This window comes from Enterococcus sp. C74, assembly GCF_040887125.1.
GTDB classification, from domain to species: domain Bacteria; phylum Bacillota; class Bacilli; order Lactobacillales; family Enterococcaceae; genus Enterococcus_B; species Enterococcus_B hirae.
In genome coordinates, this window is sequence record NZ_JBFOFA010000002.1 from 115,343 (window position 1) to 173,013 (window position 57,671).

The window sequence follows — 57,671 nt, forward strand, 5'->3', positions numbered from 1 at the left end:
GAAGAAGAAATCGAAACAGATCAACAACAAAAAATAGGTGAACGTATTGATGTGAATGATCATATATTGTTGGATGGTATGATTTCAAACCATCAAAATGAGTTCTCTAAATTGCCCGATGATATAAAAATACCAAGCGAAAAAATACGTAATATTCATGATGATAATCCAATGAATAAACTACTATGCTTACACAAAGGCAAACTCTATTATATTGAAAATTTGGACCCACAAAAAGGAGAAAAAAAAGCTTATGTAATTGCTGAGGAAGTATGGTATGGAGATAAACGATTGTTCCAAGCGAGCATTCAGCATAACATCAACCAAACCTTAATTAATTTTGCTAAGACGACAAAAAATAAGAAAAATGGTACTCGCACGCTACTTGCTAGTCCGAGTTTAGTGTACAATATTATCAAGAATAATGAAATTTTTGAAAATGCAAAAGAAACTCAGGGGATAGCTCGTACAGTAGCACAACCAGATCCAACATATATTGGTGAGCGTCTTAAGATAGGGATCCCCAAGTATGGAACTAGGGATCCGGAAATGAAAGTTCAATTAATGTTGCATGAAGATAAGCTCTATCAAATTGACCGCCAAAATAAACAGTCAAAACTACTCGCAGATAACGTAAAATTTCAATATGGAACAATCTATAAGAGAAATGAGCAAGGGCTAAGAATGGTGCTATTCAGTCCTAATACTCTTAAAGAGTCTCACAATATAGGTTTGATAAGATCATTTTTTACTAAAGAAAAAAGAGAAAAAACTCAAACGAAGTATGTAAGCGCCGATACCCTAGAGGACATCAATCAGCGATTACAATATTTTAAAAATATGGAAAAGAAGGATCAGATAGAAAGTAAACCTTGGCCTGAGGTGGATGTTGATAGCATATCATCGTTAAAGAAGTTAACAATAGTAAAAGATCCAAACCTTCACAACGATAAAGACCCAATCTATTACGATTACGACAAACGTGCTCTTTATAAGTTAGAGATTAACGATCACGGGAAAGTCCAAAAAGCTTATTTGCTTACTAATAAACACCTTGATAGACAACTTCATAAAAGCCATCTTGCATTAAACGATATCAATAAAAATATAAAATTGAATTTATTTCCTGTACCAAAGTTGTTTTCCGGATTGGCGTGGACACAAAAAGGGGAAGTAGAAAAGAAAGTGGCGTATTTTATTGAATTCCAAAAAACGATTTCTCATGAAAATAGAAACAAAGATGTATATACACTTTTGTTGAAAGATACCAATTTGTATTTAGTTGATCATAGATCAAAAGTGGCTATAAAGGTTGCCGCTAATGTCAATTTTGAAGATGGTAAGATCAAATCAGATAATAAAATACTCTTATCCAACTTATCGCCTAATGAAAATATGAAATGGCCTATATCTTCATACAAAGCTTCTAAAATTTATGAAATAGCAAAAATAAACCAATCGAGGAACATTCCTCAACTAAGTAATAATGTAGTAGAGTTGCAAAAACGCTCAAAAGGAAAAAGCCAAACTCAAAGAGAACTCCTGAATCAGAATCAGAAGATGGACACTCGTTCATGCGTTTCAATCGGAGAAAGACCTGGAACATCTAGGTAATTATTGAAATTTATTGAAGGATTATTTCTTGCAGATATTAAACAAATGATCTTTTTAGAAAAACAATAAATAGAAAGGTATGATCTCTATGATAGAAAATAGCATGAGCAAAGAGGAACTATATAATCATCTGAATTTTTCTAAGGACCAAATCGCAGAAGACCAAAACAAAGAGCCATATGAAAATATTGTGGTGAACGAGCATGTATTTTTGGTTGATATAATTTCAACCTATAGAAATAAATTTTCCCAATTGCCCAATAAGGTAAAATTACCAAGCAAAACAATAGATAATATTCACCAAGGTGATCCAATGGATAAACTATTATGTTTATACCAAGGGAAACTTTATTTCATAGAAAATTTGGATCCACAAAAAGGAGAAAAAAAAGCTTATGTAATTGCTGAAGATGTAGAGTATATAAATGGTGAATTGACGCAAGGAAGTAAAGAAAAGAATAACTACCAAAATTTAATTGGACCTGTAGAAATGGAGAATAATCCCTCAAAGGACGCTCAATCGTTATTTGTTCATTCACGTGTAGTATACGATATTATCAAAAAGGATAACGAATACAAAAAAGCAAAAAAAGCCGAGAGAGCAGCACGTACAATAACAGAACCAGATGCAACTTACATTGGTGAAAATCTCAAGATAGGAATCCCGCAGCGTACGGCATCCGATCTTAGTGTAAATGTTCAATTAATGGTACATAAAGGCAAACTTTATCAATTGGACACTGAGAGCAGCAAGTCGAAACTCCTCGCAGATAACATAGAAGAGAAAGAAGGGATATATTATAAAAGAAATAGTCAAGGGTTGAGAGTTGATCTGTTCTCGCCTTCCAATGTGACAACGGTTGATACAAATAATTTCATTCAAAGACGTTGGACTCGGGAGGGTAAAAATAGAGATAGAACGGCAACGATGTACGTCGATTCACTTACTTTAAAAGAGATTAATCAGCGACTAAATGGGTTTAAAATGATGGAAGATAGACAACAGATAAAGAGTAAACCATGGATTAAGGTGGATGTTAGAGCATTTTCATCATTATCAATACCAAAAAATCAAAGTCACAATAAACAGAAAGATCTATTTTATTATAAAGTAGGGACCATGAGGGATAAACTATATAAATTAGAGACTGAATCTCAAGATGGTAAGAATGTGAAAATCATAAACGCTTATTTGCTTGCTGATAAGGATCTCTATAATTCACCAAATGCAAAACATATTGCAGTCCAAGACTGGGATACAAATGTAAAAATAAATTTATTCCTTAAATCAAAGATGTCAAACGGATTTATATGGATAGATAAAGGAGAAGTTGAAAAGAACATCAATTATTTGAATGAGGCCAAGAAACATTTTCCTAGAAATCGTTCTCCTAGAGATTTACATAAACCCCGAGAGCATGAAAAAAGAAATGTAAATTCGTGTACACTTTTGTTGAATAAGAACAATTTATATTTAGTTAGTCATAAAGGAAAACAGGCTGTCCTGATTACTGATAATGCACATTTTCAAGACGGCAAGCTCAAATTAGGGGATAAAGTAATTGCAGACAAATTACCAAAGACGTCTAATAAAGATGCCATGATATGGAGTCTCTCTGCTGAGAATGCCACGAAATTCTTAGACATAGCAAATATAAACAACTTCGTTCAAGGTAGAAATTTGATTGATTTGACAACACCCGCAAAAGCATCACACGAACTTGGCGCTAGTAACATCGTTCGAGATAGTAAGTCGTTAGAAGATTTGACAAAGTACAAACAACCATTACCCGAACGACGTACTAGTAACATTGCTCAAGGTGGAAATTCATTAAGCAATTTGATTGATTTGACAACACACGCAAAAGCATCACCCAAACTTAATAGAAATACTCAAAGCAACATTCTTGGACACGCTCAAAAGCGTCCTGCACCGCAAACTCCTCAAAAAGGTAGTAATGAAGACCTGTCTAGATAAAATGATTGTAGCATTCGGATTTATTGAATAAGAAGAACGAGTGATTTTTATTTGCTTTACTAGTTATGTGGTAGCCTTAAAATGGGGAACCTCAGTGCAAAGAATTTTATTTCCATTACTATTTATTTAATTTTTGCTATTTTTATGCTGAGCTATTTACTAGAAAATAGAATATTCTAACCGTGTTTAAGGACATCAAAGGCAGTAGTAGCTACTATCTTTGATGTTTTTTTATTAGTTTTTTTATAGAATGATCGTTCAAAAATATGTGATTACGTCTTGTATGTAGGTGAATAGACTATCTTCAGATAACAAAATTAGAATCACTGACCTTTTTGTTTTGTCATTTTGAAATAAAAGTTTTATTTTAGCTGAAGTGTAGATATAGAATGGAAAGCGGATAAAAGCTGTTTGTTTCAGTAATTACTTGAAAAACGCAAAGAAAACTAGTACGACTGTAAATAAATGAACTTTTATACAAGGCCATAAAAGGAGAGGGAATATGACGATGAAGAAAAGCGATAAACTATCACCAGAGGAACGATATTTATCTCTGGCATTTTCTGCTGATCAAATCCAAGAACATCAACATTTAACACAGGAGAACGGGTTAAGATTTCATCAACAATTTGAGCAGAGAGACGAGAACGACTTTCATGAACAACTACACATGAAACTACCCAAAAAATCGAAAAATACCGAGAAAAATCAGTTATTATATTATGATCATAATGAGGAGAAGCTATATAAGATCATTTCAAGCCAGAAAATTGTTAATAAAAAAAAGTCCTACCTAAATTGTCATGGAAAATTGATTACGAGTAACGTTAAATTTAGTGACGGTTCAAGAAAACTAGTCATAGACAATAAACAACAGAATCAAGAAACAACCTTGATTAAATTTGGGTTGGACGAACTGTTTAATAGAAAAAAATCACGGTTTATATGGTTGACAACAGAAAAAGAAAATGAACTAATAAATATAGTTGGTTCTTTAAACAATAAAGATCAGGAACATCACCAAAATGATGGAGAGGTACAACATACTGATCGCTCAAAACGTAAACTTCAGGAATGGCTGAGTAAAAATGAACCGGTAGTATATTATCCATTAGATGCTAAAAACAAGAGCGGTTATGACAAAGACGAGCCATTACTATATTTTGGGAACAATAACCTATATAAGGTTGATCATGAAAAGGGGCGGGCGACCCTAATTGCTGAAGGAGTGCAGGAAATTAATCGAAGTTTTGTATGGAACGATGTGGCACTTCTAAAAAATTTACCGAAAGAATGTGGGGAAAATCAAGCCGTAAGAGTCGATGAAAAATGTTTAGAATCGATTCGAAAAGTAGTGGATATAGTTAAAAGAAAACAAATTTTGGAAAACAAACCAGAAAACAATCTTACACAAGGCTCTTTAGCTGCTAAAGCTACTAAAGCAAGAAATGCACAAACATCTCCTAGTTTGACTTTGACATCACTAAATTATACTAATATAGACAGATAAAAAACTAATGTTCCTCAATTATAGTATCTCTTTAAAAAATTAAGTTGAATTGTTGCACAATAATGATGCAAATGGATTCTTAAAATAGCATGAATGATTGCTATAAATCATAGTCTTATTTAACAGTCTATAACCCCATATAATCGTTCTTACATTTTTAAGGTATATTAATCAACTGATAAAACACTACTTTCTAGGATACATCTATCAATCATTGCTCTAACAAAATATGGATAGATAAATTCACATCAAAATCTATTTTTGGTGTGAATGATTTCTAGATAGCTTTAATTCTAAATGGTTTTATGCATGCGTATATATATAACTGATTAGTGAACAAGAAAAGAATCGTTTTTATACTATCTGGTAAAAAGAAATAGAATAAATAGCAAGAAGAGAGGGTTTGCGGATTGTTAAAGGAAGGAGATAAAAATTTTATATTTTAGTTTACATAATATATATTATACAAAGTAGATTCAAAGTGAATTAAACCCCCATCAAACCGAAATCAAACTAAAAAGATAAAAAAATGACTCTTTCGAACCATTGCAAAATTTTAAAATTATTTTGTATTATAAAATCTCAATTAAATCGTGTTTGACAAGATTTAAACACGATTTAATTTTTTATCTGTCTATATAGTATGATTTGCAAAAGTCCATATCCATAATTTACAAAATTAGAAACAAAAACTCCACAATATTCACATGTGGCATTCTCTACAATAAAACAATCATAATCTTTACAATTCAATTTTATGCAAGTCATTCCTTACTAACGATCAGATCAACAGCGCTCTTATAATTCTCGATCATTTGTTTGTGTTGTTTTGTTTTGTCATGCGTTTACGTCCGTTAGCAATCAAACCAGCGACATAACAACCTGAATCATCCCAACACTCGTCTAAGACCGCTAATGATACCGATACTTGTTTTTCTACCCAGTTTTTAGTTCTATAAACCGACATTTATCAGAAAATCAATTAGCAATAAAATCGTTGGACAAGCTAGCATACAAAGAATTGATATAATTTAGAGAATAAATCTAGTTTGACAGTATAACCGAAAAAATAATAAAAAGAGTAAAAGAAGAAATAAAGAAAGAGCGACTAATCTTATGTCTAGTTGCTCTTTCTTTATTTTTTATTGTTTATGTATGAATTCTATCTTTCTAAGAAAGAACCTTCTGATTTTTCTTTGGAAGGGTTTTTATTGATTACTTTATCCTGTTTGTTTTCGGAAAGTTTCTCGACTTTCCTCATAGCTCTGATTTCATCAAACTTTTTTGATTGATTTCGCATTTTTTTAATGTTGTCGTCATAATCAGGTTGTATTGGACCAGGTCCATTTATCCAAACACGTTGCGTTTCATTGAATAGAGAAAAAAGTTTTACCCACGCTTTATTTTCTTTAGACAATTCTTTTTTTGGGTTTGAGTTATCTTGGTAAGACAGTCCTGCTAGTGCTATTTTAAGAGCGTCTTTATATTGAATTTTTTTTTGAGAAGATAATATTTCTGAAATATCTGATCCTGCTTCTTTAATAAAGTTTTCGTAATTTTCTTTTCGATCTCTAAGGGCCAGGCCTCTAAAGTTATTTTTATTTATATTTTTGTGCATTTCGTTCATTTCCTGAAGCAACATTTTTAAACGTTTACTATGTTGGTCGTCTCCAAGCGTTTCTATCTTGTTTAAGACATCTAAGTTTGTTTTTTTATTTCTAGAAAAAATATTGCTTGATACTATTGGACGATTCCCACCATTTTGTTGCAAAAATTGATTTATACGATCTTCGATATCTTGTTCGTTAACAGGATTTGGAGTTTGAGATTCTTGTTCGCTAACAGGATTTGTAGGTTGTAATTCTTTCATTTTTTTCTTCCTTTATTTTTTTTTGTAATTTTAAATAAGAAAAACCAATAATGGGGTTTCTTGTTTTTCCCCTGAATTAGAAAAATTAACATAAAATTAAATCCTTGCCGATCTAAATGAAACAAAAAATGTATTGTATTTCTGATATAGCATTTCTCTATTGTACACTGTAGGGATTAGTGCACCACTATTATACAAGGAGCGAATCACTAAAAATCGATTACATTGTATACATTATGCCAAGTAGATCCTTAACATAATAAAAATTCACTCTGTTGTTCGTCCACGTTCTGTCTTTTTTGAGAATCATTTTCATCTATAATTTTTTCATACTCGTGTTTTCCAGAAACATGCCTATCGTCAGCTCTATGTAATATCCCCTCATATAAAATCAAATATACATGATCAACGTGATACAGAATCCGGCCCACGCCCTTCAAGTGCGTTTGGTTGATTCATACGGCGCTGATGACGTTTAAATTTAAATCATCTTCTTAAATTTTTACATTATTTTTTCAATTGTTTATCTCATCAACCGACCATGCAGGTTATCTATTGATATTAGATCCAGTAGTTTTATCAATATTGTGTCTTGTATCGGGCGTGACATTTGTAATAATGCCTGCTCGTCCATTCAAATGATACAGAGATTTATTTATCATAACGGACTGAGAATTCCCACTGCTCAAGATATTGTCAGTCTCTACCCCATTTGCTAAATTCAAATCATTTGAAGAAGAAATAGTATTTTGCTTTATATTACTCGTTTTATCTTTTAGATCTTTAAAAGTACACTGTGCAGGAGTATTTTTTTTACTTTTCTGTGCATTTTTAATAGTACGTGGTAACGGAATAGGCTTTTCTCTTTGAGGAATTTCAGTGCCTAAAAAAGTGCCCCATCCAGTATTTTCATTCACCCCAAGCAGCCTTCCTGCGGAGTTCTCAACAATAATTAGTTTACTATAACGTGGTGCTGGAATAGGATGTCCAGATAAATGTGACGATGTAGCTAAATTTTGTTCACTCTTTTTTTTCGCTGCCTTGCGGATAAGTTCATTAAAAAAAGATTTGTAATTGCTGTTAGTTTGAGGATTAGGTTGTGTTTTTTCAAATTGTATCTCTAATGAATCATTGTCATTTTTTGTTGACTTACTAATTCGTTCATGTTGGCGATCATTTTGTGAATCGTCAGAACTTAAAGTGGTGCCCCATCCAGTATCTTCATCAATGTCAAAATTATTCTTTTTAAGGGACTCTCCTTTATTATTTAAAGGCTGAGACTGATCTTCTTGTTTCTCCGAAGAGCTTAATTGAGACTGAATGATAGTTGAATAAATAGTTGTTTCCGGTTTCTGTTTGAATTTTCCTTCAGGCAAGCCTACCAGCTCTGCATATATCATCTCCGATTGATCTTTGCCAAAAGTATTTTGTTGTCTATCAGATACGGTTTGCTCTGTATGTATAGAGTGAATATCTTGTTGAACTGCAGATTCTTCTAATCCGCTTTTTGACTCCTGAGTATTCTGCTTTTCCATATACTATCTCCTTTCGTTTATTTAGTAATTTTACCAGTCGTCTTTTATTCTTTTTAAGCTGATCACGCTTTTAATCAATTACCTCCTTCATTTTTTTCTTGTTGTTTCAATTGAATTTCCAAAAAAATTTACCTAATATTCTACCATTTTATTACAATTCACTTTCTACTAGAGAATTATTTTTTCTAAAACAAAAATAAAAAGGACAACGAGCAGCAAAACGCTCATTCTCCTTTTTATTTTTTATTTAATTATATCACAGTGTTTAATACGTTTCTTTTTTCTTATTTATGTATGAAGTCTATCTTCCAACTCTAGGTGGCAAAGATGGTGGTCTATCCATATTAGGGGTAGAATGCGGCAATGGAGCAGGTGATTTTGAGCCTCCCTTTATTTGTTCAAATGCCCGAGGTGGACGAGTAGGCGTTCTATTCATATTATGAGTAGAATCTGGTAATATAGTAATTTCTTCTTTAGATTTTCCTCTTATTTGTTCAAAATTCCGAAGAGTTCCTTGTTTAAGTTGTTTATCTAACTCTTGCAATTGTTGTATATAACCCTCCTTGTTTGACGATGCTTCTTTAGTATGTTTTTCTATAGTTTTTATAAATTTTTTTATATTTCGGTATTCTTTTCGTTTAGAAAGATTAAATCTATCCATACCTTTTAGTGGCTCAACCCTCACTCTCATGGTACTATAAAAATTTTCTTTAGCACTTGCCCCAGCAATTTTTGAACGTAATTCAATTTCTTTTTTTATCAACTCAGCATTATCTATAGGCATTATAGTACTTATCTCCTTTTTCTAGAATAAAATAATCATAAGTGAAGAAAGAATATTTATTGCATCTAATTTAAAAAAAATAATCTTATTCTGCTTTAAATCAATCACCTCCTTCATTTTTTTCTTGTTGTTTCAAATGCATTTCCCAAAAACGTTACCTAATATGCTACCATTTTATTACAATTCACTTTCTCCTAGAGAACTATTTTTTCTAAAACAAAAATAAAAAGGAGAATGAGCATTTTGCTCGTTCTCCTTTTTTTCATTCAATTATCTCACGGTGTTTAATACGTTTCTTAATTCATTGACAGATTGTTTAAACATTTGTTCTTCTTCTGGTGTAATTGATAATTCAATAACTTCTCTTACACCCTTTTCATCAACGATGGATGGAACACCTGTAAAGATATCTTTCACTCCATATTGACCAGATAAATAAGCAGAAACTGGTAATACAGCTTGTTCATTGTTTAATACAGCCTTGACAATTCGTGCTGTACTCATACCAATTCCATAATAAGTCGCTTTTTTTCGATCGATGATTTCATAGGCAGCATTTTTAACTTTATCAGCAATGATATCTAAGTCCTTTTCGTCGATTCGATGATCTTTTTCGACAAATTCCATGATTGGTTTTCCGCCAACTGTTGTATGGGACCAAGCTGCTACTTCAGAGTCGCCGTGTTCACCTAAAATATAGCCGTGAACGCTACGAGGATCGACAGAAAGTTTCAAGGCAATTTCTTTTCTAAAACGAGTTGTATCTAATGTTGTTCCTGTTCCGATTACTCGAGAAGAAGGTAACCCTGATTCTTTCCACGCAATGCAAGTCAAAATATCTACTGGATTAGAAGCAACAACTAATATTCCGTTGAATCCTGCTCCCATGATTTGTCGAACAATATCCTTCATAATTCCAGCATTTGTTTTCACTAAATCTAAACGAGTTTGTCCTGGTTTTTGGTTGATACCTGCTGTGATTACTACTAGATCGGCATCGCTGCATTCGCTATAATCACCTGACCAAACAGCAACATTCTCTTCGCCCCATGCCATACCATCTAAAAGGTCTAAAGCTTCCCCTTCCGCTTTTTCTTGGTTGACATCGATCAAGACTAATTCATTCGCAATTCCTTGATTGATCATGGCATAAGCAATACTTGTTCCCACAAAGCCTGTTCCAACGATCACTACTTTTCTACTGGTTTTTCTCATGTTGATACACGCTCCTTTTCATCTCATATGTTATTTTCATGAAAATTATAGTTCTGATAGAAACATTTTTCAATATAATGATATTTATAGTTACTATAATATTTTTTTATAGTTATAACAAAAAAAACAGATTATTAGTAAACTAACAATCTGTTCAAAGTAAAATAAGATCTATTTCATTCGTTTATATTGGCTTTGCTTAGAAGCACCTTTTGAAGATCCGCTTTTATTTGTAGGCTTATCGGACATTTTTTTACTTAATAACAACATCAAAATAACAAATAGAACGGCTCCACCTAAGAACAAATACATATAATCTGATAAATAAGTCGTGAATAGACTTATGAAATCGGTTTGTCCAAGCACACTCGAATTGATTAACTGTAACCCAAAATTTTCCATATATTACCTCCTAATGTTTAGCTGAGAAAAAATTATTCTCATAAATAAAGCATAATACAAAGAAGGTAAGCGCAGACACCATTTTTTTCTAAAATCGGAAAAATAGTTTTTGGATAAAAAAAGACAGCGTAAAAGCTGTCTTTTTCATAGGATCACTAGCAACTGACAAATCTATTTTTTAGTATCTTTTTTAGATGTCAATTCTTCAAATTTTTCTTTTACTTCTTCCGCTAATTTTTCCACTTCTTTTTCAAAAGCATTCGGTTTCTTTGGTTCTTCCTCTTCAACCGAATTAGAACCAGATAAAGCGACATCTTTGGCTTCGCCAGAGTTTGTGCCAGATAACGATTCTTGTTTGTTTTCTGTTTCACCAGAATTTGTCCCTGCTAATGCTACTTCATCATCGGTTTTAGGCGCCATCGAACCTCTTAAACGTTTGCCTTTTTCGCCGTTATAATTTGTCATGAGAATTCCTCCTTACAGTTATTTATTTTATAGTACATAAGAACAAAATAACTGTCAAAACATGAGGTGTTCTCCCCATCATATTTTAATGGTTTTGTTTTTTTGTTTCTCATCAATCTTTGCTTAATCCTTCAGAATGATCATAAACAGTGAATGGTTTATTTGTTTGCTTGCGCTTCTTTTTCCCGGATCTCTTTGATCCCTGTTTCTAAAATGTTCATTTGTAGAAGTGTTTCTTCGTCTTTCACTACTTTTTCGGCTCCGTTTATGAGCGTTTCATAGACTCCCTCATAGACCCGACTATAGTCCCCTACTTCAGAAATCACTTTTTCCTCATGATAGTATCCGTTTTGGTCCATATAGGTAAGTGTGCCGTAGTGTTCTGGTAAATCAATACCAAAATCTTGATGGTCTGGGAAATAAAATAGTTTAAGATGCTCTTCTTGTCGATCTTTTGTCTGTTTTACAAACATCCCTTTCTTCCCATAAACCACAAAGCTTGGGCGTTCCTTAATACGAAAATAGCTTGATTTGACAGAGATTTTCATTGTTCCATAATAAAAATCTAAATCGAAATAATCATTCATTCGTCCCCTTCCTAATAATTGGCGCACATCATAGTGGATGTCATCTGGTTCGCCGAAGTAAGAAATTACTTGATCTACTGTGTGACAAGCATGACCATAGAGATAACTATTGACTGTTGAAAATTCCGTTGCCGATTCAGGAACTTCAGGTCTGAAATAATCATAATGCATCTCAATTTCTAAAATATCGCCTAATTTTCCACTTTCCAACACTTTTTGTACGGTCAAGAAATCAGAATCAAAACGACGATTTTGATAACACTGGATAAATAAATCTTTTTGCTTCGCTAGCTCAAATAACTCTTTCGCTTCTGCAGAAGTTTCAGCAAACGGTTTTTCAACCAGGACATTTTTTCCATGCTCTAAGGCTAATTTAGCATATTCATAATGAAATTGGCTCGGAGTCGTAATGACAACTAGTTGGATTTCTGGATCGTTCCATAGATCTTCCAATTGATTGGTATAATGGATATCCTCAAATGTTTCCCAAGTGGGTTCTGAACGTGAAAAGATCGTTTTGATTTTGATCTTATCTTTTAGTTTTCGTGAAAAAGGTAAATGATAGCGGTTGGTACTTTTTCCATTTCCTAGATAGGCAATTGTTAACATACGTTTTCCTCCAATTTTTGTTTTTAACTACTATCAGTATAAATGACTGGTCCCTTTAAAAGTTAATTTGAGCGCAGTTAGAAAAAAATGTTCAAGAAAGTGATCTTTTTAAGTGAATAATCGACAGGTATGTTTAACCTACACAAAAAATAGTAGTCAAAAAGAGGGATATTCAGTAAGATGGATGAGGAAGGTGAGCATATGTTAATCGAAGACCAATTGATACGACAAGAAGCATTTACAACAACAGAAAAAAGAATTGCTGATTATCTCAAAGCAAACAGAGAAACAGCTGTTTATATGACGATCGAGGAATTGGCAAAAGCGACGTATACTTCGCATTCAGCCATTATTCGCTTATGTAAAAAATTGGGTTTTTCTGGTTTTAGAGAATTTCGTTTTGAATTTGGTCGTGAAGTACATCAGATGAAAGCCCAGTTCAATCAAATCATTGATCCAAACTTTCCTTTTACTGATAAAGATGATAGTCAATCGATCGCTAAAAAAATGGCCGATTTGTCGATCCAATCTATCAAAAAAGCACAGCTTCAATTGGAGAAACAGTCAGTTGATGCGATTGCCACAGCATTGAATCAAGCGAATCGCATGTTTATTTTTGCCAAAGGGGATTCTCAAATCACAGCACGCAAATTTCAAAATAAACTAATCAAGATCAATAAATTTTTGATATTAGCTGAAGAGTATAGTGATTCTTCTTGGAATGCAGCTAATTTAACGGAAAAGGATTGTGCCATCTTTCTAACTTATAGCGGAAGGATTCACCATTATGAAAAAATTATGATGCATTTAAACCATGTGGGTGCTAAAACTGTATTGATCACTGGAAATGAACATTCAGAAATGGCAAAACAAGCAACGATGAAACTCATCGTTACGCAAGATGAATTAGATTTTGCTAAAGTGGCAACATTTTCCTCACAAATTGCCTTCGACTATGTTTTAAACACTCTTTATTCCGTGATGTATGCACAAAACTATCAAGAAAACATCCAGAATCTCAAACAAAAACAAGACTTGATCCAAAAAGGTTTGTTGAAGGAATATCGCCATTAGAAAACAGTTGTTTATTACCGTGTGTCAAAGCCAATAGAGCGCGCTTCATTCTTTTTGTCATGATAAAACTTGAAACTAAAAATCTACAGACCGAGTACTGCAAAGATTGAGGTACTCGGTCTGTAGATTATTTTTGTTCCTTTTGCTGGATACATTGTGCAATCAAAGCACCTAGCAAGTGATAGCCTAACTTCGAAGGATGCAACCCATCGTCTTGCAAGTAAAGTGTTGGGTCCTCAAAAGATTTTTCATAATGATAAAAATCAATAAAACTTACTTTGTTCTTATCTGTTACTTCTTTTGCGATCTGAGTATACTCTACTAAGATCTCAGGAATTGTTTGGGTTTTGATCTTTTCATCAACGTAACTAGGCCCTATCAAAATCACTTGGCTATGTTTAAAACAGTTGATCAATTGTTCCAAGTTTTTTCGATAGGTTTCTTGGTTATCTCTTTGATTGATTGCATCATTAACGCCAACATTAAGAACGACGTAGTCAGCTGTACGTTCATCTTGGGGAAGTTGAGACAATCGTTCAAGGCTGCTTGTCGTTGAATCGCCTCTTTTTCCTAAGTTAATGATCTTAAAATCAGCTTGTCCTAAAGCATTTAAGGTCGTTGATAACGCATGGTCCAATGCATGGACGACCTCCCCCTGGTACAATCCAGCAGCAATGCTATCACCAAATAGTATAATTTTCTTCATCTGTGTCATCCCTTTTCTTTTCTTACAATAAAAATTCTATCACGGAGAATCAAAAAGGAAAAATCGTTGCTCTCAACTATAAGAACTTTCTATCGAAGGTTTTTATTTGGTTATCGATGATGACACAAAGAAGTATCGAAGTGTTTTTCTGAATACGGACACTACTTACCAGTTAAAAAGAAACGGCTAACAAATGAATCGAGTGGATTCAAGATTCACTTCGTTCGGTGTTCAAACCTCTTTGCAGCCATTTTACCTTGTAACGATAATCTTGCAACAACTCATCAGTAGTCCAGTCATTCGCAATGTAATCCGTCAATGAATTGATCACAAGATCCATGACGAAATATAAAAAGCTAATTGCTTCTTCTTCCGAAGTAATGTGAAAACCATTTGCCTTCAGTAACTTAAACCATTCCTTTAATCTTCCTGATTCAGCAGAAGGCTTGGTTCTTTGGTGATTGGTAAAATCATCACTTCTCGTTAAAAAGCGGATGGCCTGCCAATAACTACTTTTTTGTTCCAGTTCACTACACCACGCAAGGTAATTTTCAATTCCTTGAAAAAAGTCTTGCTTGTTTTGACTGATATATTTCAGAATATCTCGATGGATTTGAATCGAATAATACTGGATCGTGTAGGTATAGGCATCTTCCAAGTCTTCGAAGTACTTATAAAAGGCCCCTCTTGACATAGCCATATCTTCGACAATATCTGCAACTTTTACTTGGCTAATATGTCGAGCTGAAAAATTTTCAAGTAAAATTTCAATAAGCCGTTGTTTCTTCTCATTCGGCAGATTAAGAAATTTCGATTTAGGCATCCCATCCCTCCGTTTCTTCGATCAAATCACCATCTTTCATTCGGTAGACACGATCGCTCCATTTGATCATCCGAGCATCATGTGTAACCATGACTGTTGCTTTTTGTTTTTCATGTGCTTCTTTGACAAGTAACTTGACTACTTCAAAGGCATGATCTGTATCTAAGCTAGCGGTAGGCTCATCTGCTAAGATCAAACTAGGGTCATTGAACAACGCACGAGCAATCGCTACACGTTGTCTTTCCCCACCAGATAAATCTCGAGGATAGCTTTCTTTTAGATCATAAATATCTAATGATTTCAATAAGTCATCAATGACGATTTCGTTTTGTTTCTGATGGCTGACTCGATCAACTAAATAAAATTGTTCTTTGACCTTTAAAAATGGAATCAAATTAGAACTTTGTAAAATAAACCCAATTTCTTTAAAACGTAAATCGGCTCTTTTTTTCTCAGATAAATCGGAAAAAGACTGACCATTAATGGCGATTTCTCCAGAAGTAGGTGTTTGTAGCCCACCGGAAATGGTTAAGAAAGTACTCTTTCCTGAACCAGAGGGACCGATGATGCTGACAAATTCTCCTTGTTTGACATTAAAATTAATTCCTTTTAGTGCAGTCACTTCGGTATGTCCACTACCAAAAGTCTTGACGATATGTTTCATCGTTAAAATATTCTTCATTTTTTACCCTCCTATGGCGGTGATTGGGTCCACTTTTGTAATCGTGCGTATTGAGAAGACGCCGCCTACAACTGCTACAACGAGTAAGACCCCACTATATAGCAACCATTGTGTCCAGAAAATAGCGAATGGCATCGCACTTGGTAAAAACAAGCTAGTTAGATAAGCAGCTAGAACTGCTAAGGCGACACCAATGACTCCAATAACAAATGACTGTGCAATCAACGATTTAGCAATAAATGAATTGCGAATCCCTTGAGCTTTCATTACGCCAAAGATCGCCGTTTTTTGTAAAGTGATGACATACATAAAAATGCCAACTACTGCTGCTACGACAAGAAACAAGAAGTAAACCATTGCATTTAGTGTCATATTTTGTGCAGAATAACCTGGAAGACTTTCAATAAAATCAGGAATCGTCAGTTTTTGTAAATCTTTTGATGCGCCATCTTTATCAATTGCAGCTGATTGTTTGGTCACGATCGCATTGATCGGCTTTTTGTCATCTGAAGCAAACGGTTGGGCTCCATATTTTAATTGTGTCCAAGTTTCTAGATCTGTATAGATGACTGGTGAGACCGTATAATAAGTGGCAGGAAAAATTCCAACGATCGTAAATGCTTGGTCATCGCTACCGATTTTGATTTGATCTCCCAACTTATATTGATCTTGTGCCAGATTTTGGGAGATAATTATTTCATTTTTCTTATCAAACATCCGACCATCTGTGATTTTAGGTAATAAAAAGGCATCGTTAGTCGTACCAAAGACTGTCACATTTTCTTTGTTTTTGCCCTTGATTGCTCCACTGAATAAGCCAATCGGTGCTTTTTCTTTCGCATTTACTTGATCAAGGTCACCTCTTGTCAATTGAGATGCTGCAAACACTTGATTAGCATCTTCGGACAAAACGATTTCTTGAGCACCCCAATCATCAATCGCTTTTTTAAATTCTTCTGCTAATCCACTTGCTAGACCTGATAGCATGAAAACGACATAAGCAATCAAGAACATGATACCGATAATGAGTCCGTATCGTAGTTTTGCGTATTTCATTTCTTTCATTGCTAAAAACATTACTTTCCCTCCTACATTTTCCTTTTTCGATAGTGACATTTTGTCACTGTCGAAAAGTATAGCGCAACAGTGACAAAATGTCACTAAACAAAACTCATGAAACAATTCGTTCATACTACAAGATCATTGTCTCTCTGTTTATTGGTTACAGTTTTTCTTATAGTTGGCGATGTTACTATATATATGAATCATGAGCAAATAAACGTTGGTATAAATAGATATCAGTAAAAGGAAATAGAAGAAAAACGAAAAATAAGCTACAATAATAAAATAGAACACCAGTTTGAACAAAAAGGAGGTTCTTTTATGGATCAAAAAACACGAAAACACATTCAAGAAAAGTTAAAACAACGCATCGCACAGCTTCCTCCTATTTTCCAAGAATTTTTAAAAGAAAATCAAAAAAAGCTTTCATTAAGCAGTCGGTATGAATATGCAAAAGATTTTCATTTATTCACGGATTATCTTCACGAAGCTTTAGATCAAGAGATCACAGATGAAGTTATTCTTCGTCTTGAAAAACAAGACTATTTAAATTTTTTAGACAAAGTCTATCAGCATACTCGTTCGTTTCAGACCACAGCTGATCAACAAACAAACCAGTTATTTAAAAATAGCTATTATGGTCTTTCGCGAAAACAATATTCGTTAAATCATTTTCTACGGTTTTTGTATCAAAAAGGGTTATTGACTGAAGAAATATCTCTATTAGGAAAAACGCTTCCTGAAACTACTGCTGCAGCGCCTCGATTCATAGACGCCTCTTTGTTTCAAGACTTTGAGCATCTGTTTATTCCTATGAATGGCTTTAACTCTTCACGAGAAGCACGCTTTGAAATAAGGAACCGACCAAGAAATTTAGCGATTGCAGCTATTCTTTTATATTGCGGGTTAAAGATCCATGAAGTCGTTGAATTAAAAAGAAAAGATATTGACTTAAATAAACAAATCATTCATCTTAGCCGTAAAAAAAATCGTCTTAATCAGTCGCCAATTCCCAATGAAGCACTGCCATTCATTAAAAACTATTTAGCAATAACTGATACTGGGACAGGACCTGATTCTTTTGCTTTTCGTTCATCTCATGACCAGCAAATCTCTCCACGGACGATTCGCCAAATACTAAGTAAAATCACTGTATATAAAAATATTTCGCCAGAATTATGTCGTAAAACTTACGGGTACTACGTTTCCCTTTATTTTGATGATCTGGATATCGTCAATTTCCTTTATGGTAATCGTTATATCAATGAACATACATTTGAAGAAGTCTATCAAAAGATGTTGGAGTTCTCTTACAAGGAAATAACAAGTATCAAAAAATGAAATAACGAAATATAATTCATTTTTTCACAAAGAAAGCTGTTTTTTATTTAGGGTTTGTGCTAAGATTATAGCTGAATTTGCAAAGTAAATGATTTAATTCACAAGTTTTTCTTACTTTGCTTACCAACTTGTTTATTAAATGAAATCGGAGTGTGACTTATGGAAACAATCGCTTATTCCCCACTAAATCTTTTTTCTAATTTTCAAGAAGCAGCGAAAGCTACACCAGATGTACCAATCATCTTTGACCAACCCTTAGCAGCTTTTCCGGAACTTGGTTTTAAAAGCACTTACAAAGATACCTGTCAACTCGTTTTGACTCGTGCCTATCAATTAGCTCATTTGGGTGTCGGACTTGGTGATAAGGTCATGATCTACAAAGGTTCAGCTTTTGATACTTATTTATTAGCTGTAGCAACAGCTTATCTTGGGGCGGTACCAGCAATGATCTCTTATCATTTCCCTACCCCCACTTTAGAAGTCTTTGTCGACCGTTTAGAAGATCCATTTATCCTTTTTGATGATGAAACGGCTGAACGAGTGGCTGGCATTTCAAATGGATCAAAAGAAAAACAAATTGCTGTTTCTAAACTATTGACTCAACCAGCAGAACCAGTGGCACAAAATCAATTGGGGAACGATGAAATTTCTTATATGACCCATACTTCAGGAACCACAGGTATTCCTAAATTGATTTGTCATTCTGCTCATTCAATGGGCTGGCGCACCAAATGGCAAAAAACTGTCTTTACTAAGATCGCAGAGAAAAAACTTGTGGCTTTCCATATCTCTCCTGTTCATTCTCGCTTCAATATTGGTATTTCTTCGTTAATGGCGATGGGCTTTCCAATGATGCCGTTAGCGGATGCTCAAGGGGAAAACGTTGTGGCCATGTTAAAAGAAAATCCACCGATTGCACTTGAAACACATCCAAACAACTTTGTTCAGTGGAGCTTTACAGCGAAAGAATATCCAGAAGCTTTTGCTGGTATTCGTTATTACCATTCCACTTTTGATGCGATCAACAACTCTACTATGGAAACATTCTTACGGACTTCTCCTAATCAAGAAGCTGTTTTCTTACAAGTTTATGGCCAAAGCGAATGCGGACCGATGATTTTAAAAGCTCATACATTAGAGAGTTTAAAAACGAGTAATGCGAGAGACATGGGTGTGGGACTTGGCGACTTAACCAAAGCGCGGATCGCAGATGAAAATGGGAACGTCTTACCTGCTAATACAGATGGACACATCCATTTATTATCAAAAGGTCGTGCATTAACTTATTATAAAGAAGATGCTCGTTTCCAAGAAAATGTTTATGGTGCTTGGTGGGACAGCGGTGATTACGGCAGCATGGATGAACAGGGGCATTTGTTCTTAAAGGATCGTCAAGTGGATTTGATCGATACAATCAATAGCAATTTAGCGATCGAAGATTTCTTGTTAGACTCATTAGAATTTCTATCGGAGGTGGTCATCGTTCGTGATAAAAACAATGCACCACAACCATTGATCGCTCTTGCTCCTAATCACGAAATGGATTGGGATCGTTGGTGGAAACAAGTGCATGAGTTACCTCGATTGAATACGCCGATTATCAGAGATTATGAAGATATCCCACGGACTGCAACGATGAAAGTCCGTCGACTACAAATCGAAAAAGAATTAAAAGCATAATAAACAGAACACTGACGTTATCCCCTTACCTAGCAGGTATAACGTCAGTGTTCTCTTTTGTTTAACCATTTTTCAGTTGTTAAAATTGTAGGAATGACAATAAAAGATTCAATTTATTGATAATAATATCTAATAAAGTTGTTCATTTGAGTATGCATAGCTTATGTTTTCTTCTAGCTGTTAAGTTGCCAACAATACAGTGTACTTGTTTCATTCAGATGATAGATAAATTTTGGTGATCTAAAGACTACGCAAAATTGGATGACATAAAAATATGCCAATTGGCTGTTTTCTTTTCTAACAACTTTCGTTATACTCTTTTCGTGGAGGGAAAACAATGAGAAAAATACTTACAATTGGTGGTTCTGACCCTTTTGCCGGTGGAGGAATTCAATCCGATTTGAAAACTTTTGAGAATTTTCAACTTTTTGGAATGAGCGCGCTCACCTGTGTAGGCATGTTAGACGAAAACAACGCATTCCTCTTAGAAAATCTACCTGCTAAGTGGTTGGAACAGCAACTTGCTTCGATCCAGAAGATGACAGACTTAGCGGGTATCAAAATTGGCTTATTGCATTCTCTTGAAGCAATCATGATCGTCCGAGATTTTTTAAAAAAGCACCCTCAAATCCCAATCGTTCTTGATCCGGTTTTAGCTTTTAAAGAAACTACTTCATTAGCGAATCAACAGTATATTGAGTGCTTAGTGAAAGAACTCTTCCCCCTTGTTGATCTTGTCACGCCCAATCTTAAAGAAGCGGCTCTCCTTTCTGGAAAGAAAAAAATTTCAAGCATCAATGAAGTGATAGAGACAACCAAATTTATTCATACTTTAGGAAGCAAAGCGGTCGTTGTTAAAGGTGGCTCTGGGATCCATGGCGATGAAGCAATCGATGTTTTGTATAGTCATGACGGACTAACCACTTTTACAATGGAAAAATTAACACGATCAACGGTGAATGGCGCAGGATGTACCTTTTCTTCTGCTAATACAGCGAATCTCGTCCATGGCTATACGCTCCCACAAGCCATTCAACGAAGTAAAACGTACGTTTATCAATGTATTTTAAACGGTGTTGAAATGAATGATCAAACGGGCAGTGTCTGGTCTGGCGGTAACATCAAAGGAGGGATTTAATCGTTGAATACGAAACGAATGACAATATATGCCATGCTGATCGCTTTAACAGTAGCATTATCTTTAACAATTTTGGTTCCAATACCAGCAACTAACGGCTTTGTCACGCTCTGCGAAGCTGGCATCTACACCACTGCTTTATTATTTGGTCCATTTGGTGGGTTCGTTGTCGGTGCCTCAAGTGGTTTATTCATCGATTTACTGTCAGGTTATCCGCAATGGGCCCTTTTTTCCTTATTGATCCATGGTTTGCAAGGATTGGTCAGTGGCTATTTTGCCGAAAAAACAAGCAAAGGTCGATTTGTCGGTCTTTTTATCGGTAGTTGTCTGATGATTAGTGGCTACTTTTTAGCAGGTTGGTTTTTATATGATTGGCCTGCGGGGGTAGCTTCTATTCCTGGAAATATTTTTCAAAATATTATAGGGGTTGGATTGGCTTTACCACTCACTCAAGCTCTAAAACGAACGAGAGTACAAAAAGAAAGTAAGTAATGAAAGGAAGAATAAAATGAGCATCACAGAAGAATCTTTAAAACAAGAATTAACCAAAATGGTCAACGAGGTATTAGCAGAAGCAAATTTAAAATCTGGCGATTTATTTGTATTAGGATGTAGTACCAGTGAAGTGGTCGGTGGACAAATTGGTAAAAACTCAAGTGCTCCAGTTGGACAGTGGATTATCCAAACGATTAGAGAAATATTGCAACCTTTAGGAGTCGCTTTAGCTGTTCAAGGATGTGAACACATTAATCGAGCCCTTGTCGTCGAACGCTCCGTAGCAGAGCAAAAACAATTTGAAATTGTTTCTGTTGTACCAGCCTTACACGCTGGTGGCGCTTGTTCAGTAGCAGCGTTTGACCAATTCGATGATCCAGTAGAAGTGGAACATGTGGTAGCGCAAGCTGGGATCGATATCGGTGATACTTCCATCGGTATGCATGTCAAACACGTTCAAGTACCTGTTCGACCAAGCAGTCAAACATTAGGAGCCGCGCATGTTACAGCTCTGCGTTCACGTCCAAAATACATTGGTGGTCCGCGAGCTGAGTATGAAGTGATTTAAAAGAATCAATTAACTGATAACCTACCTAATATTTATGTAAATGTTATTCTTTATTATAAAATATTCACTTATTATCTAATTTCTATAAAGGTACAGTCACCCAACTTCATACAGTATGTCAAAAAAGTTTGCCTTGGACTTCATTAGAAAGCTCAAGACAAACTTTTTTTAGTTTCTTTTTTTACTGTTTACAAATAATTTCGCTTCATAAGGATCAAGCTTACCCACTCGTTCAAATACACGTTCTTCTTGATTCGTGAGAAGTAATTCCCAAGGAACATCAACCTCATTCGGTAATGAATATTCCGCTACTTCACTCGTTAGATTGACTATAATCAGATAGTTTTTATCGGTAAATGATCGTTCATAGACATAGAGTTGGTCGTGTTCAGCAAGATATTCTTTGAATGAACCATAGATCAATCCTTGATTTTCACGACGGATGCGGATCATTTGTTTGTAGAAAGATAAGATCGACGAAGGATCGCTTTCTTGTTCTTCTACGTTAAGTGTATGATAGTTGGGATTTACCATCAGCCAAGGTTCGTTTGTTGAGAATCCGGCATATTTTTCTGATCCCCACTGCATAGGTGTTCGGCTATTGTCTCTTGTTGTATCAGCAACAATATCTATAGCTTCCTCAGGAGATTTTCCTTCTTCTAGCAATTGGTTATAAAGACGTCTTGAATCGACGGCATCGATTTGTTCGATGGCAGTAAACGGCATATTCGTCATACCGATTTCTTGTCCTTGATAAATAAATGGCGTTCCTTGCAGGAAAAAGTACATCATTGCGACTGCTTTTGCTGATTTTTGCCAATAATGTTCAGGATCACCAAAAACAGAAACTGAACGAGGTGTATCATGATTTTCCATATAAAGTGCATTCCAACCCTTACCGTCTAAAGCGGTTTGCCAGGCACTTAACGCTCTTTTTAAATTGATAACATCAAGTTTTCCTTCTTTTTCGTGCTTCCAAATCGAGATATGGTCAAATTCAAAGATCATGTCAAAATACCCATCAGCGCCGACCCATTCTGGACCTTCTTCAGCCGACACCCCGCTAGCTTCGCCAACAGTCATAATGTCATAGTCATCAAAAACATCTTTTAATTCATTTAAATGTTCATCGATCCCGGAAACATTTTGAAAAGGAGAAAAGGGGGTTTCAGTTGCTTTAACAGAATATTCATCTTTTTTCACATGGGAAATCGCATCTAAACGAAACCCATCGATCCCTTTATCTAACCACCAGCGAATCATAGAAAAAAGTTCATTTTTTAATTTCTCGCTTTCCCAATTCAAATCAGGCTGCTCTTTAGCAAAGACATGCAGATAATATTGTTTCGTCTGTTCGTCATATGCCCAAGCTGAGCCACCAAAAATCGATTGCCAGTCATTCGGAGCGTTTTCAGGTGTTCCATCTACCCAGATATAGTAATCTCGGTAAGGATTATCCAGTGACTTCTTTGATTCAATAAACCACTCGTGTTGATCAGATGTATGATTGATGACTAGATCCATAATGATTTTGATTCCTTGTAGATGTGCTTCTGCCAGTAATTGATCAAATTCGGCCATTGTTCCAAATTTTTCTAAAATATTTTGGTAGTCACTAATATCGTAACCGTTATCAATAAAAGGCGAAGAATAAACTGGATTGATCCAAATAAAATCAATCCCTAATTGTTTTAAATAAGAAAGCTTTTCACGAATCCCATTGAGATCCCCAATGCCGTCTCCATTACTATCCATAAAACTGGCAGGATAAATCTGGTATCCGACCGCTTCTTTCCACCAAGCTTTTGTTTGAGTCATTGTTTTCTTCCCTTCTCTTTTTCTCTATTATAAAACAATGCCACTATTTTTTGTTGATGTTACCGATAACATCGTTTTCTCTTTAACAGTTTCCTTTTTGTTTCGTTATTTGGTTTGCAGAATGTGAGGATTTAACAGTCGATTAACGATCAAAAAGAGTCTGATAGATAAACTAAATGGTGTTTAACCATACGCTACAATGCGTTCATAACCTCTTCCCGTTGTTCCAGCAGTCGCTCTAACAAAAAAACAAGCCGAAAATCCAAAAATAGGAACTATTTTCGAATTCTTCGGCTTGTTCTCAGAGCTAGGAACTTCTGTCACAATCTCTCTTAGTCGATGAATGGACTTATACGTGACTCCAGCTATTTTCAGCTATTTACAAATAGCGAGCAATCAATTGGATCAATTGCTGTGGTAACTCGTTGATGTCTGTCATATCAATGAAACGATTTTCCCCATATATCTCTTTGATTTCTTTTTGATCCTGTCCAATCGCAGCAGCCACAAAGATGACGCCTTGACGGTCATATTCAGACAGAACGCTTTGGATGTCTTCCCTTGCCTTCTTCCCAGTATAGTCTGGTAAAGCTTTAGGCTGGCCATCGCTAATCGAGATCAGCAATTTAGTCGTGGCAGCTTCTTGGCTTAGTTTGTTAGCAATTAGTCTCAAACTGGCACCATCACGATTGTTTTGTCGTGGTTTCATCGTCACTAACTTCTCATCTAACCATTGGAAATCATCACTAAATTCTTTATAAGAAAAAATCGAGGTCTTTTCTCTCGTTGAGACATCTGCTGTATCTCCATAAATCATTAAAGGAATATTTACACGTTTAGCAAATTCTGCGATGGCGATCGCTGCTTTTTTTGCTGCTTCGATTCGTTCATCTCGAATCATTGAACCAGATTCATCAATCCTTAAAGCCACTGCCAATGAAGGTTGTTCGTGGGGGGGATTTTTCTTATCAAAATAACCTAGGTCATTATAGGCCACACGACTCGCATTGAACCGTTGTCCTTCATATTTTCCTTTTTGATAAGTCGTTGATTCATCATTTTCCAACAAATCTAAAATTTGACGGCTTAATGTTTCAACGATCGGTAAAACTTGTTGTCTGATTTGTTCTGCTTCTTGTGCTTTGAGTTCAAATTTTGGTCGATGAACGATCAGTCCTTCTTTTTCGTGCATCGTCCCCTTCATTATTTGTCGTGCTTCTTTCGTTAACTCACGTTTGATTTCTTTGTCGTAAGCCTCCATATCAGAGGCAGACATTTTTTCTGAATTATCTTCTGCTTGTTGCTCCTGTTGCCCCTGACCTGAAACTTCTTGACTTCGTTCTTGTTCAAATGAAAAAGACTCTGCCTTTTTTTCCTCTTCAATCTCAGCATTCTCCACTGGTGGAGTTTCTTCTTCGATCTCAGGCGACTCATTTTCCATTAAAGACAACGTTTGTTCTGCTAGTTGATCGATATTACGTTCATCAGCTTCTTCATCGTTAAGGATTCTGCCTCGATTTCTTGAAGCTTCTTCTGAAAGACGTCCCCACTTTATTTGCCGTAATAATTCACGAAGTTCTTCAAGAAGCCCACTTTGTTCTAATGCTTGGGTTAATATCTCCAATTCTTCTGGAACAGTGGTCAATTTATAGAGAACTTTAGGATAAATCGATTGGAAAAGATCTTGCCCTTGTTTCCAAGTATTTGCCCAATAAAAGTAAGAACGCATACCAGCCACTCCCTTGATGGCATTCGCTTTGGCAGTATCATCTAATAAACGAATGATCTCCGCTAATTTCAAGAGCAGTTCAGGTTGTTGAATCTTTGTCTTACCTAAGGCTCGCTCAGCCATCACTTCAAGTGAAGGTAAATCCATCTTCTCAGCATGTTGCATCCGATCTCTCAAAGATTCATTCAACGGACGATTACCTTGGTAGTTCCGATTGGTTGTGATGATGATGACGCAATCTGGATGACGGACGACGACACCCGTGGGTAAATTCAATAAACCATTTGGCTCAAGAGCGGAATTTAAAGCAACTAATACGGAAGCATCACGGATCACCGTTGGCTCTTGGATTTCTAACAAATACCCTTTTTCGATCGCTCGAACAATTTCAGAGGGATAATATTTATAGCGAACGTTACTATTTTCATTATGTTCCATCCGCTTGATGAAATCAGCCAGTTTGGATTTAGCCATTTCTGTACTAAGATTATAATGATGTTTGATTAACCGTAAGACAGCCTCTAATGTCTCTGTTTGGTTGATTGCATCAATCAATTCTTGATCTTCATCTACGTCAGACTCAACAATAGGCAATAGCGCACCAAAGACATCTGATTTATCCATATCCGCAAAACAAGTTATTTTCGTATAAGGAAGTTGTAAATCAGCCGAAAGAGCTTTAGCCAGTTGCGTTTTTCCTGACCCAGCATCCCCTTCAAGCAAGATGTTACTGATCTTCATTTCAGGATCATTCCAGTTTTCAAAGATTTCAGCTGCGATTCTTTGTTCTTCTTGACTGGTTCGATGACTCGTTGGCTTTTGCCAAATCATTTGTTTTTCAACACTTGAAAATTGACGGTCTTTTGTCAGTGAGAAATCTTCCAATGTACCTCACTCCTTTTTTCCTTAATACCCTAAATCATCTAATAGACGTTTCAAAATTCGGAAACGTTCACCGATCAATTCGCCATCTTTTTGTAACGTGTCATAATAGAGCATAATATCTTCATCGATCTTAGGATTTTTGGTATCCACTTCAACCGTCATTCGATTCCCTTGAAGTCCGATAATATCGACAACTGGATTTTCAGGATCATAAAATTTTTCATAGCGATACGCATCTTGAAAATACAAACTCCCTTGCGCAGCTAAAATTGCTAGATCTAAGATCCGAGTGATTGGTAGTTCTTCCGATTGGCGTGACCATTTTTCACCCGTATGGCGCCATACCTTGCCTGAAATATCAACTTTTCCACGATCATTCCATTGTGCTAACCCTAAAGATAGTCCTTTAGCATCCGTATGCAAAGCATTTCTACCATCAACTTGATCATAGTCTTCAACGACAATAACAGGTTTGTGTTTTAAATTTGTTGGGATTTCCATCTAAATCCATCCTTTCTCTTTTAGTAAATTACTAACCTAGTGATTTACTCATTTACTAAACTTTTAAGGATTATACGCCTTATATAGAAAAAATGCAAAAAAAGCATCGTATCCCAATGAATGAGAGACGATGCTTGCATTGAATTGAATAATCTAAATTATTGCGCAGAGATGGCAAGCCCGATTGCTTTTTCTCCTAAGTGACTACCAATCACTGGACCAAAATGACCAATCTCAATGTCAGCATGCGGGTATTGCTTTTGTAATTTTTCTTTTTCTTGTATGGCAACTTCCAAATTATTTGCATGAATCACATAAAGCTTAACAGGTGGTGCAATTTCCTCATTTCGCATGCCGATGACTTTTTCGGCACGAGCGAAAGCTTTTTTACTTGAACGGATTTTTTCAAATAAAACGATTTTTCCTTCTGAAAAAGTCAAAATTGGTTTGATTTTAAGCAATCCACCTATCAATGCAGCCCCATTGGTCAAGCGTCCACCGCGTACTAAGTTGTTCAAGTCATCCACGATGAGATAAGCATACGTATTATCTCGGATACGATCGATATGTGCGATAATTTCTTCAAGAGATTGACCTTTTTGATTTAAATCTAGAGCAGCTTCTACCATGTGACCCATTGGCATACTCGTGATCTTAGAATCATAAGGAACGATTTTTACACCGTCAATGTCGTTTTTCATAGCATGTAATGTGTTGACAAAGCCGGAGATCCCAGAGGATAAATGGATACTTAAGATGGTATCGTATCCTTTTCTTTTCAGTTCTTCGTAAAGCGCCAGTACTTCTCCAACAGCAGGTTGTGAAGTGGTCGGGAAGTCTTTGCTTTTATTTAGAAGCCCATAGTATTCGTCAGCTTCTATGTCTATTCCTTCATTGTAGATTTTCCCATCCAAAATGACAGGGATCGGAATAACGAACAAATCAGGATGATTTTGGATTCGTTCAGGCAAATAAGCCGTACTGTCAGTAACTACTGCAAGTTTCATTTATTTAATTTCCTCATTTCAAAGAATTTTACCAGTCTATTTAACTATATCATAAGAAAGATGACATTTGAACCTCTCACTCAAAAAGTGAGAGAAACAATCACGTCCCTCTCACTTTCTGTAGCTTTAAAAAATTATCATGAACTGGATGTTGTTCCTAATTTTTGGTTGAGTGATGTCGATGCTGGAAGTTTTTAAGTAATTGGAGTCCATTTTTGCCAAATTGAGCAAAGAGAAATGTCAACCCACCTACTCCACCAAGGCCAACACAATAAACAACAGCATGGGCTTTCGACGTCATCGTCAATTGGAGGTTCAATAGGATAAATACAATCGAACAAAGAACCAGCATCAACAAGGTTGAGCGGAATGTTTTAAGAAAGAAAAATCTGATTTTAGCTAGAGGTGCGATTCGATACTCTTTACACATATAGAAATAACCTCTGATAAACACGATCGCAAAAGCCATTGTGTTTGAAAAACTCATACCATAACCGCCAAATAGTGCTAATCCAATCACTTGAAAGACAATTTTCAAAATAATCGCTTCAACGGTCAGCCGAATCGCAATCATATGATGGCTAAGTGATTGTAACATCGTCGAAAGAATCGTGAACAATGAAAAGAATAATGAAGCGAGTAAGGCAAATTGGAAATAGCCGACACTATCAGGATCATATCCAAAAAATAAGGTATACAATGGACCCGCCAATAATGACATCCCAGCAAGAGAAGGAAGTAAAATCAAGACAGCAATTGAAAAACTATCTCCTACTGTCTTTTCAATTTGCAAACGATCTTTTTTTCTCAAAGTACTTAAAATCGGCAAACTGCTGATTGCGACTGTACCAACCATAGAAATCAAGATCAATGTCAACTTGTTGGGATTAACTGACGCTCGACTAAATAAAAATTCCAATTGTTGATTCGTGATTTCAGGTCTGAAAAAATGCAACAACGGCTTCATCGTCACTTGGTCAATCATTTGCACGATGGTAATAACAGATCCCACAAAGATGAAAGGTAAAGTTTCACGAATGATCGATACCGACTCTGCCCGATTTTCATGCTTGAAATAGCGACTAGAGATCAAGAAATCTTTTAATTTGAAATAATCATTTTTTATTCCAACGAAATACATATGGATAATTGCTGCTAACCCACCAAAGAAGGATGCCACTGTACTGATCAGAACAGCTTCTAAAATCGTTCCATCGGTCAAGACGCGTAAGTAAAACGTTCCTGCTAAAATGACCAGGACACGAACCGCTTGTTCAATGATTAGTGAGGTCCCATAAGGTCTCAGATTGTTTTTCCCTTGAAAATAACCTCTCATTGCACTAAGAACTGGAATGGCGATCAATGACGGACACAAACTACGAATTGCTAAGATCCCATTATTTACATTTGCAATTGGGCTGATTCCTGCAAGCATCGGGGCAAAAAGATACATCAGCACAGCAGAAATGATTCCAATGACAAACATGATATTGATGGTACTGCGAAAAATCGTTCGACAGCCCTGTTCATCATTTTCTTTCGTTGCTACAGCGACTTTTTTAGCAATCGCATTAGGAAACCCAACTGTTCCCAGCATCAGGAACAAGCCATAAGGTAAATAACCTACATTGTATAAAGTGGTCGCTAACATTCCTTCTTGATTGTTCCCCATCATACTTAGCCATGGGATCAAGTAAACAACACCTAATACCTTACAAAGCAAATTAGCAAAGGTTAACCAAAATGTTCCTTGCATCAATTTTTTATTCATTAAATTTTCCTCAACTATCTATATTTAAATCAATACCTTTCCCATTATAGCAAAAATTCAAAGAAGGACAAATCATCCTTAAAATTTTAATAAAAAAGGCAAAAAAAAAGCCATTCTCTAAAACTAAGAGAAGGCAAAATTTTGGAACTGTTTAAAACATCGACAGCAAAAATACCGAAGCAAGTCCAGTTACTACTGATAATGCCATAGAATGAGTTTTATACGCCACGCCAACTACGAGAACCATAGCTAAGATTTTGATATTCCAAGCAATGGCTAAATGTTCATGGGTAATAAAGACATCCTTGAATGCTAAAGCTGCGAATAGCGCAACAGGCACATATTTCATCCATTCACTAAACCATGAAGGGACTTTCCGATGGGTAAAATAGAGCATCGGGAATAGTCGTGGCACATAAGCCACCACGAATAAACTAAGTACTAAAAGAATAAGATACGTCTTAGTCATGATGTTGACTCTCCTGTTCTGGGAAGTTGAATAGTGGTTCATTGACATGTTTGCCACGGTTTTTTAATCGTTTTAATTTTTTTGCCTTCTCTTTTTTGAAAGCTTTCTCTAAAGCAAACCCTGCAAAAGAGGCGATCACCGTCGCAGCAATTAAACCTAATGTATTTTGGAACATGACCATGAAAGTAACGCCTAATACACCAGAAAACAATCCTGTAAAAATGAGCAGCTTATTTTTCATTTGCATGACAAACATGAAGATAAACATCGCAGTCAGTGCAAAGTGAACGAGATCAGCATCTACATGGATAACAGAACCAAACATGTTTCCAATCATGTTACTACCTGTCCAAGAAGCCATCGAAAACCAATTTACATATAAAGCTTTACGCTTATTCCATGTAGGATCAGTTGAATATTTAAGATAATTAACCGCATAATTTTCATCATTTAACGATTGTGAAAATACCGTCAAGAATAGTCTCTTTTCTTTCTTCATAAAACCTGAAAGACTCGACCCTAACAATGTGTAACGTAATTCCAAGAAAAATACCATCAAAAGTGTCGTTGCAAAAGATGCTTGAGTTGTTAGCATCGAAGCAACTAAAAATTGCGCTCCACCCGAAAATACTAATATGGACAACAGACCGGTTAAGATTGGATCAAAACCCACTTTTTGCAATAAGACACCACAAGCTAACCCAACTGGTATATAACTTAAGCAAAGTGGCATTACTGCGTGCAAAGCCTGAAGCCATGGCGCACTTTTCTTTTTATTCATCAAAATGTCTCCTTCAATTACAACAAATAAACAGCGGACTCATTGTAACATAAAAAAACGAAATTGTAGCCGTTTTATCTAAAAACAATATTATATTTTTCTCATTTTAAGCTTGAATATTGAAATTTCAAATCATAAACAAGTTATTTTTATGCAACATAAAAGCATTGTTTTGCTGAAGAATCAGCATGGTCATCTTCGATAATTAGGGTCATATTTATCAGTTTCAATATAAATATAAACTTTTTTATCATTTAAAGACTGACGAATCGTTTCTTCAATGTTATTGATGATTGCATACGATTCATTCTCTGGGTGATCAAAGATATCGATTTTAGCAGCTACCAATACCTCAGTTGGGCTCAGATGAACGGTCTTTACATCGATCAAACGAGAGACTTCCGGACGCTCAAAGGCTTGCTTGATTTTGATCAAGTCACTCGTTGTCACACTTTCACCAACAATCAAACTATAAAATTCTTTTGCTAAGAAAATGGCAGCTCCCATCAACAATAATCCGATCAATAGGCCGCTAATCGCATCAAACGCCGCAATTCCTGTTACCATCGTCAAGACTGTTCCTACTAAAGCAAGAATGAGTCCGATCACAGCGCAAAAATCTTCAGTAAAGATGATCAAAATTTCACTGTGACGACTTTCTCTCAAAAATTTCATCAATGATAACTTTTCGGTATTCAACTCATGGATTTCTTTCATAGCGATACGTAATGACGTTCCTTCAATGGCTAATCCAAAAATTAAAATAATGATAACGATCAATGAGTTATCAACTTCATGCGCAGGATGGGTCAATTTTTCAAAAGCTTCCATGACTCCCAAAGCTCCCCCACCAAAAAAGAGCATGGTTGCCACAATTGTGCTAAAAAAATATTTTGCTCTTCCTTCGCCAAATTGGTGTAATTCGCTTTGCCCTCTATTCGCTCGTTTATCCCCAAAAAGCAAAAGGATTTGATTGCTGCAATCGACGATACTATGAATACTTTCATTCAGCATTGCCGCACTTCCACTAATGGCATAACCGACAAATTTACTGATTGCAACTAAAATATTCGCACCTAATGCAGCAATCACAGAGAACATCCCGCTCTTTTTAAAATTTTCCATCTTATTTCCTTCTTTCTTTTCTTCTCAACAGTTTCTCAGTTAACTATCTCTCGGAAGAACCGTGTGATCTATCGCCTGCAGACGGAACAAAAAACATGCGACAATCTCTCTAAGGATTGCCACACGTTTATATCCTGTCTAAGCCTTTCGAACCATCAAAGGAACCAAAAATTCGTAATTGATAAAGAAATCAATCACTGATCGATGGTACTCCCCAGAAGAAACTTCAAGCATTGTTTGGTTTTTCTGATTTTTGGAAATGATCATGGATTGTCCTTTATCTAATAGAACTTGGTATTTTTCTTCTCCAATTTTTTCAAAATCATATTGAGGATTTTTCATCGCTACGATAAAGATGTCATCTAGTACCTGGTCAGTCAATTCAAATTGGCTTTGAAGATTCAGATGTAACGGTTGGGTGTTATCTAGTAAGGTTTGCTTGACTAAGAAACCTAAGTGACGTGCATGAGCTAATATTTGGTTGAACTTATGATTGAAAATAGTCAGTTGACCAGCAGAGAATACCCGTTCAACAGACCAATAACGAATCAAAGATAACACACGGTCATCCTGAACCGTGATTTCCATCGTTTCTGGTGAAACTTCCAATAAGTTGAGTGATTCCACTTGGTATCGTTGATCAATCGTCGGAAGAACAAAAGAAAATACTAATTGATTGGACTCATTCAAACGATAGTTGATCGAAAAATGTCGTGTTTCCCAAGTATCATAAGTGGTATTAGAGAATTTCAAACCAATATCATTTAAAGGTTTTAGCAACTCATAAGTAAAGTATTCGATCAAACTTGTCTTACCAATCGGGGAAATAGGTTCTGCTTTTAAGATATAGCGTTCAAAAGCATCTAATAATTGTGAAAAGTCCGATTCAAGTAGATATTTCCGTAAGCGTAAATCCGCTAATTCTGCCTCTGCTGTTTCAATCAAAAGAACAATGTCTTGATGGTCTTTTTCTTTTGTTTCTAAATAGACTTGATTTTCCCTCGCTTCATGTGGATGACTGGATTCAATTGCCTCTAATTGTTCAGAAGTGACCTGTTCATTTTCATCAAGCAAATCATCTTCAGAAGCAGAGTGATTGCTGGAGTTTTCAGGATCTGTTTCTATTGCTTCTTCCGCCACAGTCGTTTCTGCTAACGATTGTGCTTCCAGCTCTTCATTTTTTTCTAACTCTTCATGCTCATTCATTCCTCTACCCCTCCCTCTTGCATCGATACTTCTGGGTTTTCATGTGGATCAACATTACCTAAGTAATTCATTAGGAAATGATGGATGGTTTGACTGAACCCTTCTATCCCACCGAAGTAGCGATTGATTTGTCGTTGTTCTTTTTCAACGATCGCTGCACGTAATTGATTCGCTTTTGCTTCGTTAAGTAAAGCAGCTTTTTGATTTTGGATTTTTTCAGGTGCTTCAAGATAAGGCATCCAGCCTAATTTTTCATTCGATAATGCTTGTTTTTGTTTTTTTAGTTCTTGGATTTCTTCATCAATTTTTTTCCGATTTAAGAATCCTTTAGTGTCATCCAGATCAGAGATTTGGCGATCCATTTCTTTTAATTCTTCATCCAGACGATCGATCTCGGCTTTTGCAGTGATGACTTTAGCATCAAGTTCGTTAATTTGTTGACTGTAGTCATCCGGTTCCTGGTTTGCATAGGTGCCCCACTCTTCGTCAATTTGGGGCAAAACGAAAATTTCCGGTAGACTAGCATCGATGCCAATTGTTGGCCTTTCGTGATAATACGTACCGATCTTGTAATAACTCATCGTAGGAGAAATCTTTTCGACTAGCTCCATAAATGGAAATTCTTGAATAAAGCGATCATGGATTTTCCGCATTAATAGCTGATCGATTTCATGGTTTTCATTCGAACTTTTTTTCAATTCATCATTTAAATGACCATTATACAGTTGATAGATTTCTGGAATGTTTTCTTCACGAACAGCTCTTTCAAACGCTTGTAAATCCTCTAACAGTTGAGATAGATTCGTGCTAGCTTTTTCTTTGATATCAAAAAAAGTAGTGTCATCTTCTTGCTGAATGATGATTTCTTCGTTATTTTCTTGTGGTGTTTCTTTCATTTTGATTACCTCCTCACAGTTATCCACTTTCTTGGACAGAAGCACAATAGGTTGAGTTTACTTACTATTGAATTGATAATTTAATAGTACCATTTTATAGAAAAAAATGTTACAAAGGGCTTCCTCCTCTATGTATCTTTTAATCAATATTCATTGATTATCCACCGTTTTGATAAGGTCTGATTATTGTACTTTCACTATTGAATAATCTTACGTATCGAGAGTAAAACAAAAGAGTGGAAAGAGGATTGAAGCGACCTCCAAAAGTTAGATTCTAACTTTTGGGGGTTACTACAGATCCCCCCACTCTTTTTCACTCAGTAATTTTTTTATTTTTGAGGCAGATCTCTGGTTGTGAAGTGAATGCGCTGATTTTCATCACGAGATAATAGTGTTTCTTCATTCAAATAAGTAAACTTCATCTCTTCTAAATCAGTATTTTCGAGCATTTTTTCATAACCGGTAAAAATCGAACGGATATATTGTTTATATGCGTTTTTCTTTTTCTGTCTTTTTTTCATGTGACACCTTCCTTATCAAAACTATCATACCAATGAATTTAAGATGAAACAAGCCAGATTTGAGATTTTATCTGTTGTTTTAATCCGGTGTTAGTTACTAGTTGACGAAAATCAAAAAAAATGAAAAAATGCTTTAGTACTTAAGGAGGGAATCTCGTGAAAAAAATCGGTTTTGATTCAGAGAAATATATCGAAGAACAATCAGCATATATCCTTGAACGAGTGAATCACTATGACAAATTATATTTAGAATTTGGAGGCAAATTGGTCGATGATAAGCATGCCAAACGTGTTTTGCCTGGCTTTGAAGAAGATGCAAAAATCAAATTGTTACAAAAATTAAAAGACCAAGCAGAAATCTTGATTTGCGTCTACGCTGGAGACATTGAACGTAATAAAATTCGTGGGGATTATGGTATCACTTATGACATGGATATTTTACGCTTGATCGACGAAATGCGTGGCTACGGATTATCTATCAATAGTGTCGTCATTACTCGTTACAATGGTCAGCCAGCTACGAATGTCTTCGTCAATAAATTAGAAAGACGTAATATCAAAGTCTACAAACATTCAGAAATTGAAGATTATCCAATTAATGTTGAAAAAATCGTTTCTGAAAACGGCTTTGGCAAAAATGAATATATTGAGACCAGTAAGCCAATCGTTGTTGTTACTGCTCCTGGACCTGGTAGTGGCAAACTAGCAACATGTTTGAATCAGCTTTATCATGAAAGCCAAAAAGGACAATCAGCAGGTTATTCAAAATTTGAGACCTTCCCTGTTTGGAATGTCCCATTGAAACATCCACTAAACATTGCCTATGAAGCTGCCACTGTGGATTTAAAAGATGTCAATATGATCGATTCCTTCCATTATGATGCCTATGGCAAGGTTGCTGTAAACTATAATCGAGATGTTGAAACCTTTCCAGTAATCAAACGGATCATTGAAAAAATCACTGGTAAAGAATCAATCTATCAATCCCCTACCGATATGGGTGTGAATCGTGTGGGATTCGGAATCGTTGATGATGAAGTTGTGCAAGAAGCTTCTCGACAAGAAATCATCCGCCGCTATTTCCAAACAGAGTGTGATTTCAAAAAAGGATTGATCGATGAGGAAGCAGTAAATCGAATTAAATTGATCATGGAAGAAGTAGGTCTTCAACCTGAAGACCGTCAAGTGGTATTGCCTGCTCACGAGTATGCAAAAACTGTTCAAAATGACAGCAACGATCCTTCTGCGGTGATCGCGATCCAATTACCCGATGAAGTGATCATTACAGGACGCACCAGTTCTTTAATGAATGCTTCTGCTGCCGTCATTTTAAATGCGATCAAACATTTGGCACATATCTCAGATAATATTCCATTGTTGTCGCCACTTGTTCTAGAACGTATTCAAGGGATGAAGTCTGCCGCACTGCATTCTTCCGTTGATACATTGAGCCTAAATGAAGTACTGATTGCTCTTTCGATCAGTGCGGTAACCAACCCTATCGCTCAAGTAGCTTATGATAAACTTGCTGAATTAGATGGTGCTCAAGCTCACTCGACAGTCATCGTCAATAAAAATGATGAACAAACGTTGAAACAATTAGGTATTGATATCACAAGTGCTCCCTTCTATCCATCGGAAAATTTATTTTATCAATAAGCATTGTTTCTTTATGAACAAATAGCTGAATAAACTCTTAAAAGATTTTATTTAAATTGCACCTGAAAAAGTGCAACTGATAATCTTTTAAGAGTTTTATTTTGTTGTATCCGTTTCAATTGAAATGTATGCGTTTCAGTCTAAAAAAGCGATGATAATCTTAGCAAAAAATTAGTATTTTAACGATAAAACGTGTAAAATTAAACGGAATTTTGATTAGGAGTGATAGTTTGAGTCAGATTTTAGGAATTATTGGATTACTTTTTATTTTTAGCCTTGCTTTTTTGATTAGTACCAACAAGAAAGCCATCAAAGTAAAACCTTTACTATTGATGATCGTGTTGCAATTTATTTTTGGTTTTATTTTGTTACGAACGACTTTTGGTACAGCAGTTGTTTCCATGTTAGCGAAAGTATTCGATCATTTACTGGCGTTTGCAGGTGAAGGAGTCAATTTCGTTTTTGCTGGGGTAGCCAATAAAGGCAGTGCGCCGTTTTTCTTAAATGTTTTGATGCCGATTGTTTTTATTTCTGCAATCATCGGGATTTTGCGTTATATCAAGATCTTGCCATTATTCATGAAGGCAGTTGGATTGGGTTTAAGTAAAATCAATGGTATGGGGAAATTAGAATCTTACAACGGTGTTGCTTCAGCAATACTAGGTCAATCTGAAGTTTTTATTTCAATAAAAAAAGAATTGCCTTTCTTATCTGAAAAACGTTTATTTACCATGAGCGTTTCTGCCATGTCGACTGTTTCGATGTCGATCGTGGGTTCTTATATGGCGTTGATCGATTCTAAGTATGTAATTACTGCGCTGGTATTGAACTTATTCGGTGGGTATATCTTGGCCTCCATCGTTAACCCCTATGAATTAGAAGAAAAAGAAGATGAGTTGATCATTGAAGAAAACAAAGAACAAACTTTCTTCCAAATGCTTGGAGAATATATTCTTGACGGCTTTCATGTAGCGATTACAGTCGCTGCTATGTTGATTGGATTCGTTGCTCTTATTGCTATGATCAATGCCATTTTTAGTGGAATCTTTGGGATCTCTTTCCAAGAAATTCTTGGTTACATCTTTGCTCCACTAGCATTTATCAGCGGGATTCCTTGGAAAGAAGCTGTGGATGCGGGTAGTATCATGGCGACGAAACTTGTGACAAATGAATTTGTTGCGATGACAGAACTAGCCACTGGGAACCTGCATTTTACTGAACGTACAACAGCTATTTTATCTGTCTTTTTAGTATCTTTTGCTAACTTCTCTTCCATTGGAATCATTTCGGGTGCTATGAAAGGTCTAAATGAAGAAAAAGGAAACTTAGTTGCGAAACATGGATTAAAAATCTTGTTGACTGCCACATTAGTCAGCTTTTTAAGTGCGATCGTCACTGGTTTATTAGTCTAAATGATTAAATTTAATTGAATTGTATATTTAAAACACTCTCTTTGCTCTTTAGACGATTTTCTAAAGACTCAAGAGAGTGTTTTTTATAAGACAAAATTTATTGTCGTCCACCTGGAATATCTATGCGAAAAGAACAATTGCTAAAAGAAACTTTCTCGTGTATCGTTTAATAAAAGAAATAAAGGGTTAAAGGAGATTCATGATGAACAAATGTTATGTATTTATTGGTCCTTCTGGTTCAGGAAAAACTTCCATTGCTAATGCTCTTTTTGAACCAAAAGAAAAAATTGTCACTTCGACGACTCGTCCTTCTCGAAAAGGTGAAACCGATCAAAAAGATTACTATTTTCTCTCTGAAGACAAATTTGAACAGTTGATCACTAAACAGGCATTTGTGGAATGGGATGAATATGCGGGACATAAATATGGTTCAACTAAGAGGGAGATTGCTCAAAAGTTGAAAAATGGTGATTGTTATACGATTTTAACAGCTGCTGGTTTTTGGGCACTCTTCCATGCATTTGGGGAACAGATCCAACCAGTATTTGTGACTATCGCTAAAAACAAATTGAAGCAGCGTTTAGAACAACGTGGAGATGCTCCGGATCAAATCAAAAAAAGGCTCGCTCTTTTTGAGCAAGACACGAAGAAATTAGATGAGTTAAAAAAACGACCAAACCTCATTGTTTTAGCAAATAATGAAGGGTTAGAAGCCACCAAAAACCAATTTAAGCGACAAATAAAAATGCTCAAAGAATGATCTTATTTTGATAAACAGGATTGATTAGCAAAAAAATCTCTCACTAGCTTCAAAACATAAACTAGTGAGGGGAATCAAACCAATTTTTGTCGTTCTGTATGTCCAATACCACAAATCAGCGAATGTAGTTCCTCTATTTTAGAATACATGCGTAACCAATTAGTCGGCTGATCTAATAATAAACTGAGCAGTTCTAAATGATGGACCAATGTCCATTTTTTCAATACACCTAAACCAGGAAATTTTTTTTGTTGTTTCAAAGAAAGCAGGGCTAATATACCCGTTGTAATCAACAGTTGATCTTGGTTCCTCAATACCCACTGTTGCATTTTTTCAACAGCTTCAAAAAACTTTAGTGCTTGATCCTTAGCTGAATCGTTCGTATCAGAAATAAAATGTTTTACTCTGAGATTACCATATGCATCAACATAGGTCAGATGAAGTGCCAATGCCCGACTAGGAAAGCCTTTATCAAAATAGCGACTTCCTTCAATCGTAAAATCTGAAAAGCCATGATTCCCCTCTTCTTTAAAAAACAAATAGTCGTCGCTAAAAAAATCATCTATTTTTTCGCTATAATCTTCTACGTGTTTTCTTGGTTTAAAGGCTTCTTTTATGATGATTTTGTTTTCTGGTAACCAGATATGGAACCGACTATGGTCTGGTAACAAAAAATGAGTATCCATTTTTGAAAGTTCTTTCCATATTTTTGGATCACGCGGCTGATGTTGTCCATCAAAAATGATCAATTTAGGTGGTTGCTCCATGATCTGTTGGTAATTATCGGACGTGATGATCATTGCATGTTGAATGGAACTATTTTCTTTTTCTTCCCATAAATGTAAATGTTCATCAAAAAGTTTGAACTGACCCACTTGGGGATTATCGATGATGATCAGCGGGTGATTTACTTTTTGGAATAACTCGACAACGTTTTTAAAGGTAGCTGAATCACGAACTGGTTCGATGATGGGAACTACCTTTTTAGATAATAGATTCTGTTGAATCATTTCTTTTAATGCTAAAAGATCAAACTGTTTCCCTCTCAAATAAGGATAGTACATACTTATTCACTCCAATGGCTCTGTTGGCAAGCGTCTAACTTGCTGCTTTTGTCGCAGATTCTCATAGTCTTGCTGTAAAGCGCTGATTTCTGCTTGTAAATCTTGGATCGCTTGATTTTCTGTTTCTTCAATAAAGCGTTCATAATAACGCTCTTTGGCAAATGGATCTTGAGAATCTGAACGTTTTTTTAATTCTTTATACAACTGATCAGTTGGAAAATATTTGACGCCTCGTTCCATCTGTTTGGCTTTTCTTACTTCTCTAAATAATGAAGCCATAAAACGGTTGAGCAGCGCCTCTTCTGCCACTGCTAACGGTTGCTTCATTGCTTTTTTAGCAATAATGAATGTACCAGAAGCTGGCATCTCTTCTGCTATCCCGTAAGGTCGATAAACTAAAACACCGATACCAGTGGGGATTTCAGCTTTGACTTCATCAAAAAGTGTTTGAGGTAATACAAAATAATTGTAATTCCCGACAAACGATAATTTTGCAGTGGAACGAAAGTCCGCTTTTGATACTTTCAACTCATAGCAACGCCACTCTCTTGTACCATCAAACTTTGTAAGACAACTTAATGTATCTACGATACCATGGTCGTCAGGCATGGTCACCTCTTCTACGACAATGCCCCCTTGTTCGATACAGTATTGATAAAGAGAAGTTTCCATCTCGATCGTTAAAGGAGTTTTCAATCCCTCCACCTCCGAACATATTTTCGCCTACCCATTCTACCTTAGATCCAATAAAAAATCTATCGTTAATTATTATTTGAATCGTTTCCTTAAAAATATTTAGAATTAGTTTTTGTTCAATTTGATCCTGCGAAATGAATGGGACAAAACATCGTCACGAGGTAGCTGACAGCCAGAAAAAAACAGTCGAGTCTAAATTTTTCTTAGTCCCAACTGCTTTTCTTCAACTGACTATTATTGATAACTTGGCGGTAAATAGAATTTTTGATGATTTTCAAAGATTTCGCCAATTTGAAAGAGCAAGTCTTCTCGTCCTCTGGCAGCCATGAATTGGATACCCAAAGGCAGACCTTCCTCACTAATATGTGTGGGCAAACTGATTGCTGGTTGTCCCGTCAAATTTGCCAGTTGGGTGTAAGGCGTGATCTTTAAACTTTCCTCAAACATTTCAGAAATAACTGCTAAACTTTCTTGTTCGTTGCATTCGTTGATTCCAGCCATTTTTGCCCGAATTTCATCACTTTGAAGATCAGTGGAAATTTCTGGAGCAGTAAATGCTGTTGTCGGCGAAAGAAAAAGATCAACAGTTTGAAATAGTTCTTCCATTGTGATTGCTGCATGATCCCAAACATGAAGCGACTGGATATAGTTCGCTGCAGAAACCTTCTTGCCGTATTCTAGTAGTACCCAAGAAATCGGTTCAAGTTCATTTTGAGCAACCGACCGTCCTAACCCAGATTCAATCGAGTGAATCATACTAGCTGTTTCTGCTCCATTCATTTGATAATAAGACTGAATCAAGGCTCTTCCATCAAGAGGGTAATTGATTTCAATGATTTCATGGCCTTCTTGTGCTAAAAATGTCACCGCATTGGTCACTGCTTGTCGTGCTTCATCGCTGATTTTTGTGTGGATCGGTGATTCTGTGCAAACAGCGATTTTCAACCGTTTTTTTGGTGGATGCTCTTGCCATTCCGCTGGCGAAACTTGATAAGGCGCTCCTGAATGGATACTTCGCAGTCCTGCAAATAAAGCTTTGGTGTCTCTCATAGAAATGGTCAAACCAAAATCAATCGCTGCTCCTTGCCAACCTCGCCAAGCATGAGGACCAACTGGCATCGTTCCTCGTGAAGGTTTTAAGCCAATCAGACCACAAAAGGAAGCAGGTATGCGAATTGATCCTCCACCGTCACTAGCACCAGCGATCGGTAAAATGCCAGAAGCAACAACGGCTGCTGCCCCACCACTTGAACCACCTGGCGAATGCGCAAGATTCCAAGGATTTTTAGCTGGACCATAAAGTTGTGGATCGGTGATATTTTTAAATCCAAACTCTGGCGCATTTGTTTGGCCAAGTGGGATAAGACCAATTTTTTCAACTTGCGAAACAAAATTTGAATTTCTAGATGAGCGATGAGTTTGAAAAAGCTTTGAGCCTGATGTAGCTAACCAACCTTGCTTTTCCTGTCCTAACATTTTCAACGGGAACGGTAAGCCGCTTAAAGGCTGTTCATCCTTTAGAATTGGTGCCTCATCTTTAATCGGTTGATCTGTTTCAAAAGTAACGAACGCATTTAATTCTGGATTTAATTTTGCTACTTTTTGGCTAACCTCTTTGACTAATTCCTTGTAACTGAACTGCTTCTTTTTTAGACCCTTCACGATCTCCATGCCATCTTTCACGTAAATCCCTCCTTTTATTTGTCATACCTTTGTGCCATTTTCTCATATTTCTATTCAACAAACAAAAAGAATGATTACGCTTCATGTTAGAAACGGTGGTGCTATTATCAGTAATTATATACACCTATTGTATCCTAATAGCTAAGGTACTATTCATGGCAAACCAACGAATAGACTAAAAGCTAACCACCAGTTATTATTCTAAAACCACCGGATCGCATAAAAATAAGCCAAAGATTTCCAAAATAAGAGAAACTATGTTTGGATTCTTTGGCTTATTTTTTATTGTTGTCTTTTATTTTATCACTTAGAGAATTGTTAACGATTAGATCGTTTTTAGTTTCCCTCTAAATTCATCGATGGTTCGATACCCTTTTTCTGTCATGATCTGTTCGAGTTCTTTCGTGATCCGATCAAAAATTTTCGGTCCTTCTTTGTGAAGTTCGGTACCGATTTGTAGCATAGTTGCTCCACACAATAAATGTTCAAAAGCATCCTGTCCATTCCGAATGCCTCCAGTACCAATAATTTTGATCTCTGGTTTCAAGCGAGTATAAAAAGCACGGACGTTCGCTAAAGCGGTTGGTTTCACATATTCTCCACCAAGTCCACCGAAACCCTCTTTAGGTTTAATCACGACTGCTTCTTTTTGAGGATCGATATACAAACCATTGCCGATACTATTAATAGAATTTACATAAGTTAAAGGAAATTGATTCAAAATTTCAGCCATTTGATCAAAATGCGCCAAATCAAAATATGGGGGCAATTTGATTCCTAATGGTTTGGTGAAACGGGCAAAAACTTGTTGCAATAAATCTTCCGTCGCCTCAAAATCATAGGCTAACTGTGGTTTGCCAGGAACATTGGGACAAGAAAGATTCAATTCAGTGATTCCTTGAAAGTCACTCTTTTCAATCATTGTCAACATTTCCAAATTTTCTGCTGCACTCATGCCTGCAATAGAGAAAAAGAGAGGTTGTGTCTGCTGTTTTTCATAGTTCAATGCATAATCTAAGTAATAATCAAATCCACGATTAGGTAATCCCATTGAATTAATACTTCCAAGAGGTACATCGAAATAACGAGGTTCTGGATTTCCAGCACGTTCATTCAGTGTACAACTCTTTGTGATAAAAGCGCCAGCATTGGATTGTTCCAATTCAACTAGTTCTGTCGTTGTCATGCAATGAACACCGGAGGCATTCATAAAAGGGTTAGCAAAAGTATGATTAAAAAAAGTCGTTTCTAAGGTCAAGTCATTCTCTCCTTTGATGAATCATTTTTTCTAGTTTATCATCAAGTCAAGCAAAAGCAAATAGGATCAAGACAATTAATCATCATTTTCAGTTGCTAAAACTTCTCCCGTTTGACTATTAAGTTTCACTTGAGTACTCTTATTGCCGTTTTTCACTTTCACTTCCCAGTAGGTGGTACCAAGTTCCTTACTAAGATCCCAGTCAGTGGCTGTTCCCCCACCCGCTTGTTTTTCAGCGATTTTCGCTGCTTCTTCAATACTTAGAAGTTTACTTGTGTCCAAAGCATCTTCTTGTTTCTTCTGTCCATTTTGTTCATCTTGATCTAAACGCTCAGGATTTTGTTTTTGGATTTCTTCGTTTGCTGCATTGATCTTCATTTCGTATTCATTTTGGTCATCAACACCATCGATTTTATAAAAGAAACTTCCCCAACTACTATCTAATTCTAAACTGGTAATCGCTGCATTTGGATATTCTTTTTGAAACAACTCAATCGCTTTTTGTGCAGATAATTTGATCTCTTTTGTTGCATTCGTCCCAGAATTCATTGTTTGATTTGATGCTTCGGTTGAAGAAGTTGTTTGTTGACCAGTACTTGTTGACGTAGTCGCTGGCGCTGTCGTTGATTCTGGTGTAGCCTGATTCGATTGACACCCTGCTAACAATAGTAAAGAAAATAGCCCACAAAAAATAACATTAGTTTTCATAAAATTTATTTCCTTTCTTGAATAAAAATCACTTTAATTTAAGTATACACAAGTAAAGTTGTTCTGTCATTTTTAAACAAATCAATCATTAAATAGCAAAAAAAGACAAGGCTAAAAAAGTAATCAGTCTTGTCTAAAAAATCAAATTATGAAAAAAATTCGTCTTTACTTCTACAAACAAGCAAAACGTATTTTAAGTAAAAACGCAACGCTTCCTTTCAATTGCTAATATGTAATATCTTTATTGACTGCTATTCTTAGTTTCAGAAATGTCAGGTATGATCCAGTAATTATCTTTATTATGACTATTGATATATGTACGAAATTTTTCTGATTGGTAGGCTTTCTTAATCGCTTTTGCCCAATCCGTTTTTTCATTTTCCTTTGTCACAGCAGCTACGATTTGTAATTCAGGCACCATTTTTTCTAGCTCGATCAAATGAAGTTGTTCTCGAATTCCTGCATCTTCAACTGTGCTTCCAGGTATGACTTCAAAATCAAGGTCATCCAACACGTGTGGTAAAGTGTTCGTGTCCATCTCTTTGATATTTAACTGATAGGGGTTATTTGTGATTGCTTTTGCAGTCAAGTCGGTACTTTTCACTTGTTTATCCACTTGAATAAAACCAGCTTTAGCAAGAACTGCATAGGCTCGTGCTGCATTACTCGGATCTTGTGGAATCCCAATCATCATTCCTTTTTTCACCTCTTCTTTACTTGTATATTTGGAAGAGTACAAATTACACGGAACAGAGGGTGTAGCAACTAAAGGAACTAAATCAGTCCCATTCTCCTTATTGAAAACATTCATATAAGCGGAGTGTTGAGCAACATTTACATCAATCTTTCCTTCACCTAAGGCAGTATTTGATTGGATAAATTGAGAAAATTCAATTCGTTTAATCGTATATCCTTCCGATTCTAATATAGGTGCAATCGCATCATCAAATAAATCGTTATACGGTCCTCCAGTTACCCCCATGACAATTTCATGTTTTTTCTGAGCGTGTGATGATTGATCTTTTGAATGACAACCACCCCCAATGAGAACCAATACGAACAGACAGACTATAGTCACTATTTTTTTCATGAAGTTTACTCCTTAATATTTAATTTTATGATAAAGATAATTTCCCAGAAATTGGATACTGTTTATTAAAACAATTAAGATAACTACCGTTACAATAATCATCCCACTATTAAATCGTTGATAGCCTTGGGAAATAGCTAAATCCCCGATTCCTCCTCCACCAACAGTTCCCGCCATAGAAGAGGCATTAATTAGTCCAATCATCGAATTAGTAATGGCTAATATAATCGCCGGTCGAGCTTCAGGTAGAATAAAGTAAAGAATGATTTCCAATCGGTTTGCCCCTAAAGTTTTGGCACATTCGATAATTGTAGGAGGGATTTCTAGAATGGCTTGCTCGATTAAACGGCCCATAAAGGGAACAATATATAACGTTAAAGGGACAATAGCAGCAGTTGTTCCAATGGAAGTTCCAACAACTAAGCGAGTAAAAGGCAAAATAGCCACCAATAAAATGATAAATGGCACTGAACGCAAGATGTTGATAAGCGTCTGTAACACCGTGTACATAAGAGAATTAGCTAAAACACCTTGTTTTCTGGTCTCTGCTAATAGTATGCCTAAAGGAACTCCTAAGCCGATAGCGAACACCAAAGAAATACTGACCATATAAATCGATTCATAAGTTGCTTTGAGAATGATCTCTGATGAAAGTATTTCAAACATCAACGGTCACCTTCTCATAACTAATTAGTTGGTCAATAAATTCATTATCAGGAATTTTATTCGTTAGAAAATACATCGCAAAAAAACGTTCTCCGCTAATATGTATGGTTTTGATATCATAGACCGTCCCCTCCATTTTACTTTCTTGAAAACGAGCATAATTTGTGGCATTCATCAGGAAGTAAAGGACATAATTAAAGGAAATCGATTCTTTTTTTGGATACTTAGGATAAATCATATCGGCTAAAAATTCACGAACTAAATTGCTTTGAGGGCTTAAAAACATTTTTTTGGTTGTTGCCTGTTCAATAACTTTTCCTGAATCTATGACAGCCACTTCATCACAAATTTCTTTTATCGCCTCCATTTCATGGGTGACCAAAATGATGGTGGTTCCTAGTTCCTCATTCACTTTTTTTAACAAATTTAAAATACTTTTTTTAGCGGTTGGATCAAGAGCGCTAGTAATTTCGTCGCATAATAAAAGCGAAGGCTCCGTTACTAACGCTCTAGCAATCCCCACTCGTTGTTTCTGCCCACCAGATAAATGGGAGGGATATGTATTTTTTTTCTCTATCATTGATACATAACGTAAAACGTTTTCAATTCTTTTGTCGTATTCCTGCTTATTGACTTTGCTAAATCTCAGAGCAAGTCGAATGTTATCAGCAACAGTTTTTGACTGCAATAAGGCATAATGTTGAAATATTGTGCTGCTTTTCACATCTTTTGATAGAGATATCTTACCTTTTGTTGGTTGATCTAATCCGTTTATTAAACGAATCATTGTACTTTTTCCTGCACCACTTCGTCCAATGATACCAAAGATTTTACCTTTTGGTATAAATAAATTGAGATCATTTAGGATCATGGTACCTCCAAAAGACTTTGAAACGTGTTCAAATGAAATCAAGCTCTCATTCCTTTCCGGCGCATTCATATAAAAACTTTAACTATGTGGGAATTAATAGAAAGACGATAAAAATCCTTAATAATTAAGTCTTTTTATGTAGTAGATGCGCACATCTATATTTTAATTTCTTCTTTTCGAATTAAATATAGCATGGAAAAATAGCCATGTCGAGACTAATATGTGATTTTAATCACATGAGCATTGATAAAAAGCGAGAAGCAGAATGTTCCTTTCTTACACTTGATGAAAACAGTGATCAAGCAATGAACTACCCCGAAAAATAATCAAATGCATTGGAAATGCAGTGGCGACAAAAAAATAAAGCTAAAAACATCAACAGAACGGCTCTGTATCAATGTTTTTAGCTTTGTATGTATTCAATTGGCGGGAATGTGTAGGAATCGAACCTACCCAAGAAGCTCTTAACTCCTCATACTGGTTTTGAAGACCAGAGGGAACACCAGAACCCATCCACTCCCCTAATAAAAACATTCTAACATTTTTCGTTTGTTCAATCAATATCAAATGCTAGAATGTTTGTAGTTATAAAAGACTGGACTAGCTTTAATATCTGTTAGTTGTTCTCTTTTTATTTTACTAGGATACGTTGCGGTAAACGTTTCATAAACCAAGCAACGAGTAAACAAGAAAGCATCTTATCCACAATATTTCCTGCAACAGTTGCCCAATAAGTTGCAGTGATCATTTCTTTACCGGAAGCCTTGAAAGCAAAAATGAGGATGTCCGTTCCTGAACCGGTAAAACCACCAAATAAAGCTAAACGGATCGGCGCACCGATCATTGGACAAACAACGGCTAATAGTCCCCCTGCTATTAGCGCTTTTTTGTAAGAAAATCCATTCTTCGCTAGTAAAGAACAGATAATTGCTACAACAATATTTACGAATACAAAAGGAACAGCCAACGGTCCACTGATGATCCCCATTAATAAATTAGTGGCAATCCCAGCCATTACCCCATAACTCATACCAAAATTGGTTGAAATATAAATCGTTCCCATCGTATCTAAAAATAATAAGGGGATTTTCATTAGTGAAACAGCCTCACCTAAAACAACATTTAAAACAACGGCCATTGCACATAAAGTCAATATTTTCATTTTATTATTCATCGTTTACTTTTCCTTCTAAAAATAGTTTTAATTTCTGATATAAATCGCCTTGTGATTCTTCTGTATACCAAGTTGGAACTTCAAAATAAGGATTAACAATCCCATGATTCTTACATAATTCAAAATACTCTTCCATTAGTACGCCTCGCTGTGCTGAGATAGAACAATTAGGACTTTCATTGATCCCGATGATTCCCAAATAGCGATAATCATTCGCTTGATACTCTTTGATTTGTTGAATGACTGGTTGCAACATACTTTGATATTTTTGACGATAGCCTGGTATAGCAACATATTCTTGATAAGTCATTGGTGGTCTCTCTTTTCCTAAGGTCAAAAATTCAGGACAAGGCAATTGTAGCAACGCAACGCCTTGATTTAATAAAGAAATGGCCAAAGGAAAAGCACCACGAGCCCGTTCCCATCCAGGTATCACCGCATGTTGATTCAAGATGCAGTGTGAAACAACCACAAATTCTCTCTTTAATTTCATGTTATTTCCTCACAAAAAATCTTTTCTAAACTGACGAACACCTGATGAAGTTCTTCTTCAAAAATCGTGCGCATATCTAAATAGTTTCGCTCATTTTTTACCCGACTAATCACTGGAACAATTCCTTTTCTTAGTCTTCGTTGCAGCTCTTCCGCATGCCATCGCTTACTTTTTACTGTTACTGCATAGGTAGGTAATAAGCTTTCTGGATACGTTCCACCACCAACCGTACTATAATCTTTTTCGATAGCGACTTCGAGTTGCTCGATTTTTTTTAACTTTTCAGCTAATATTTGGGCTCGATTCAAACAATTTTCGATCTTATCCGATAGCATTTGCAAAATAGGCAAGGATCGAATGGCTTCTTCTTCATCAAGATAAAGTTCTAAAGTTGCTTCTAGTGCACTTAGAGTCATTTTATCGACTCTTAATGCACGCAGTAGCTGATTTTCTTTCATCCTCTGAATATACGTTTTTTTACCTACGATAATTCCGGCTTGTGGTCCGCCTAATAATTTATCTCCACTAAAGGAGACCACATCACACCCTTGCTCGATTACTTCTCGAACAGTCGGTTCATACGGTAAGCCAAAGCGTCGCATGTCAATGAGTAGACCGCTACCCAGATCATTGATTAACGGGACTTGATGTTTTTGTGCTAAGAGAGCTAACTCTGATAAGTGAGGAGTTTCTGTAAATCCAATGATTCGATAATTACTGGTATGGACTTTTAAAATCGCTCCAGTTTCAGAAGTCAAAGCCTGTTGGTAATCTCTAATATGCGTTTTATTGGTTGTCCCTACTTCTCTAATTTTCCCACCTGTTGCGGTAATTACCTCTGGGATACGAAAGGACCCTCCTATTTCAACAAGTTCCCCTCGAGAAACCAATACTTCTTTATCAGTAGTCAAAGTATCAAGAATTAACATAACAGCTGCTGCGTTATTATTCACCACTAAGACGTCTTCTGCTCCGGTAAGTTTTTTTAGAATATGCGTTAAATGATTGTATCTAGTACCTCTCTTGCCACTAGTTAAATCCATTTCTAAATTTGAATAGGAAAAACTTATTGTCTTTAATTGTTCCTCAATTTTCTTACTAAGTAAGGAACGTCCTAGATTTGTATGCAGAATCGTACCGGTCCCATTAATTACTTTTTGTAACGAATACGTTCGTTGTTTCACTTTTTCAATCACTAGAATACAGAGTTCTTCAATCGCTGGAGGTAACACTTCTTCTTTTAAAACAGTTTTTCTAGTTTGTTCTAAAACACTTTGTACCTGTTGTTTGACTACTCCGTAAGAATACTTCTTTTCTAATATTTGCAATTCAGGAGTTTTTAATAAACGATCCACTGAAGGCAAATCTGCTAATCGTCGTTGTATTTCTCTAGCCATCGTTTACCTGCTTTCTATCGTTTTGCAATTATTCTCAACGCCTTTATGGTTTTTTCTATTTCTTCTTCTGTTGTAAAACGGGATAAGGATACTCGAACAGTTCCAGTATTTTTAGTTCCTAAATCTTGATGTATTAGCGGTGAACAATGGTAGCCTGAACGTGTGGCAATGCCAAACTCTTCCCACAGAATGTCACTGATTAAAGCTGATTCTACAGATCTGATATTCAACGAAAAAACGTCTATATGCTCTTTCGTGAAATCTCCATAAAACGTTAATTCTGAAATCTTCGTCGCTTCTTGGTAGAAGTAGTTTCCCAATGATGGTGTCTCTTGGGACATTAGCCAACCTACACTGGCTGCTAATCCAGCAATTCCTGGCACATTTGCTGTCCCAGCTTCCAACATTGCTGGCATTTCATCCGGCTGCTCCTTAGAGAAGGACTTCATACCATCACCACCAGTTATTATCGGTGTAAGTTTCATTTTTTTGTGAATACAGATGCCACCAATTCCTTGTGGTCCATGTAACGCTTTGTGTCCAGTGAAACAAGCCGCTGCGACCTTCCCATCACTTAAGTCAATTGGTAGATGTCCAGCTGTTTGAGAAATATCTAAGATTAAATACAGCTGATGATTGTGGCAAAAACGTTTTATCCATTCAATATCTAAAAGATTCCCTGTCACATTACTCGCATGATTGCAGACCACTACTTTGGTTTTTGCGTTTAATTTTTCAGTAAATTCTTCATAATTCAACTGTCCAGTGATCGGATGACTACTGATAATGTCGTAGGAAACGCCTAGTTTTTCTAATTGATAGAGTGGTCGCAGCACGGAATTGTGTTCCCAACTTGTGGTCAATACATGATCACCAGCTTGAATGAACCCTTTTAATACTGCATTAAGAGCAATAGTCACGCTTCCAGAAAAAATAATTTCATATAAATCCCCGGTATGAAAAAAATTTTTTAATGTATCTCTTGCCATTTCTATTAATTGATAAGCACGAATGGAATAGCTATGAGCGCCACGAGCTGGGTTGCCATACCTCTCACTTTCAAGCACATCTAGGATTGTTTGTTTCATACAAACCGGCTTTTGGACTGTCGTAGCTGCATTATCTAAATAAATAGTCATACTAGTCTCCTTCTTGTTTCCCTAAAATCCGATAATTTTCTACTCGTTTTGTGATGCCGAGTTTATCGATTGATTCTAAAATAAGCATGGAAGCTTTTCGGCTCGAGTTTGTCATATCACGAAAATCAGCCAGTGTCATTTTCTTGTTTTTCTTGATATAAGTCCGGATTTGTTGAATAGCTTGTTGGTAAATCTTTCCTGACAGAACATATTCGTGGGTTAAAAAAACAGCGCTGGTGGCATCTAAAGCTTCCAATACTTCTTCAGCATTTTTGTCTAAAAGGGCTAACTCTTCTTTTTTTATCGGCATATAACCACTGTTTTTTAGGTAACGTTCAATTTTTTGTTTGGCGACTTGTTGATAGCTATTAAATTGTACTTGAAAATCATAAACAGATAATCGTTTCTGTTGTTCTTTGATTACGTTGAATTTTTTTAATAATTGAATCAAGACGAAAACTTCTTTTTCGGTCAAGCCATTTCGTATTTTAGAACGAAATTCTTCTAAAGGCATACCATCCCGTAGACGATATTTTTTGTGATACTCTTCTAAGATCTTTTGTGCTTTTCCTGCTAATTGTTGGTATCTTTCATAAAGTAAAAAACCACAAGAGGTAAAGAAGATTTGACTTTTATCCTGTAGTTCTTCTAATGAATGGCTTAGTTGATCAAGGGTGACACCCAGATAGGCCAACAATTCTTTTTCTACTGTAAATGGCTGTTTCTTATTTAACATAAAATCAATTATCATACTGTTTAGATTGCCATTTTCTTTTGCTTTTAAGCTTTCTAAAACCGCCTGCTTGAATCGGCGATGTTTTTTGGGAACGGCGTTTAAGACTTCGCCTCCAGCAATCGTATGCATGGGTGAATAAGAGCGTAGAATAAAACGATCTTTTTCTTTTACAGAAACTTTTTCTTCTAATCGTAACTGCAAAAAGCCTTCTTCGTTTGGTCCAATCCAATCTAATCCTAATGGAACAGTACGAGCCATTACTTCTTTTGTTCCGATCAGCACTCTTACCCGATCCCATAGACTAATTCCCCCATCCGTTTCTGCCAAACAAGATACCTTAACATCCAGCATCCAGCTTTCCTCTAAAGAATCCGCGGTTGATAAAACATCCCCGCGCGTGACTTCTTCACGGGTAATGTTTGCTAAATTGATAGCAGTTCGTTGTCCAGCATATGCTTTTTGAACATTATTTTCATGTACCTGAAGATTTCTTATCCGAACTTTTCGCTTATTTGGATAGAGATAGCAGTTTTCTCCAACGGTTAGTTCCCCTTCCAGCAAAGTGCCTGTAACTACTGTACCGAAGCCTTTTACACTGAAAACCCGATCGATATTTAACCTTGGTGTTCCACTACTTACTTGTTCTGATGTTTGCTCCGTGTAGGCTTCGATTTTTTTTAGTAATTGTTTGATCCCTTTTCCGCTAATGGCATCGGTTTCAATTATTTCCGTTTTTTCTAAAGGCGTGTGAAGTAATTGATCACGTATATCTTCGATGACTAGTTCTTTCAATTCAGCATCAATCGTATCAATTTTTGTTAATACAATTAAAAAATGGTGGATTCCTAATAAATTCAAAATATCAATATGCTCTTTTGTTTGAGGCATGATTCCTTCACTAGCATCAATGACTAATAAAATAAGATTAAGACCAGGTAGTCCAGCAACCATATTTTTAATAAATTTTTCATGGCCAGGAACATCTACGAAACCCACACGTTGTTGATTTGGTAAATTTAAGTAAGCAAATCCTAGATTAATCGACATGCCCCTTTTTTTTTCTTCTTTTGTTGTGTCAGTATCTATTCCAGTCAGCGCTTTGATCAATGTTGTTTTTCCATGATCAATATGCCCAGCTGTTCCAATTACAATATTTGCCATTTCTTTTACCCCTTATAATAAGTAATACGTTACATCCAATCCAACTTGAAGCGCTTTATAAAAACCTTCTGATGACACATTATTTTTAGCTAAAATATGACGTATCTGATTTTCAGCTTCTAGCGGAAATTTTAAAGAAAAACCACAGCTAAGGTATATTTTTTCGGGTGTAGGAATGATTCTTACAGATAGTTTAGCTGATTGGCACATCAGCTCAGCTCTCATTGCTTCACGTGTCGAATGAAATAATACCACTCCATATGACTTCATTGTTTACTCCTTAAGGTTTGATGATTTTTTTAGATTGTCGCATCATTTCAACAATATGATACATATTGGTCACTTCACCGACTTTACATTTTTCACTGAGGTTATAATAGTTAAGACAGGCTCCACAAGCATAAATTTCTACCCCATTTTCCGCAAGAATCTGTAAATCCTCCAAGGAATCCGAGTTGTCGCTTACTAAATGGACCCCACCATTGTAGAAAATGATTTTTTCGGGCAAATCAGGTTGTTCGGTTAAAGAATAAATAAACATTTTTAATAATTGTTTCCCTAATTCTTTCGACCCTTGCCCCATCGTATTCGTGTCGACAACAACTATATAATTGTCTTCAATATCATTTTCTCTTGTAAGTTCTTATTCATAAATAGAAGCTATCCCTCCGTTTTTCTTGGAGATACGTACAGTAAACGATTGTGCATCATTTTGCTTTACTTGATAATCATAACCTAGTTGTCCCGCCATTTTTTTTAGGTTTTGTGCAGCAATCTCATTATCGACAGTTGTTTCTACTGTATCGTTTTCTTCCAAAGCTTTCTTTGTTTCAATCACTGGAAGGGGACATACTTTTCCCAATGCGTTAATTTTAACCATTTTGATTCTCCTTTCCATGTGTAGTTAATCATGGGATCAGTTTATTAGACTAATCGAACAATTTTTTTCTTAATAAACCATGATTTCTGCTGTCTTTTTTTTCGTAACAACGCCAAAATCTTTGGCTAAGATATTGGCTGATTTCAGCTCTTCTTCTAATTTTTTTGCTTCTTTAGCCGGGATACTTACCAATAATCCTCCAGATGTCTGTGGATCATATAGCAACTCTTCGATCCCTAAATCATCGACATAAAAGGCCATCTTTTTTTCCATAAAATTTCGGTTTCGTTGTCCTCCAGCAGTAAAAAGAAAGGCTTTTGCTCCTTCATAAGCTTCTTCAAAATATGGCAGTTTTTCTGAATAGATTTCAGCTGAAAAATTGTCATGTAACATTTCATGAAGATGTCCTGCTAACCCAAATCCTGTTACGTCGGTACAACTAGTGATTGGATATTTTCTGATGATAGCCATCGCATATTTATTTAAGGTTTCCATACTTTTTGTTGCTTTGGCAAACCCTTCTTTGGTTATTGCCCCGGCGCTGTAACCAATGGTGATAATGCTTACACCTAGAGGTTTTGTTAAGATTAAGTGATCTCCTTCTTGACAAGTATTATTTTTGTAAATATTGTTTGGATGAATTGTGCCAGTTACAGAAAGTCCATATTTGACTGAACGGTCATGGATTGAGTGCCCACCTGCTAAGATTCCACCTGCTTCTTGAACTTTTTCAGCCCCGCCTCTTAAAATCTCTTTTAAAACCTGTAGTTCTTTTTCTTCAGGAAAAGCAACAATATTTAAGGCAGATAATACATTCCCTCCCATCGCATAAACATCACTCATCGCATTGGCAGCAGCAATTTTGCCAAATAAATAAGGATCTGTCACCATAGTAGGAAAAAAGTCTAACGTCTGAATAATTGCTAATTCATCGGTCAATTTGATAACGGCTGCGTCATCTGTTGCATCAAAGCCCACTAACAATTTTTCATCTTGGGATTTAGGGAGGTCTGCTAGAATATTCCCTAGATTTCCAGGACCAATCTTAGCGTTACATCCACCACAAATAATTAATTGTTCGATTTCTTTTTTCATTGGCATCCACTTCCTTTTCATATAGTGTAATAATTGATGACTTTTCCTCTACTGCTTACTGCTTACTGCTTCATTTTCTATAGTTACACCAACAATCAGAAAATAGCGGGCAAATCATTAAAATAACTATGCTAGTTTGGTGTACTAAAAATGAAGAAGTGGCTGTACAGTTCTTTCCACTCCTTCACATTTTGCTACTAGATTAAGCTTTTCTATTTTTTAGAAAACATTCCTTTTCGCATATATGTAATTCCTGAGTAAATAATTACAGCAATGATTACCCAAGTCAGCATATTCAAATCTAAACTTGTGACGAATTTAACAGCAATAATTACCCCAATCACTCCACCAATCGTAATTGCCAAACTAACTTTACGCGCATAATCACCAGATTTAATAAAGTTACCTGAAGCAACGGGCATCAATCCTGCACAAGAAGCCATCATAATAGGAAAAGCAACAAGCGGACTTAACCCCAACATGTATACTAATGCCATACATGGTGCATATAAACCTACGCCAATCGTCATTAATGCACCTAAGAGGAAATTACCGATGACGCCGATGATTAGCTTAAGACCTGTTAAAGCAGTCGCTTCATTTCCAGAGCCTAAGAGATCCAGCATTCCAGCTTGTTTTAGCCCCATTAAAATTGCTGTCACAATCAGAGCAAGTCCCATAAAAAACTGCACCTTTTTTTCAGGTAGCTTACTGACTGTTTTCGAACCCACAAACGAACCCACAATTGCTGCTGCAACTAATGAAAACAGAGTAATGGGTGATACTTTAACAACAGTAATGAAAATAAAAGCTTCAATGATTACCGGAATAGAGTGTGCCACATTGAGCGTTCCTGGTAATTGTCGATCGTTATCTAATTGCTTGGTAAATTCTAGTAACATGGTTGTTGGCGCAAAACTACCAATCCCTAATGTATCTAAAAAATCGGTAATTAACCCAATCGTTCCAGAAATAAGATAATTTCCTCCACCCCAATTTCCTTTATTTGCAAGTAAGTCGCGAACAAAAAAGAATAAGAAATAGAGTAATAAAACGCTTAATAAACCCAACAGTAGTTGTACCATGATACCTCCTTAATAGTAAGCAGAGTTTTACTAACCCATCATTTTTTGTGTAACCATCTGTTAATGGCTAGGACTAGAGAATTCAATTCACATTTTGGATGGTTATACCGTGTATTTTAATCAAGTAAAAATCCATTTTTTAATGAGTCTTTAGGATCGACAAGGAATTGATTAAATCCTGTAATATAAGCAGATCCCGTCACTTTGGGAATAATCGCTTGATAATTTCCTACACGTGTTTCCTTTGTAATTTCTCCCTTAAACATTGTTCCTAAAATACTTTCATAGACAAAACTTTCACCAATTTTCAACTCATTTTTTGCATACAAAGTTGCTAATTTAGCACTCGTTCCCGTTCCGCAAGGTGAACGATCAACTTGTCCATCCCCGAATACCACGACGTTTTGATAAGTAGCTTCAGGACTTTTAGCAGGACCATAAAATTCGACTAAGTCAACGGTTTTAATATGTTTTAATCGGGGATGTTGGATCTCGATATTTTGATTAATCGCTTCGCGGATTTTTAGACCTGCTTCAGTAAATCTTGACGCATTCTTCGCCTCAATTGTTAAACCAACTTCTTCGGCTTTTAATATGGCAAAAAAACTTCCGCCAAAAGAAATATCCACATGAACTGTCCCAATATCGGGCACACTCACTGCCACATTTTCTTTATATAGAAAGGATTCCACGTTTTCAAAAGAGACCGATTCCGCAGAGTAATCTTCATCCAGATGAACCTCTCCGCAAACAATCCCCGCAGGTGTATCTTGCGTTACTTTAACCACACGGGTTCCTTCTCCTACATCTACCCAGCCCAATTCTACAGCTGCTGTCATTGCCGCAATGGTGTTGTGACCGCACATATTTAAATAGCCACCAGAATCCATGAAAATAATCCCGTAGTCTGCCTCATCATGAACCGGTTCACAAATAAAAGCCCCGAACATATTTTTATGCCCTCGTGGTTCATGCATTAGCATTTTACGTAAATCATCTGCTTGTGTTTCCAGGTATATTTTTTTATCCGCCATCGTTTTTCCATGAAATTTAGGAATGCCTCCTACAATTAACCGAGCGGCTTCACCAGCTGTATGGGTATCTACTACTGATATCATTTTTGATACTTTCATACTAACCTCCACGTTACTTCAATTTTTGATTATCTTTACGCATCTTTAGTTTTATAAAAGCGAGCGCTTTAACTGCATCATAGAAAGTGATCGTATTTTCTCCAACCACTTCCGTTTCAATCCCTGCTTGTGATTTATTAAAATCCAGCACATATTTTGTATAATCATTTTCTACGACAAACTTGGCTTGTTTCCCAATAAATTTGAGCCCAATAACACTGATGCCACGACGACCTATTTCTTCTAGGGTGTTGGCAAAATCGATGTCTGAATTTCCCCAACCATCTGTTGATAAAACAACGCCATCTGTAGCCATCGCTTCTAGCCAAGTAGCTGTTCGTTGTCCGACTAGATGCTTCATTTCATTGCTTTGAGGCGTGCCAATAATAATAACATCTTGGAAATCAATGTCAGGATCTTTGCTTAAAACATCCAGTAAAGGATCTTTAAAAAGGTGCATCGAAGTTTCTTTAGTTGATGGTCCTATTCCCATAAAAATCCCCTTTTCTAACAATTAGACCATTGAACGAATGGCACCATCACGATACTCATTGGCAGATAAAAAGATGGGCATATTATTCATATCGATAATCGAATGACCACCCTTAAACCCACTAGGTTCATCTGGAAATAATAACATATCGTACATCGCACCTTGGCCAGC

The 57,671-nt window shown here is 36.0% G+C and carries 56 protein-coding genes and 1 tRNA gene (2 of these 57 running past the window's edge); 12 read left to right on the forward strand and 45 right to left on the reverse strand.

The features are described from left to right. The 3 genes from AB3H93_RS03335 to AB3H93_RS03345 form a co-directional block, all read left to right on the forward strand. Positions 1-1,614 carry the 3' portion of a hypothetical protein gene (locus tag AB3H93_RS03335; protein ID WP_368020125.1) on the forward strand. 78 nt of this gene lie to the left of the window's left edge, so 1,614 of the gene's 1,692 nt are visible here — the last part of the coding sequence; the start codon falls outside the window, past its left edge; its stop codon occupies positions 1,612-1,614. Between the two features lie 88 nt (positions 1,615-1,702). Next, positions 1,703-3,592, forward strand: coding sequence for a hypothetical protein (locus AB3H93_RS03340; RefSeq protein WP_368020126.1), 1,890 nt, complete (start codon positions 1,703-1,705; stop codon positions 3,590-3,592). Between the two features lie 502 nt (positions 3,593-4,094). Next, a complete protein-coding gene (locus tag AB3H93_RS03345) occupies positions 4,095-5,102 on the forward strand; it encodes a hypothetical protein (RefSeq protein WP_368020127.1) in 1,008 nt (335 codons plus the stop codon). A gap of 811 nt (positions 5,103-5,913) precedes the next feature. Here the strand turns inward: AB3H93_RS03345 and AB3H93_RS03350 are convergent. The 8 genes from AB3H93_RS03350 to AB3H93_RS03385 form a co-directional block, all read right to left on the reverse strand. Continuing rightward, positions 5,914-6,069, reverse strand: coding sequence for a hypothetical protein (locus AB3H93_RS03350; RefSeq protein WP_368020128.1), 156 nt, complete (start codon positions 6,067-6,069; stop codon positions 5,914-5,916). A 195-nt stretch (positions 6,070-6,264) separates the two neighbouring features. Then, positions 6,265-6,972 (reverse strand): hypothetical protein, encoded by a 708-nt coding sequence (locus AB3H93_RS03355; RefSeq protein ID WP_368020129.1) that lies wholly within the window; start codon positions 6,970-6,972, stop codon positions 6,265-6,267. A 548-nt stretch (positions 6,973-7,520) separates the two neighbouring features. Beyond that, the gene (locus AB3H93_RS03360) at positions 7,521-8,507 is read right to left on the reverse strand and encodes a hypothetical protein (RefSeq protein WP_368020130.1); all 987 of its coding nucleotides are present in this window, start codon (positions 8,505-8,507) and stop codon (positions 7,521-7,523) included. A gap of 301 nt (positions 8,508-8,808) precedes the next feature. Then, on the reverse strand, positions 8,809-9,291 hold the full coding sequence (locus AB3H93_RS03365; protein WP_368020131.1) for a hypothetical protein: 483 nt from the start codon (positions 9,289-9,291) through the stop codon (positions 8,809-8,811). A gap of 270 nt (positions 9,292-9,561) precedes the next feature. Further along, on the reverse strand, positions 9,562-10,506 hold the full coding sequence (locus AB3H93_RS03370; protein WP_010719177.1) for an L-lactate dehydrogenase: 945 nt from the start codon (positions 10,504-10,506) through the stop codon (positions 9,562-9,564). A gap of 171 nt (positions 10,507-10,677) precedes the next feature. After that, positions 10,678-10,908: a hypothetical protein gene (locus AB3H93_RS03375; protein ID WP_228196892.1), complete on the reverse strand. Its 231-nt coding sequence runs from the start codon at positions 10,906-10,908 to the stop codon at positions 10,678-10,680. 171 nt (positions 10,909-11,079) lie between these two features. Further along, positions 11,080-11,373, reverse strand: coding sequence for a hypothetical protein (locus tag AB3H93_RS03380; protein ID WP_034697939.1), 294 nt, complete (start codon positions 11,371-11,373; stop codon positions 11,080-11,082). A 158-nt stretch (positions 11,374-11,531) separates the two neighbouring features. After that, complete coding sequence (locus tag AB3H93_RS03385) at positions 11,532-12,569, reverse strand: Gfo/Idh/MocA family oxidoreductase (protein ID WP_368020132.1); 1,038 nt, start codon at positions 12,567-12,569, stop codon at positions 11,532-11,534. A 201-nt stretch (positions 12,570-12,770) separates the two neighbouring features. Here AB3H93_RS03385 and AB3H93_RS03390 point away from each other — a divergent pair, with 201 nt between their 5' ends. Continuing rightward, positions 12,771-13,643, forward strand: coding sequence for a MurR/RpiR family transcriptional regulator (locus AB3H93_RS03390; protein ID WP_053766031.1), 873 nt, complete (start codon positions 12,771-12,773; stop codon positions 13,641-13,643). Positions 13,644-13,770: 127 nt separating this feature from the next. On the opposite strand, the gene AB3H93_RS03395 is transcribed toward AB3H93_RS03390, so the two are convergent. From AB3H93_RS03395 to AB3H93_RS03410, 4 genes are all read right to left on the reverse strand, one after another. After that, on the reverse strand, positions 13,771-14,349 hold the full coding sequence (locus AB3H93_RS03395; RefSeq protein WP_096709125.1) for an SGNH/GDSL hydrolase family protein: 579 nt from the start codon (positions 14,347-14,349) through the stop codon (positions 13,771-13,773). 208 nt (positions 14,350-14,557) lie between these two features. Continuing rightward, positions 14,558-15,172: a TetR/AcrR family transcriptional regulator gene (locus AB3H93_RS03400; protein ID WP_368020133.1), complete on the reverse strand. Its 615-nt coding sequence runs from the start codon at positions 15,170-15,172 to the stop codon at positions 14,558-14,560. Then, positions 15,165-15,854, reverse strand: coding sequence for an ABC transporter ATP-binding protein (locus tag AB3H93_RS03405; protein ID WP_053766028.1), 690 nt, complete (start codon positions 15,852-15,854; stop codon positions 15,165-15,167). Before AB3H93_RS03405 ends, AB3H93_RS03400 begins: the two co-directional genes overlap by 8 nt. Positions 15,855-15,857: 3 nt before the next feature. After that, positions 15,858-16,931, reverse strand: a complete 1,074-nt coding sequence (locus AB3H93_RS03410; protein WP_034697946.1) for an ABC transporter permease — start codon at positions 16,929-16,931, stop codon at positions 15,858-15,860. Positions 16,932-17,237: 306 nt separating this feature from the next. Between AB3H93_RS03410 and AB3H93_RS03415 the strand changes: the two genes are divergently transcribed. From AB3H93_RS03415 to AB3H93_RS03435, 5 genes are all read left to right on the forward strand, one after another. Then, entirely contained in the window at positions 17,238-18,257 is a 1,020-nt protein-coding gene (locus AB3H93_RS03415) for a tyrosine-type recombinase/integrase (protein WP_368020134.1), read from the forward strand. 159 nt (positions 18,258-18,416) lie between these two features. Next, the gene (locus AB3H93_RS03420; protein ID WP_368020135.1) at positions 18,417-19,937 is read left to right on the forward strand and encodes an AMP-binding protein; all 1,521 of its coding nucleotides are present in this window, start codon (positions 18,417-18,419) and stop codon (positions 19,935-19,937) included. Positions 19,938-20,274: 337 nt separating this feature from the next. After that, complete coding sequence (locus tag AB3H93_RS03425; RefSeq protein WP_368020136.1) at positions 20,275-21,075, forward strand: hydroxymethylpyrimidine/phosphomethylpyrimidine kinase; 801 nt, start codon at positions 20,275-20,277, stop codon at positions 21,073-21,075. 3 nt (positions 21,076-21,078) lie between these two features. Continuing rightward, entirely contained in the window at positions 21,079-21,567 is a 489-nt protein-coding gene (locus tag AB3H93_RS03430) for an ECF transporter S component (protein ID WP_010737573.1), read from the forward strand. Between the two features lie 16 nt (positions 21,568-21,583). Continuing rightward, the gene (locus tag AB3H93_RS03435; protein WP_034697955.1) at positions 21,584-22,138 is read left to right on the forward strand and encodes a TIGR01440 family protein; all 555 of its coding nucleotides are present in this window, start codon (positions 21,584-21,586) and stop codon (positions 22,136-22,138) included. A gap of 168 nt (positions 22,139-22,306) precedes the next feature. On the opposite strand, the gene AB3H93_RS03440 is transcribed toward AB3H93_RS03435, so the two are convergent. From AB3H93_RS03440 to AB3H93_RS03490, 11 genes are all read right to left on the reverse strand, one after another. Next, a complete protein-coding gene (locus AB3H93_RS03440) occupies positions 22,307-23,956 on the reverse strand; it encodes an alpha-glucosidase (protein WP_368020138.1) in 1,650 nt (549 codons plus the stop codon). Between the two features lie 379 nt (positions 23,957-24,335). After that, complete coding sequence (locus AB3H93_RS03445; protein ID WP_368020139.1) at positions 24,336-26,570, reverse strand: AAA family ATPase; 2,235 nt, start codon at positions 26,568-26,570, stop codon at positions 24,336-24,338. Between the two features lie 21 nt (positions 26,571-26,591). After that, positions 26,592-27,071, reverse strand: coding sequence for a DUF6530 family protein (locus AB3H93_RS03450; protein ID WP_010719161.1), 480 nt, complete (start codon positions 27,069-27,071; stop codon positions 26,592-26,594). Between the two features lie 158 nt (positions 27,072-27,229). After that, on the reverse strand, positions 27,230-28,078 hold the full coding sequence (locus AB3H93_RS03455; protein WP_010719160.1) for a DegV family protein: 849 nt from the start codon (positions 28,076-28,078) through the stop codon (positions 27,230-27,232). A gap of 157 nt (positions 28,079-28,235) precedes the next feature. After that, on the reverse strand, positions 28,236-29,849 hold the full coding sequence (locus AB3H93_RS03460) for an oligosaccharide flippase family protein (protein WP_368020140.1): 1,614 nt from the start codon (positions 29,847-29,849) through the stop codon (positions 28,236-28,238). A 151-nt stretch (positions 29,850-30,000) separates the two neighbouring features. Continuing rightward, positions 30,001-30,318, reverse strand: a complete 318-nt coding sequence (locus tag AB3H93_RS03465) for an AzlD domain-containing protein (protein WP_010737579.1) — start codon at positions 30,316-30,318, stop codon at positions 30,001-30,003. Next, positions 30,311-31,099 (reverse strand): AzlC family ABC transporter permease, encoded by a 789-nt coding sequence (locus tag AB3H93_RS03470; protein WP_368020141.1) that lies wholly within the window; start codon positions 31,097-31,099, stop codon positions 30,311-30,313. The genes AB3H93_RS03465 and AB3H93_RS03470 overlap by 8 nt, the downstream gene beginning before the upstream one ends. Positions 31,100-31,291: 192 nt before the next feature. Next, positions 31,292-32,224, reverse strand: a complete 933-nt coding sequence (locus tag AB3H93_RS03475; RefSeq protein WP_010719156.1) for a cation diffusion facilitator family transporter — start codon at positions 32,222-32,224, stop codon at positions 31,292-31,294. A 138-nt stretch (positions 32,225-32,362) separates the two neighbouring features. Beyond that, entirely contained in the window at positions 32,363-33,430 is a 1,068-nt protein-coding gene (locus AB3H93_RS03480; RefSeq protein WP_053766019.1) for a hypothetical protein, read from the reverse strand. Then, positions 33,427-34,326 carry a viral A-type inclusion protein gene (locus tag AB3H93_RS03485; protein WP_368020142.1) on the reverse strand — a complete coding sequence of 300 codons (900 nt, stop codon included), beginning with the start codon at positions 34,324-34,326 and terminating at the stop codon, positions 33,427-33,429. The genes AB3H93_RS03480 and AB3H93_RS03485 overlap by 4 nt, the downstream gene beginning before the upstream one ends. Before the next feature lie 329 nt (positions 34,327-34,655). Continuing rightward, entirely contained in the window at positions 34,656-34,847 is a 192-nt protein-coding gene (locus AB3H93_RS03490; RefSeq protein ID WP_010719153.1) for a hypothetical protein, read from the reverse strand. A gap of 156 nt (positions 34,848-35,003) precedes the next feature. Between AB3H93_RS03490 and AB3H93_RS03495 the strand changes: the two genes are divergently transcribed. The 3 genes from AB3H93_RS03495 (at position 35,004) to AB3H93_RS03505 (ending at position 38,678) form a co-directional block, all read left to right on the forward strand. After that, positions 35,004-36,506: a DUF1846 domain-containing protein gene (locus AB3H93_RS03495; protein WP_010737583.1), complete on the forward strand. Its 1,503-nt coding sequence runs from the start codon at positions 35,004-35,006 to the stop codon at positions 36,504-36,506. A 230-nt stretch (positions 36,507-36,736) separates the two neighbouring features. After that, the gene (locus tag AB3H93_RS03500; protein ID WP_010719151.1) at positions 36,737-37,918 is read left to right on the forward strand and encodes a NupC/NupG family nucleoside CNT transporter; all 1,182 of its coding nucleotides are present in this window, start codon (positions 36,737-36,739) and stop codon (positions 37,916-37,918) included. 202 nt (positions 37,919-38,120) lie between these two features. After that, positions 38,121-38,678, forward strand: a complete 558-nt coding sequence (locus AB3H93_RS03505) for a guanylate kinase (protein WP_368020143.1) — start codon at positions 38,121-38,123, stop codon at positions 38,676-38,678. A 74-nt stretch (positions 38,679-38,752) separates the two neighbouring features. On the opposite strand, the gene AB3H93_RS03510 is transcribed toward AB3H93_RS03505, so the two are convergent. The 22 genes from AB3H93_RS03510 to prdD all read right to left on the reverse strand — a co-directional run. Continuing rightward, positions 38,753-39,742 carry a sce7725 family protein gene (locus AB3H93_RS03510; RefSeq protein WP_240274022.1) on the reverse strand — a complete coding sequence of 330 codons (990 nt, stop codon included), beginning with the start codon at positions 39,740-39,742 and terminating at the stop codon, positions 38,753-38,755. 6 nt (positions 39,743-39,748) lie between these two features. Next, the gene (locus AB3H93_RS03515) at positions 39,749-40,438 is read right to left on the reverse strand and encodes a hypothetical protein (protein WP_010719148.1); all 690 of its coding nucleotides are present in this window, start codon (positions 40,436-40,438) and stop codon (positions 39,749-39,751) included. 234 nt (positions 40,439-40,672) lie between these two features. Then, positions 40,673-42,121: an amidase gene (locus AB3H93_RS03520; RefSeq protein WP_368020144.1), complete on the reverse strand. Its 1,449-nt coding sequence runs from the start codon at positions 42,119-42,121 to the stop codon at positions 40,673-40,675. A 325-nt stretch (positions 42,122-42,446) separates the two neighbouring features. Next, on the reverse strand, positions 42,447-43,379 hold the full coding sequence (locus AB3H93_RS03525) for a dihydroorotate oxidase (RefSeq protein ID WP_010719146.1): 933 nt from the start codon (positions 43,377-43,379) through the stop codon (positions 42,447-42,449). A 75-nt stretch (positions 43,380-43,454) separates the two neighbouring features. Further along, positions 43,455-44,087: a PepSY domain-containing protein gene (locus AB3H93_RS03530; RefSeq protein WP_368020145.1), complete on the reverse strand. Its 633-nt coding sequence runs from the start codon at positions 44,085-44,087 to the stop codon at positions 43,455-43,457. A 241-nt stretch (positions 44,088-44,328) separates the two neighbouring features. Further along, a complete protein-coding gene (locus AB3H93_RS03535) occupies positions 44,329-45,177 on the reverse strand; it encodes a MetQ/NlpA family ABC transporter substrate-binding protein (RefSeq protein WP_126343909.1) in 849 nt (282 codons plus the stop codon). Positions 45,178-45,189: 12 nt separating this feature from the next. After that, the gene (locus AB3H93_RS03540; RefSeq protein WP_368020146.1) at positions 45,190-45,843 is read right to left on the reverse strand and encodes a methionine ABC transporter permease; all 654 of its coding nucleotides are present in this window, start codon (positions 45,841-45,843) and stop codon (positions 45,190-45,192) included. Continuing rightward, complete coding sequence (locus AB3H93_RS03545; RefSeq protein WP_368020147.1) at positions 45,836-46,756, reverse strand: methionine ABC transporter ATP-binding protein; 921 nt, start codon at positions 46,754-46,756, stop codon at positions 45,836-45,838. Before AB3H93_RS03545 ends, AB3H93_RS03540 begins: the two co-directional genes overlap by 8 nt. Before the next feature lie 382 nt (positions 46,757-47,138). After that, positions 47,139-47,235 (reverse strand) — tRNA-Sec (locus tag AB3H93_RS03550). 110 nt (positions 47,236-47,345) lie between these two features. Further along, complete coding sequence (locus tag AB3H93_RS03555; RefSeq protein WP_368020148.1) at positions 47,346-47,888, reverse strand: CD3073 family putative ECF transporter S component; 543 nt, start codon at positions 47,886-47,888, stop codon at positions 47,346-47,348. After that, a complete protein-coding gene (locus AB3H93_RS03560; protein WP_368020149.1) occupies positions 47,881-48,381 on the reverse strand; it encodes a CD3072 family TudS-related putative desulfidase in 501 nt (166 codons plus the stop codon). The genes AB3H93_RS03555 and AB3H93_RS03560 overlap by 8 nt, the downstream gene beginning before the upstream one ends. Next, positions 48,378-49,778: an L-seryl-tRNA(Sec) selenium transferase gene (selA, locus tag AB3H93_RS03565; protein WP_368020150.1), complete on the reverse strand. Its 1,401-nt coding sequence runs from the start codon at positions 49,776-49,778 to the stop codon at positions 48,378-48,380. Before selA ends, AB3H93_RS03560 begins: the two co-directional genes overlap by 4 nt. Positions 49,779-49,792: 14 nt before the next feature. Beyond that, on the reverse strand, positions 49,793-50,917 hold the full coding sequence (locus AB3H93_RS03570; protein ID WP_368020151.1) for an aminotransferase class V-fold PLP-dependent enzyme: 1,125 nt from the start codon (positions 50,915-50,917) through the stop codon (positions 49,793-49,795). 1 nt (position 50,918) lies between these two features. Beyond that, entirely contained in the window at positions 50,919-52,814 is a 1,896-nt protein-coding gene (gene selB, locus AB3H93_RS03575; RefSeq protein ID WP_368020152.1) for a selenocysteine-specific translation elongation factor, read from the reverse strand. A 12-nt stretch (positions 52,815-52,826) separates the two neighbouring features. Continuing rightward, the gene (locus AB3H93_RS03580; protein WP_010737598.1) at positions 52,827-53,084 is read right to left on the reverse strand and encodes a DUF3343 domain-containing protein; all 258 of its coding nucleotides are present in this window, start codon (positions 53,082-53,084) and stop codon (positions 52,827-52,829) included. A gap of 10 nt (positions 53,085-53,094) precedes the next feature. Then, positions 53,095-53,436, reverse strand: a complete 342-nt coding sequence (gene yedF, locus AB3H93_RS03585; protein ID WP_368020214.1) for a sulfurtransferase-like selenium metabolism protein YedF — start codon at positions 53,434-53,436, stop codon at positions 53,095-53,097. Positions 53,437-53,457: 21 nt separating this feature from the next. Further along, positions 53,458-53,694, reverse strand: coding sequence for a sulfurtransferase TusA family protein (locus tag AB3H93_RS03590; protein WP_368020153.1), 237 nt, complete (start codon positions 53,692-53,694; stop codon positions 53,458-53,460). Between the two features lie 69 nt (positions 53,695-53,763). After that, complete coding sequence (gene selD / locus AB3H93_RS03595; RefSeq protein ID WP_228196878.1) at positions 53,764-54,795, reverse strand: selenide, water dikinase SelD; 1,032 nt, start codon at positions 54,793-54,795, stop codon at positions 53,764-53,766. 206 nt (positions 54,796-55,001) lie between these two features. Beyond that, a complete protein-coding gene (locus tag AB3H93_RS03600) occupies positions 55,002-55,874 on the reverse strand; it encodes a sulfite exporter TauE/SafE family protein (RefSeq protein WP_228196877.1) in 873 nt (290 codons plus the stop codon). 116 nt (positions 55,875-55,990) lie between these two features. Continuing rightward, positions 55,991-57,007 carry a proline racemase family protein gene (locus tag AB3H93_RS03605; protein ID WP_368020154.1) on the reverse strand — a complete coding sequence of 339 codons (1,017 nt, stop codon included), beginning with the start codon at positions 57,005-57,007 and terminating at the stop codon, positions 55,991-55,993. A gap of 13 nt (positions 57,008-57,020) precedes the next feature. Beyond that, the gene (locus AB3H93_RS03610; RefSeq protein ID WP_368020155.1) at positions 57,021-57,500 is read right to left on the reverse strand and encodes a glycine/sarcosine/betaine reductase component B subunit; all 480 of its coding nucleotides are present in this window, start codon (positions 57,498-57,500) and stop codon (positions 57,021-57,023) included. 21 nt (positions 57,501-57,521) lie between these two features. Then, positions 57,522-57,671, reverse strand: partial view of a proline reductase cluster protein PrdD gene (gene prdD / locus AB3H93_RS03615; RefSeq protein ID WP_010737604.1) — the end only. Its footprint extends 588 nt past the window's final position; the window shows 150 of its 738 coding nt (coding positions 589-738); its start codon lies beyond the right edge, outside the window — the gene reads right to left on this strand; the stop codon is at positions 57,522-57,524.

Bases quoted from the DNA above. Each gene is read 5' to 3' on its own strand.
- AB3H93_RS03340 (WP_368020126.1), top strand. From the start codon at position 1,703: ATGATAGAAAATAGCATGAGCAAAGAGGAACTATATAATCATCTGAAT.
- AB3H93_RS03345 (WP_368020127.1), top strand. From the start codon at position 4,095: ATGACGATGAAGAAAAGCGATAAACTATCACCAGAGGAACGATATTTA.
- AB3H93_RS03350 (WP_368020128.1), bottom strand. From the start codon at position 6,069: ATGTCGGTTTATAGAACTAAAAACTGGGTAGAAAAACAAGTATCGGTA.
- AB3H93_RS03355 (WP_368020129.1), bottom strand. From the start codon at position 6,972: ATGAAAGAATTACAACCTACAAATCCTGTTAGCGAACAAGAATCTCAA.
- AB3H93_RS03360 (WP_368020130.1), bottom strand. From the start codon at position 8,507: ATGGAAAAGCAGAATACTCAGGAGTCAAAAAGCGGATTAGAAGAATCT.
- AB3H93_RS03365 (WP_368020131.1), bottom strand. From the start codon at position 9,291: ATGCCTATAGATAATGCTGAGTTGATAAAAAAAGAAATTGAATTACGT.
- AB3H93_RS03370 (WP_010719177.1), bottom strand. From the start codon at position 10,506: ATGAGAAAAACCAGTAGAAAAGTAGTGATCGTTGGAACAGGCTTTGTG.
- AB3H93_RS03375 (WP_228196892.1), bottom strand. From the start codon at position 10,908: ATGGAAAATTTTGGGTTACAGTTAATCAATTCGAGTGTGCTTGGACAA.
- AB3H93_RS03380 (WP_034697939.1), bottom strand. From the start codon at position 11,373: ATGACAAATTATAACGGCGAAAAAGGCAAACGTTTAAGAGGTTCGATG.
- AB3H93_RS03385 (WP_368020132.1), bottom strand. From the start codon at position 12,569: ATGTTAACAATTGCCTATCTAGGAAATGGAAAAAGTACCAACCGCTAT.
- AB3H93_RS03390 (WP_053766031.1), top strand. From the start codon at position 12,771: ATGTTAATCGAAGACCAATTGATACGACAAGAAGCATTTACAACAACA.
- AB3H93_RS03395 (WP_096709125.1), bottom strand. From the start codon at position 14,349: ATGAAGAAAATTATACTATTTGGTGATAGCATTGCTGCTGGATTGTAC.
- AB3H93_RS03400 (WP_368020133.1), bottom strand. From the start codon at position 15,172: ATGCCTAAATCGAAATTTCTTAATCTGCCGAATGAGAAGAAACAACGG.
- AB3H93_RS03405 (WP_053766028.1), bottom strand. From the start codon at position 15,854: ATGAAGAATATTTTAACGATGAAACATATCGTCAAGACTTTTGGTAGT.
- AB3H93_RS03410 (WP_034697946.1), bottom strand. From the start codon at position 16,931: ATGTTTTTAGCAATGAAAGAAATGAAATACGCAAAACTACGATACGGA.
- AB3H93_RS03415 (WP_368020134.1), top strand. From the start codon at position 17,238: ATGGATCAAAAAACACGAAAACACATTCAAGAAAAGTTAAAACAACGC.
- AB3H93_RS03420 (WP_368020135.1), top strand. From the start codon at position 18,417: ATGGAAACAATCGCTTATTCCCCACTAAATCTTTTTTCTAATTTTCAA.
- AB3H93_RS03425 (WP_368020136.1), top strand. From the start codon at position 20,275: ATGAGAAAAATACTTACAATTGGTGGTTCTGACCCTTTTGCCGGTGGA.
- AB3H93_RS03435 (WP_034697955.1), top strand. From the start codon at position 21,584: ATGAGCATCACAGAAGAATCTTTAAAACAAGAATTAACCAAAATGGTC.
- AB3H93_RS03440 (WP_368020138.1), bottom strand. From the start codon at position 23,956: ATGACTCAAACAAAAGCTTGGTGGAAAGAAGCGGTCGGATACCAGATT.
- AB3H93_RS03450 (WP_010719161.1), bottom strand. From the start codon at position 27,071: ATGGAAATCCCAACAAATTTAAAACACAAACCTGTTATTGTCGTTGAA.
- AB3H93_RS03455 (WP_010719160.1), bottom strand. From the start codon at position 28,078: ATGAAACTTGCAGTAGTTACTGACAGTACGGCTTATTTGCCTGAACGA.
- AB3H93_RS03460 (WP_368020140.1), bottom strand. From the start codon at position 29,849: ATGAATAAAAAATTGATGCAAGGAACATTTTGGTTAACCTTTGCTAAT.
- AB3H93_RS03465 (WP_010737579.1), bottom strand. From the start codon at position 30,318: ATGACTAAGACGTATCTTATTCTTTTAGTACTTAGTTTATTCGTGGTG.
- AB3H93_RS03470 (WP_368020141.1), bottom strand. From the start codon at position 31,099: ATGAATAAAAAGAAAAGTGCGCCATGGCTTCAGGCTTTGCACGCAGTA.
- AB3H93_RS03475 (WP_010719156.1), bottom strand. From the start codon at position 32,224: ATGGAAAATTTTAAAAAGAGCGGGATGTTCTCTGTGATTGCTGCATTA.
- AB3H93_RS03480 (WP_053766019.1), bottom strand. From the start codon at position 33,430: ATGAATGAGCATGAAGAGTTAGAAAAAAATGAAGAGCTGGAAGCACAA.
- AB3H93_RS03485 (WP_368020142.1), bottom strand. From the start codon at position 34,326: ATGAAAGAAACACCACAAGAAAATAACGAAGAAATCATCATTCAGCAA.
- AB3H93_RS03490 (WP_010719153.1), bottom strand. From the start codon at position 34,847: ATGAAAAAAAGACAGAAAAAGAAAAACGCATATAAACAATATATCCGT.
- AB3H93_RS03505 (WP_368020143.1), top strand. From the start codon at position 38,121: ATGAACAAATGTTATGTATTTATTGGTCCTTCTGGTTCAGGAAAAACT.
- AB3H93_RS03510 (WP_240274022.1), bottom strand. From the start codon at position 39,742: ATGTACTATCCTTATTTGAGAGGGAAACAGTTTGATCTTTTAGCATTA.
- AB3H93_RS03530 (WP_368020145.1), bottom strand. From the start codon at position 44,087: ATGAAAACTAATGTTATTTTTTGTGGGCTATTTTCTTTACTATTGTTA.
- AB3H93_RS03535 (WP_126343909.1), bottom strand. From the start codon at position 45,177: ATGAAAAAAATAGTGACTATAGTCTGTCTGTTCGTATTGGTTCTCATT.
- AB3H93_RS03540 (WP_368020146.1), bottom strand. From the start codon at position 45,843: ATGTTTGAAATACTTTCATCAGAGATCATTCTCAAAGCAACTTATGAA.
- AB3H93_RS03555 (WP_368020148.1), bottom strand. From the start codon at position 47,888: ATGAATAATAAAATGAAAATATTGACTTTATGTGCAATGGCCGTTGTT.
- AB3H93_RS03560 (WP_368020149.1), bottom strand. From the start codon at position 48,381: ATGAAATTAAAGAGAGAATTTGTGGTTGTTTCACACTGCATCTTGAAT.
- selA (WP_368020150.1), bottom strand. From the start codon at position 49,778: ATGGCTAGAGAAATACAACGACGATTAGCAGATTTGCCTTCAGTGGAT.
- AB3H93_RS03570 (WP_368020151.1), bottom strand. From the start codon at position 50,917: ATGACTATTTATTTAGATAATGCAGCTACGACAGTCCAAAAGCCGGTT.
- selB (WP_368020152.1), bottom strand. From the start codon at position 52,814: ATGGCAAATATTGTAATTGGAACAGCTGGGCATATTGATCATGGAAAA.
- AB3H93_RS03580 (WP_010737598.1), bottom strand. From the start codon at position 53,084: ATGAAGTCATATGGAGTGGTATTATTTCATTCGACACGTGAAGCAATG.
- AB3H93_RS03590 (WP_368020153.1), bottom strand. From the start codon at position 53,694: ATGGTTAAAATTAACGCATTGGGAAAAGTATGTCCCCTTCCAGTGATT.
- selD (WP_228196878.1), bottom strand. From the start codon at position 54,795: ATGCCAATGAAAAAAGAAATCGAACAATTAATTATTTGTGGTGGATGT.
- AB3H93_RS03600 (WP_228196877.1), bottom strand. From the start codon at position 55,874: ATGGTACAACTACTGTTGGGTTTATTAAGCGTTTTATTACTCTATTTC.
- AB3H93_RS03605 (WP_368020154.1), bottom strand. From the start codon at position 57,007: ATGAAAGTATCAAAAATGATATCAGTAGTAGATACCCATACAGCTGGT.
- AB3H93_RS03610 (WP_368020155.1), bottom strand. From the start codon at position 57,500: ATGGGAATAGGACCATCAACTAAAGAAACTTCGATGCACCTTTTTAAA.